47 protein-coding genes and 1 riboswitch are annotated in these 46,416 nt (G+C 74.7%); of the genes, 19 read left to right on the top strand and 28 right to left on the bottom strand.

Annotation, left to right across the window (positions count from 1 at the left end):
• Positions 1 to 341 precede the first annotated feature (341 nt).
• Entirely contained in the window at positions 342 to 1,346 is a 1,005-nt protein-coding gene (locus ACWDD9_RS39650) for a glycosyltransferase family 2 protein (RefSeq protein ID WP_449814274.1), read from the top strand.
• 99 nt (positions 1,347 to 1,445) lie between these two features.
• A complete protein-coding gene (locus ACWDD9_RS39645; RefSeq protein ID WP_449814273.1) occupies positions 1,446 to 4,337 on the top strand; it encodes an FAD-binding and (Fe-S)-binding domain-containing protein in 2,892 nt (963 codons plus the stop codon).
• Here the strand turns inward: ACWDD9_RS39645 and ACWDD9_RS39640 are convergent.
• The gene (locus ACWDD9_RS39640; protein WP_449814272.1) at positions 4,328 to 4,840 is read right to left on the bottom strand and encodes a hypothetical protein; all 513 of its coding nucleotides are present in this window, start codon (positions 4,838 to 4,840) and stop codon (positions 4,328 to 4,330) included. The two genes, ACWDD9_RS39645 and ACWDD9_RS39640, sit on opposite strands and share 10 nt — an antisense overlap.
• A 42-nt stretch (positions 4,841 to 4,882) precedes the next feature.
• Positions 4,883 to 5,386 (bottom strand): DUF1453 domain-containing protein, encoded by a 504-nt coding sequence (locus ACWDD9_RS39635; RefSeq protein WP_074005182.1) that lies wholly within the window; start codon positions 5,384 to 5,386, stop codon positions 4,883 to 4,885.
• Between the two features lie 74 nt (positions 5,387 to 5,460).
• On the opposite strand from ACWDD9_RS39635, the gene ACWDD9_RS39630 reads away from it, so the two are divergent.
• A complete protein-coding gene (locus ACWDD9_RS39630) occupies positions 5,461 to 6,084 on the top strand; it encodes a TetR/AcrR family transcriptional regulator (protein ID WP_380741255.1) in 624 nt (207 codons plus the stop codon).
• A gap of 127 nt (positions 6,085 to 6,211) precedes the next feature.
• Here ACWDD9_RS39630 and ACWDD9_RS39625 read toward each other — a convergent pair whose 3' ends face one another.
• On the bottom strand, positions 6,212 to 6,661 hold the full coding sequence (locus tag ACWDD9_RS39625; RefSeq protein ID WP_049657806.1) for a CBS domain-containing protein: 450 nt from the start codon (positions 6,659 to 6,661) through the stop codon (positions 6,212 to 6,214).
• A gap of 82 nt (positions 6,662 to 6,743) precedes the next feature.
• Positions 6,744 to 7,736 carry a slipin family protein gene (locus ACWDD9_RS39620; protein ID WP_079272701.1) on the bottom strand — a complete coding sequence of 331 codons (993 nt, stop codon included), beginning with the start codon at positions 7,734 to 7,736 and terminating at the stop codon, positions 6,744 to 6,746.
• Positions 7,737 to 7,891: 155 nt separating this feature from the next.
• Between ACWDD9_RS39620 and ACWDD9_RS39615 the strand changes: the two genes are divergently transcribed.
• Positions 7,892 to 8,740: a uracil-DNA glycosylase gene (locus tag ACWDD9_RS39615; protein WP_449814271.1), complete on the top strand. Its 849-nt coding sequence runs from the start codon at positions 7,892 to 7,894 to the stop codon at positions 8,738 to 8,740.
• 115 nt (positions 8,741 to 8,855) lie between these two features.
• On the opposite strand, the gene ACWDD9_RS39610 is transcribed toward ACWDD9_RS39615, so the two are convergent.
• The gene (locus tag ACWDD9_RS39610) at positions 8,856 to 9,734 is read right to left on the bottom strand and encodes a CHAD domain-containing protein (RefSeq protein ID WP_449814270.1); all 879 of its coding nucleotides are present in this window, start codon (positions 9,732 to 9,734) and stop codon (positions 8,856 to 8,858) included.
• A 167-nt stretch (positions 9,735 to 9,901) separates the two neighbouring features.
• Here ACWDD9_RS39610 and ACWDD9_RS39605 point away from each other — a divergent pair, with 167 nt between their 5' ends.
• From ACWDD9_RS39605 to ACWDD9_RS39595, 3 genes are all read left to right on the top strand, one after another.
• On the top strand, positions 9,902 to 10,576 hold the full coding sequence (locus ACWDD9_RS39605; RefSeq protein WP_074005178.1) for a hypothetical protein: 675 nt from the start codon (positions 9,902 to 9,904) through the stop codon (positions 10,574 to 10,576).
• Between the two features lie 154 nt (positions 10,577 to 10,730).
• A complete protein-coding gene (locus ACWDD9_RS39600; RefSeq protein ID WP_049659252.1) occupies positions 10,731 to 11,534 on the top strand; it encodes a DsbA family protein in 804 nt (267 codons plus the stop codon).
• Between the two features lie 106 nt (positions 11,535 to 11,640).
• Positions 11,641 to 12,297, top strand: a complete 657-nt coding sequence (locus ACWDD9_RS39595; RefSeq protein ID WP_449814269.1) for a vitamin K epoxide reductase family protein — start codon at positions 11,641 to 11,643, stop codon at positions 12,295 to 12,297.
• 7 nt (positions 12,298 to 12,304) lie between these two features.
• Here the strand turns inward: ACWDD9_RS39595 and ACWDD9_RS39590 are convergent, their stop codons facing one another.
• From ACWDD9_RS39590 to ACWDD9_RS39575, 4 genes are all read right to left on the bottom strand, one after another.
• Positions 12,305 to 12,805, bottom strand: coding sequence for an NUDIX domain-containing protein (locus ACWDD9_RS39590; protein WP_117486965.1), 501 nt, complete (start codon positions 12,803 to 12,805; stop codon positions 12,305 to 12,307).
• Between the two features lie 106 nt (positions 12,806 to 12,911).
• Positions 12,912 to 14,000, bottom strand: a complete 1,089-nt coding sequence (locus tag ACWDD9_RS39585) for a serine hydrolase domain-containing protein (RefSeq protein ID WP_449814268.1) — start codon at positions 13,998 to 14,000, stop codon at positions 12,912 to 12,914.
• A 48-nt stretch (positions 14,001 to 14,048) separates the two neighbouring features.
• Positions 14,049 to 14,564: a GNAT family N-acetyltransferase gene (locus ACWDD9_RS39580; protein WP_049660050.1), complete on the bottom strand. Its 516-nt coding sequence runs from the start codon at positions 14,562 to 14,564 to the stop codon at positions 14,049 to 14,051.
• Positions 14,565 to 14,588: 24 nt separating this feature from the next.
• On the bottom strand, positions 14,589 to 15,005 hold the full coding sequence (locus ACWDD9_RS39575; protein WP_049660049.1) for an ankyrin repeat domain-containing protein: 417 nt from the start codon (positions 15,003 to 15,005) through the stop codon (positions 14,589 to 14,591).
• Between the two features lie 398 nt (positions 15,006 to 15,403).
• On the opposite strand from ACWDD9_RS39575, the gene ACWDD9_RS39570 reads away from it, so the two are divergent.
• The 3 genes from ACWDD9_RS39570 (at position 15,404) to ACWDD9_RS39560 (ending at position 18,016) form a co-directional block, all read left to right on the top strand.
• Positions 15,404 to 15,598, top strand: a complete 195-nt coding sequence (locus tag ACWDD9_RS39570) for a hypothetical protein (protein ID WP_049660046.1) — start codon at positions 15,404 to 15,406, stop codon at positions 15,596 to 15,598.
• Between the two features lie 114 nt (positions 15,599 to 15,712).
• On the top strand, positions 15,713 to 17,329 hold the full coding sequence (locus tag ACWDD9_RS39565; protein ID WP_449814267.1) for a hypothetical protein: 1,617 nt from the start codon (positions 15,713 to 15,715) through the stop codon (positions 17,327 to 17,329).
• A gap of 312 nt (positions 17,330 to 17,641) precedes the next feature.
• Complete coding sequence (locus ACWDD9_RS39560; protein ID WP_049655293.1) at positions 17,642 to 18,016, top strand: RNA polymerase-binding protein RbpA; 375 nt, start codon at positions 17,642 to 17,644, stop codon at positions 18,014 to 18,016.
• Between the two features lie 159 nt (positions 18,017 to 18,175).
• Here ACWDD9_RS39560 and fxsA read toward each other — a convergent pair whose 3' ends face one another.
• The 5 genes from fxsA to ACWDD9_RS39535 form a co-directional block, all read right to left on the bottom strand.
• A complete protein-coding gene (gene fxsA / locus ACWDD9_RS39555; protein WP_074005174.1) occupies positions 18,176 to 18,754 on the bottom strand; it encodes an FxsA family membrane protein in 579 nt (192 codons plus the stop codon).
• A 55-nt stretch (positions 18,755 to 18,809) separates the two neighbouring features.
• Entirely contained in the window at positions 18,810 to 20,456 is a 1,647-nt protein-coding gene (gene lnt / locus ACWDD9_RS39550) for an apolipoprotein N-acyltransferase (protein WP_449814266.1), read from the bottom strand.
• A gap of 95 nt (positions 20,457 to 20,551) precedes the next feature.
• Positions 20,552 to 21,004, bottom strand: coding sequence for an N-acetyltransferase (locus ACWDD9_RS39545; protein WP_449814265.1), 453 nt, complete (start codon positions 21,002 to 21,004; stop codon positions 20,552 to 20,554).
• A 42-nt stretch (positions 21,005 to 21,046) separates the two neighbouring features.
• The gene (locus ACWDD9_RS39540; protein WP_449814264.1) at positions 21,047 to 22,654 is read right to left on the bottom strand and encodes an amidohydrolase; all 1,608 of its coding nucleotides are present in this window, start codon (positions 22,652 to 22,654) and stop codon (positions 21,047 to 21,049) included.
• 31 nt (positions 22,655 to 22,685) lie between these two features.
• Positions 22,686 to 23,126 (bottom strand): Lrp/AsnC family transcriptional regulator, encoded by a 441-nt coding sequence (locus ACWDD9_RS39535; protein WP_045694655.1) that lies wholly within the window; start codon positions 23,124 to 23,126, stop codon positions 22,686 to 22,688.
• A 229-nt stretch (positions 23,127 to 23,355) separates the two neighbouring features.
• Here ACWDD9_RS39535 and ACWDD9_RS39530 point away from each other — a divergent pair, with 229 nt between their 5' ends.
• The gene (locus ACWDD9_RS39530; RefSeq protein ID WP_181970507.1) at positions 23,356 to 23,877 is read left to right on the top strand and encodes a hypothetical protein; all 522 of its coding nucleotides are present in this window, start codon (positions 23,356 to 23,358) and stop codon (positions 23,875 to 23,877) included.
• 76 nt (positions 23,878 to 23,953) lie between these two features.
• Here ACWDD9_RS39530 and ACWDD9_RS39525 read toward each other — a convergent pair whose 3' ends face one another.
• Positions 23,954 to 25,117 (bottom strand): acyl-CoA dehydrogenase family protein, encoded by a 1,164-nt coding sequence (locus ACWDD9_RS39525; protein ID WP_074005169.1) that lies wholly within the window; start codon positions 25,115 to 25,117, stop codon positions 23,954 to 23,956.
• A gap of 212 nt (positions 25,118 to 25,329) precedes the next feature.
• Here ACWDD9_RS39525 and ACWDD9_RS39520 point away from each other — a divergent pair, with 212 nt between their 5' ends.
• Together ACWDD9_RS39520 and ACWDD9_RS39515 are read left to right on the top strand one after the other, a co-directional pair.
• Entirely contained in the window at positions 25,330 to 25,986 is a 657-nt protein-coding gene (locus ACWDD9_RS39520) for a uridine kinase family protein (protein WP_449814263.1), read from the top strand.
• A gap of 389 nt (positions 25,987 to 26,375) precedes the next feature.
• Positions 26,376 to 28,487, top strand: a complete 2,112-nt coding sequence (locus ACWDD9_RS39515) for an AAA family ATPase (RefSeq protein WP_449814276.1) — start codon at positions 26,376 to 26,378, stop codon at positions 28,485 to 28,487.
• 20 nt (positions 28,488 to 28,507) lie between these two features.
• Here the strand turns inward: ACWDD9_RS39515 and ACWDD9_RS39510 are convergent, their stop codons facing one another.
• The 11 genes from ACWDD9_RS39510 to ACWDD9_RS39460 form a co-directional block, all read right to left on the bottom strand.
• Positions 28,508 to 29,494 carry an NAD-dependent epimerase/dehydratase family protein gene (locus ACWDD9_RS39510; RefSeq protein WP_049651346.1) on the bottom strand — a complete coding sequence of 329 codons (987 nt, stop codon included), beginning with the start codon at positions 29,492 to 29,494 and terminating at the stop codon, positions 28,508 to 28,510.
• Between the two features lie 125 nt (positions 29,495 to 29,619).
• A complete protein-coding gene (locus ACWDD9_RS39505) occupies positions 29,620 to 30,666 on the bottom strand; it encodes a hemolysin family protein (protein WP_049651345.1) in 1,047 nt (348 codons plus the stop codon).
• Positions 30,663 to 32,006 (bottom strand): hemolysin family protein, encoded by a 1,344-nt coding sequence (locus tag ACWDD9_RS39500; RefSeq protein WP_449814262.1) that lies wholly within the window; start codon positions 32,004 to 32,006, stop codon positions 30,663 to 30,665. Before ACWDD9_RS39500 ends, ACWDD9_RS39505 begins: the two co-directional genes overlap by 4 nt.
• A 321-nt stretch (positions 32,007 to 32,327) precedes the next feature.
• Complete coding sequence (locus tag ACWDD9_RS39495) at positions 32,328 to 32,768, bottom strand: PH domain-containing protein (RefSeq protein WP_259316486.1); 441 nt, start codon at positions 32,766 to 32,768, stop codon at positions 32,328 to 32,330.
• 108 nt (positions 32,769 to 32,876) lie between these two features.
• Positions 32,877 to 33,725, bottom strand: a complete 849-nt coding sequence (hisG, locus tag ACWDD9_RS39490) for an ATP phosphoribosyltransferase (protein WP_049651342.1) — start codon at positions 33,723 to 33,725, stop codon at positions 32,877 to 32,879.
• A 57-nt stretch (positions 33,726 to 33,782) separates the two neighbouring features.
• Positions 33,783 to 34,055, bottom strand: coding sequence for a phosphoribosyl-ATP diphosphatase (locus ACWDD9_RS39485; RefSeq protein WP_049651341.1), 273 nt, complete (start codon positions 34,053 to 34,055; stop codon positions 33,783 to 33,785).
• A gap of 112 nt (positions 34,056 to 34,167) precedes the next feature.
• Positions 34,168 to 34,641 carry a 6,7-dimethyl-8-ribityllumazine synthase gene (gene ribH / locus ACWDD9_RS39480; protein WP_049651340.1) on the bottom strand — a complete coding sequence of 158 codons (474 nt, stop codon included), beginning with the start codon at positions 34,639 to 34,641 and terminating at the stop codon, positions 34,168 to 34,170.
• Between the two features lie 48 nt (positions 34,642 to 34,689).
• Positions 34,690 to 35,973, bottom strand: coding sequence for a bifunctional 3,4-dihydroxy-2-butanone-4-phosphate synthase/GTP cyclohydrolase II (locus ACWDD9_RS39475; RefSeq protein ID WP_449814275.1), 1,284 nt, complete (start codon positions 35,971 to 35,973; stop codon positions 34,690 to 34,692).
• 5 nt (positions 35,974 to 35,978) lie between these two features.
• On the bottom strand, positions 35,979 to 36,626 hold the full coding sequence (locus ACWDD9_RS39470) for a nicotinamide mononucleotide transporter family protein (RefSeq protein ID WP_049651339.1): 648 nt from the start codon (positions 36,624 to 36,626) through the stop codon (positions 35,979 to 35,981).
• On the bottom strand, positions 36,623 to 37,378 hold the full coding sequence (locus ACWDD9_RS39465) for a riboflavin synthase (RefSeq protein ID WP_449814261.1): 756 nt from the start codon (positions 37,376 to 37,378) through the stop codon (positions 36,623 to 36,625). Before ACWDD9_RS39465 ends, ACWDD9_RS39470 begins: the two co-directional genes overlap by 4 nt.
• Positions 37,379 to 37,601: 223 nt before the next feature.
• A riboswitch (FMN riboswitch) is annotated at positions 37,602 to 37,729 on the bottom strand.
• A gap of 200 nt (positions 37,730 to 37,929) precedes the next feature.
• Positions 37,930 to 38,277: an antibiotic biosynthesis monooxygenase family protein gene (locus tag ACWDD9_RS39460; protein WP_049651338.1), complete on the bottom strand. Its 348-nt coding sequence runs from the start codon at positions 38,275 to 38,277 to the stop codon at positions 37,930 to 37,932.
• A gap of 195 nt (positions 38,278 to 38,472) precedes the next feature.
• On the opposite strand from ACWDD9_RS39460, the gene ACWDD9_RS39455 reads away from it, so the two are divergent.
• Entirely contained in the window at positions 38,473 to 39,177 is a 705-nt protein-coding gene (locus ACWDD9_RS39455; RefSeq protein ID WP_079272680.1) for an MSMEG_1061 family FMN-dependent PPOX-type flavoprotein, read from the top strand.
• A 198-nt stretch (positions 39,178 to 39,375) separates the two neighbouring features.
• Here the strand turns inward: ACWDD9_RS39455 and ACWDD9_RS39450 are convergent, their stop codons facing one another.
• Complete coding sequence (locus ACWDD9_RS39450; protein WP_049651337.1) at positions 39,376 to 39,564, bottom strand: YegP family protein; 189 nt, start codon at positions 39,562 to 39,564, stop codon at positions 39,376 to 39,378.
• A gap of 183 nt (positions 39,565 to 39,747) precedes the next feature.
• On the opposite strand from ACWDD9_RS39450, the gene ACWDD9_RS39445 reads away from it, so the two are divergent.
• The 4 genes from ACWDD9_RS39445 to ACWDD9_RS39430 all read left to right on the top strand — a co-directional run bounded on the left by ACWDD9_RS39445 (position 39,748) and on the right by ACWDD9_RS39430 (position 43,974).
• Positions 39,748 to 40,161, top strand: a complete 414-nt coding sequence (locus ACWDD9_RS39445) for an HIT family protein (RefSeq protein ID WP_375874879.1) — start codon at positions 39,748 to 39,750, stop codon at positions 40,159 to 40,161.
• 144 nt (positions 40,162 to 40,305) lie between these two features.
• Entirely contained in the window at positions 40,306 to 41,370 is a 1,065-nt protein-coding gene (locus tag ACWDD9_RS39440; RefSeq protein ID WP_449814260.1) for a serine hydrolase domain-containing protein, read from the top strand.
• 561 nt (positions 41,371 to 41,931) lie between these two features.
• Complete coding sequence (locus tag ACWDD9_RS39435) at positions 41,932 to 42,624, top strand: hypothetical protein (protein ID WP_449814259.1); 693 nt, start codon at positions 41,932 to 41,934, stop codon at positions 42,622 to 42,624.
• 159 nt (positions 42,625 to 42,783) lie between these two features.
• Positions 42,784 to 43,974, top strand: a complete 1,191-nt coding sequence (locus ACWDD9_RS39430) for an alpha/beta hydrolase family protein (protein ID WP_449814258.1) — start codon at positions 42,784 to 42,786, stop codon at positions 43,972 to 43,974.
• A 106-nt stretch (positions 43,975 to 44,080) separates the two neighbouring features.
• Here the strand turns inward: ACWDD9_RS39430 and ACWDD9_RS39425 are convergent, their stop codons facing one another.
• Complete coding sequence (locus tag ACWDD9_RS39425) at positions 44,081 to 44,626, bottom strand: winged helix-turn-helix transcriptional regulator (protein ID WP_380777929.1); 546 nt, start codon at positions 44,624 to 44,626, stop codon at positions 44,081 to 44,083.
• A gap of 122 nt (positions 44,627 to 44,748) precedes the next feature.
• Here ACWDD9_RS39425 and ACWDD9_RS39420 point away from each other — a divergent pair, with 122 nt between their 5' ends.
• Positions 44,749 to 46,182: an MFS transporter gene (locus tag ACWDD9_RS39420; protein ID WP_449814257.1), complete on the top strand. Its 1,434-nt coding sequence runs from the start codon at positions 44,749 to 44,751 to the stop codon at positions 46,180 to 46,182.
• The last annotated feature ends 234 nt before the right edge of the window (positions 46,183 to 46,416 follow it).

Raw genomic sequence — 46,416 nt, 5'->3', positions numbered from 1 at the left:
GGTCCGACAACCGCTCACCCGCAGGCGACTTGACCTGCCCCACCCTCGCCACACCACACCCAACGAGCCAAAGCCATCAAAGTCACTGGCATTGGTACTAGGCCGACCCCCGATCGGCCACCCGGGGCCCGCGACGCACCGCGCGTCGCGGGCCCCGGCGCGCATCACCCCAGGTCGGAAGCCGGGCCGGGCCCCGGGTCGGAGCTCGGGCCGGGCGTGGACACGTCCGGAAGGCGGCGTGAAGATCTGGCGCACACTCGTACGGTTTGCCACTGATTGATCGGAATTACGGACCGTCAGGGCTTTGCCACGGTTCGCGAGCCCTCTTACGCTCCGGCGTCATGCCCTCACCCCTGATCAGCGTCGTGCTCCCCGCCTACGACCGGCACGAACAGCTCGCCGACTGCCTGGACTCGCTGCTCGCCCAGTCCCTGGCCGACGTCGAGGTGATCGTGGTCGCCGACCGCTCCCCCGAGACCGCGGGCGGGCTCGCCGACGCGTACGCCGCCCGGCACCCGCAGGTGTCGGTGCTGCACCTGAACGCCGCGGTCGGGGTCGGGGCGAGCCGGAACGCGGGGGCGGCGCGGGCCACCGGCGAGTACCTGCTGTTCCTGGACGCCGACCACCTGCTGCCCCGGGACGCGCTGCGCACGCTCGCCGACCGGCTCCGGCAGACCGGCCCGGTGGACGTGCTGCTGTTCGGCCACTCCCGCCGGCACCAGGACCGGGACTGGCCCGGCGGGGCCGAGGCGCTGCTCGCCGAGGCCGGGCCCGAGCCGTTCGCCCCCTTCGACCGGCCCGCGCTGTTCGGCGCGCCGCCGCTGGCCTGGGACCGGCTGGTCCGCCGCGGCCACTGGGCCGAGCTGGGCCTGGCCTTCCCGCCCGGCCGCTACGAGGAGGTCCCGGTGGCGCACGCGGCGCTGCTCGGCGCCCGGACGGCCGCCGTGCTGGCCCGCGAGTGCGTCCAGCTCCGCCGCCGGGAGACCGTCCACCCGGCGGGCGGCCCGGGCAGCGGCGTCTTCGACCTGTTCGAGCAGTACGAGCGCAGCTTCGCCCTGCTGGAGGACCAGCCGCACCTGTACGCGGTGCGCGAGGCGCTGTTCGTCCGGATGATCCGGCACTACCTGTTCGTCTTCGACCTGGCCGGCTGCGTCACCCGCGCCGAGCGGCCGCAGTTCTTCCACCGCGCCGCCGAGCACCACCGCCGCTTCCAGCCGCCCGGCCACCGCCGGCCGAGCGGCCGCGAGGGGATCAAGTTCTCGCTGCTGGCGGGCGGCGCGTACCCGGCCTTCGAGGTGGCCAAGCTCTCCCACATCGCGCGCGGCACGCTCACCGGGCGGAAGTAGCCGGGGCACCCCCACCCGGGTGAGCCGGGCGCCGCGCCCGGTACCGGTGCGGCGGCGCGGCTGCGATCATCGGCGGAGCCGTACTCCTGGGAGGTCCTGGTGAGCCGTCCGTCCGCCGTCCCCGGGGCCGAGTTGGCCCGTGAGCTGGCCGCGGTGCTGCGCGGGGAGGTCCGCTTCGGCGCCGCCGAGCGCACCGTCTACAGCCAGGACGCCTCCAACTACCGGCAGTTGCCGCTCGGCGTGGTCAAACCGGCCGACCTCGACGACGTGCGCACCGCGCTGGCGCTCTGCCGCGCCCACCGGGTGCCGGTGGTGGCGCGCGGGGCCGGGACGAGCATCGGCGGGCAGGCGATCGGCCCGGGCGCGGTGGTGCTGGACTTCCGCCGCCACCTCGGCGCGGTGCTGGAGGTCGATCCGGGGGCCCGCACCGCGCGCGTCCAGCCCGGCACCGTGCTGGACGACCTCCAGCGCGCCGCCGGGCCGTACGGGCTGCGCTTCGGCCCCGACCCGTCCACGCACAGCCGATGCACCCTCGGCGGCATGATCGGCAACGACTCCTGCGGCTCCCACTCGCTCGCCTGGGGGCGCACCGCCGACAACGTCGAGCGGCTGGAGCTGCTGCTCGCGGACGGCACCGAGCTGACCGTCGGCGGGCGGCTCACCCCCGCGGAGCGCGCCGCGCTCGCCGCGCTGCCCGGCCGGGTCGGCCAACTCCACACCGGACTGCAGGAGTTCACCGACCGCAACCTCGCCGCCATCCGGCAGGGCATGCCGCGGCTGCCCCGCCGCACCTCCGGCTACCCGCTGGACGCGCTGCTGCCCGAGCAGGGCCACGACCTGGCCCGGGCGCTGACCGGCACCGAGGGCACCTGCGCGCTGCTGCTCGGCGCCACCGTCCGCCTGGTCGAGGACCCGCCGGCCCGGGCCCTGGTGGTGGCCGGCTACCCCGACGAGGGCGCCGCCGCCGACGCCGTCCCGGCGCTGCTGCCGTACGGTCCGCTGACCGCCGAGGGCATGGCGGCCGACCTGATCGCCGCGCTGCTCGCCGCCGGGCCCCGCCCGCCCGCGCTGGACCGGCTGCCCGCCGGCGAGTGCTGGCTGTTCCTGGAGACCGGCGGCGACACCCCGCTGGCCGCCTACCAGGCCGCCCGCCGGCTCGCCGACGCGGTGAAGCGCGAGCGCTCGGCCACTGTCGCCCTGGTCACCGACCCGGTCGAGCAGCGCCAGCTGTGGGCCGTCCGGGAGGCCGGCGCGGGGATCGTCACCCGGCTGCCCGGCGGCGGCGAGGCCTGGCCCGGCTGGGAGGACTCCGCCGTCCCGCCCGAGCGGCTCGGCGACTACCTGCGGGCCCTGCGCGCCCTGCTGCGCCGGCACAGCCTGCACGGCGTCCCGTACGGGCACTTCGGCGACGGCTGCGTGCACCTGCGGATCGACTTCCCGCTGGACGAGCCCCAAGGGGTGCTGGTCTTCCGGGAGTTCCTGGAGCAGGCGGCCGATCTGGCGGTCTCGTACGGCGGTTCGCTCTCCGGCGAGCACGGCGACGGGCAGGCCCGCTCGGAGCTGCTGCCGCGCATGTATCCGCCCGAAATCATCGGCCTGTTCGGGGAGTTCAAGCGGATCTGGGACCCGGAGAACCTGCTCAACCCGGGCGCGCTGGTCGACCCGCGCCCGCTCGACGCCGACCTGCGCTTCGTCACGGCCCCGCGCCGCACGCTGCCGCTGGCCCTGCCGTACGAGCAGGACGGCGGCAGCCTGGTGAAGGCGGTGCACCGCTGCGTGGGCGTCGCCAAGTGCGTGGCCCCGGGCAGCGGGGTGATGTGCCCGAGCTACCTGGCCACCGGCGAGGAGCGGCACTCCACCCGGGGGCGGGCCCGGCTGCTCGCCGAGATGCTGCGGGGGGACGCGATCCCGGACGGCTGGCGCTCGGAGGAGGTGCGGGAGGCGCTGGACCTCTGCCTGAGCTGCAAGGGCTGCGCGAGCGACTGCCCCGTCCACGTCGACATGGCGACCTACAAGTCCGAGTTCCTGTACCAGCACTACCGGCGCCGGCCGCGCCCGCTCGCGCACTACTCGATGGGCTGGCTGCCGCTCTGGCTGCGGGCCGCCTCGCTCGCGCCCGGGGCCGCCAACACCCTCGCCCGTTCCCGGGCCGGGGGGCTGCTCAAGCGGCTCGGCGGGATCGACCGGCGCCGGGTGCTGCCGGTCCTCCCGCCGGAGACCTTCACCGCGTGGTACCGGCGGCACCGCGCCACCCACCCGGCCCCGGCGGGCGCCCGGCCGGTGCTGTTGTGGCCGGACACCTTCTCCGACCGCCTCCAGCCGAACGTGCCGCGCTCGGCCGTCGAGGTGCTGGAGCACCTGGGCTTCGACGTCCGGCTGCCCCCGGGCCCGGTCTGCTGCGGCCTCACCTGGTACTCCACCGGCCAACTCGGCACCGCACGAAGGGTGCTGCGGCGCAGCCTGCGGGCGCTGGACGGAGCTGGGGTCCAGGCCGACACCCCCGTGATCGGCCTGGACCCCAGCTGCACCGCGACCCTGCGCGAGGAACTGCCCCGGCTGCTCGGCGCGGAGGGCCGACCGCTCGCCGACCGCACCCGCACCTTCGCCGAGTTCCTCGACGAGTTCGCCCCGGACGCCCCGCTCCCCCGGATCCCGCTGGACGCCGTCACCCAGACCCACTGCCACCAGCACGCGGTGCTCGGCAGCGCCGCCGACCGCCGACTGGAGGCCCGACTCGGCCTGAACAACCGGGTGCTGGACGCCGGTTGCTGCGGCCTGGCGGGCAACTTCGGCTTCGAACGGGGCCACTTCGAGGTGTCCGAGGCCATCGCGGAGCGGGTGCTGCTGCCCGGGCTCCGGGCCGCCGGGCCGCAGGCGGTGGTCCTGGCGGACGGCTTCAGCTGCCGCACCCAGATCGCCCAACTCGCGGACGGGCGGCGGGCCCTGCACCTCGCGGAGCTGATCGCCCGGGAGCTGCGGGATCAGTCCTGACGGTGCGCCGCGAGGAAGGCCCCGGCGTGGGCCGCGGCCTCCTCCCTGGTCCGGTGGCCGGCCGCCGCCCCACCGGTGGCGCCGTCCGCGCCGGTGGCCGTCCAGCGCCAGCCTCCGGAGGTCTCGTCCTCCGCCAACTCGGCTGTTCCACCGAACAGTTCGAGCAGCCCGGGCCGCGCCGCCGGACGGCTGACGGCCTCCGGCCACTTCTTCCGGGCGCCCTGCCGGGTGATGCCCCAGGCGGCGCCGAGCCGCTCGTAACTGGCGCCGTAGGAACCCGCGGTGGCGGCCGCGCCCGCGGTGAGCAGCTTGACCTCGGCGTCCACCAGCTTCCAGGCGGACAGGACGGAGAGCGCGACCTCGACCGGCTCGGCGTTCCACATCCGTTCCGCGGGCAGGCCCGTCGCGCGGGCGCGCACGGCGGCGGCGAGGGGGTCGAGCGCGTCGAGGAGGGCCTTGGCCAGCGCGGCCCGCTCCTCCGGAGTGATCTCCACGGTCGTCATGGTGACAACTGTAGTTAACGAATCCGCTCCCGACAACCAAAGTTACCGGCCGAACCGGTCCAGCGGGCTCGCGCCCCGCTTCTCCGGCGCGAACGGCGTACCCGAGGAGAGCGCCCGGAAGCCCACCACCAGCGCCTCCCCCAGGAAGCCCACCCCGATCGACAGCTGGATCGGACGGGCGTCCGCGGCCAGTCCGAAGTGCGCGGCGAGCGCGGCGAAGCCGGCCATCAGGGCCAGCGACACCGCCGCGACCAGGAAGGTCCGCCCGGTGTAGCGCTGCCACAGCACGCCCTCCCGCTCGTAGACCCGGATGGTGGCGCCGCGCACCGCCCCCAGTGCGACGCCGAGCCCGGCGCCCGCCGCGATCCAGCCGTAGTCGGCCGCGCCGAGCCCGTGCTTCTGGGCGAGCGCCCACACGCCGAGGGCGGTGAGCACCACCGGCGGCGCGAAGAGGTCCCGGGCGTTGAGCGGTTCGCCGCGCAGCCGCCGGATCACCACCACGACGACCACGACGGCGATCAGCCCCGCGTGCACCCAGCCGTTCATTCCTGCCTCCCCGAATTTTTGTAGCTCGACCGTGCTAAATCAGCAATTTAGCTCGCTCGTGCTATAACGGCAACATGCCGAAGATCGTGGACCCCGCCGAACGCCGCCAGGCCGTCGCCGACGCCGTCCTGCGCGTCGCGGCCCGGGAGGGACTGGAGCACGCCTCCCTGCGCAACGTCGCCGAGGAGGCCGGACTGGCCGTCGGCTCGGTGCGGCACTACTTCGCCGGCAGCTCCGAGCTGATGATCTTCGCGATGCGCGAGCTGGCCCGGCGGATCGAGGCCCGCATCCGCGCCCACGCCGCCGCCCTGCTCGACCCGGCCGCCGCCGGCACCGACCGGCGCGAACGGACCGTCCGACTGCTCGCCGAGACCCTCCCGCTGGACGCCGGGCGCCGGGAGGAGTCCGCACTCTGGCTCTCCTTCGTCACCGCCGCCCGCACCCGGCCCGACCTGCGGCCCCGCGCCGTCGAGATGCAGACCGGCCTCGACGACCTGGTCCGACGCGTCCTCGCCGAGTCCCGACGCGCCGGCGGCCTGGCCCCCGGCCTCGACCTCGACCTCGAGACCCGCCGGCTCTCCGCCCTGCTGGACGGCCTCACCCTCCAGGCCGTCCAGCACCCCGACCTGGTCGGCCCCGACGAGCTGCGCGCGGTGCTGCGCCGCCACCTCGACACCCTGGCCGCCCCCGCCTCCTGAGACCGCGCCAACACCCCCGAGAATGCCGAGGGCACCGCGGTCGCCGACGGCACGGAGAGCACCGACGGCACCGGGGCCCCCGCCCGTCCGTCGGCGGGGGCCGCGGCCCGCGTACGCGCGGCAGGCGTCAGCCCTGGGCCGCCCCCGCGGGCGCCTCCTCCGCGCAGACCGCCGAGACGAACTCGGCGACCCGCGCCTGCGGCAGCCCGCGCGCGATGTCCGCCTCGCTGATCATGCCGACCAGCTTGTGCTCCGGGTGGTTGATCACCGGCAGCCGGCGCACCTGGTACTGCTCCATCACCCGCAGCACCTGCTCGCAGTCCTCGTCCGCCTCCACCGTCATCGGCCGCCCCTGCGCCAGCTCGCCCGCCGTCACCGACGCCGGGTCGCGGTCCTCGGCGACGCAGCGCAGCACGATGTCGCGGTCGGTCACGATCCCCAGCAGCTTGTCGCCCGGCCCGCAGATCGGCAGGGCGCCCACATGGCGTTCCCGCATGATCCGGGCGGCGGCCGCGAGCGTCTCGTGCTCACGGATGCACTCCGCGCCCGGGTGCATGATGTCGCTGGCTCTGGTCATGGTCCGCCTCCTGACCTGGCTTCCCGTTCCCCTCGTCCATCGTGGTCCGGGCGGATGGCCGACGCCACCGGGGCCGACCCGCTCACTCCGCTCCGTCCGACCCGGCGGGGCCGCCGCGCCCGACCCGGCCGTCCGGCGACTCCGGACGGTCCAGCGGCGACTGCTCCAACACCTCTTCCAGGGGCGGGAGTTCATGCCTGGGCGGCTCCGGCTCCAGCCCCTCCTCCGGGATCTCGCCGCTCTCCACCGCCTCCTCCACGGCCTTCGCCCCGGCCGCGACCGCCGCCGCCGTCAGCAGGTTCCGCTGCTGGACCTCCGTGGCACTGTCCAGGAAGCGCAGCAGCTCCACCGGGAAGGGCAGCACCAGCGTCGAGTTCTTCTCCGCCGCCACCTCCACCACGGTCTGCAACAGCCGCAGTTGCAGCGCGGCCGGAGTCGCGCTCATCACTGCCGCGGCGTCCGACAGCCGCTGCGAGGCCTGGTACTCGCCGTCCGCCGTGATGATCCGGGCCCGCCGCTCCCGCTCGGCCTCCGCCTGCCGCGCGATCGAGCGCTTCATCGACTCCGGCAGCGCGACGTCCTTGATCTCCACCCGGTCGATCTCGATGCCCCAGCCCAGCGCCGGGCTGTCGATCATCAACTCCAGCCCCTGGTTGATCGGTTCCCGGTTGGCCAGCAGGTCGTCCAGCTCGCTCTTGCCGATGATCGAGCGCAGCGAGGTCTGCGCGACCTGGGAGATCGCGAAGTTGTAGTCCTGCACGTTGACGGTGGCCTTCACCGGGTCCACCACCCGGTAGTAGACCACCGCGTCCACCCGCACGGTCACGTTGTCGCGGGTGATGCCCTCCTGCGCCGGGATCGGCATCGTCACGATCTGCACGTTGACCCTGCGCAGCCGGTCCGCGACCGGCATCAGCGCCACCAGCCCCGGCTCGCGCACCTCGTCGCGCACCTTCCCGAAACGGAACACCACACCCTTCTGGAACTGCTGGACGACCCTGATGCTCAGGCCCGCACAGATCACCCCGAGCCCGGCCAGCCCCCCGAGCGCACCCAGCACCGCATCGACGATCATCGCGGCCTCCTCGCGACCGGCGCACTGCGCGCACACCGGCGTCTCCGGCCGCCGCCGACCCGGACCGGCCGGGGACCGCCGGAGCAACTGATTCCACGCTACGCCTGCCCGGACGACGCCGGTACGAACGTCCGATTGCCCCTAGGATCTCGACCATGCCGACCGAGGCCGCGCCCTCCTCCCCCGCCGACGAGCCCTCCCACCTGGCGTCCGATCCGGCCTCCGATCCGGCCTCCGACCAGGCCGCCGACGACCCCGAGCACCCCCGGCACCCCGCCGAGGCGGCCGCCCGGGCCGCCGGACTCGCCGCGCTGGACCGCGTCGTCACCGGCTGCCGGGCCTGCCCGCGCCTGGTCGCGTGGCGCGAGGAGACCGCCCGCACCAAGCGCCGCGCCTACCAGGACCAGGACTACTGGGCCCGTCCCATCCCCGGCTTCGGCCCGCCGGACGCCCCGCTCGTCCTGGTCGGCCTCGCCCCCGCCGCCCACGGCGCCAACCGCACCGGCCGGATCTTCACCGGCGACCCCTCCGGCGACCTGCTCTACGCCGCCCTGTACGAGCTCGGGCTCGCCAACCGCCCCGAGTCCGTCCGCTACGGCGACGGCCTGGAACTGTCCGGCGTCCGGATCACCGACCCGGTCCGCTGCGCCCCGCCGGACAACAAGCCCAGCACCGCGGAACGCGACACCTGCCGGCCCTGGATCACCCGGGAGCTGGAGCTGATGCGCCCCACCGTGCGCACCGTCGTCGCCCTCGGCGGCTTCGCCTGGCAGGCGATGCTGCCGGTGATCGCGGACGCCGGCTGGCGGCTCCCCCGCCCCCGCCCCGCCTTCGGCCACGCCGCCGTGGCCGCCTTCCCGGCCCGCGACGGCGGCCCGGACCTGCGGATGTACGGCTGCTACCACGTGAGCCCGCGCAACACGAACACCGGCCGGCTGACCACCGCGATGCTCCGGGACCTGCTGCGCGAAGCCGCCCGCTCGGCGGGGCTCGACCCCCGGTAGGGCGCGGCGGAGCGGGCAGGTCGGTCGAACCGGTGAGTGGCCGTGATCCCGCCGTCCACCGGCAGCGTGACGCCCGCGACGGACGAGGCCCGGTCGCGCAGCGGCCAGGCCGCCGCTACCCGAAGCGGGCCAGCTTCCGCCTGCCCGCCGGCCGCCAGACCTCCGGCAGCCGGTGCCGGGCGGCCTCCTCCGCGGCCAGCTGGCGGCCGTAGAGGACGCCGTAGCCGAAGGGCTCGCCGCCGCTCGCCGCGTGGGCGGCGAGGGTGCTCGCGGCGACCACCGCGTCCTGGTGCTCACCCAGCACCTCCTGGACGGCCTTCATCCGCTGGGCGTAGCGCTCGGCCCGGGCGCCGACGGCCGGGGCGGCGGTCTCGCCGGCGTAGCGGGCGCGCTTGGCCGCCTTGCGGGCCGCGTGGAGGGCGAGGTCCCGTTCCCCGGGGGCGGCGGCGAGGGCGGCGCGGACGCGTTCGGCGGTGCGGTCCTGTTCGCGGGCGGCGATCCGGGAGAGCTCCGGGACGGCACCGCGGGCGGCGCGCGGGAGCAGCGGCGGGTCGGCGAGGAGGGTCGCGAGGGCCTCGCCGAGGGCCCGGCGGCGGGGGCTGTCGAGGGCGGCGACGACCTCCGGCCAGATCTGCCGGTACTCGGCCTCGCCCCACCGCTCCAGCGCGGCGGCGACCCGCTGCGGCCCGCATTCGGCGGGCAGCTCGCGGGCCTCGGCGGCGAGCCGTTCGGCCAGCACCTCGCGGTCCCGCGCCCCGCCGAGCGCGGCGGCGAGCCAGCGCAGCTCGGCGACCAGCTCGTCGGTGGTGCCGGGGGCGAACAGCCGCCGGAAGGTCCGCAGGGCGCTGCGCAGCCGCCGGCAGGCGACCCGCATCCGGTGCACGGCGTCCGGTTCGTCGGCCCGGACGGCCTCGTCCAGGCCGGCCAGCACCACGGCCTGCGCCTCGATGCGGGCCAGCAGCACCTGCCCCACCGTGGTCTCGGGTTTCGCCATGCGCGCTCGCCCCCTCGTCGGGTCAGCGGGAACGCCTTCCAGGCTAATGCGGCCGCGGCTGCTGTCGACCCGACGGGCGACCTCGCAGGCTACTGAGCGCGCGTCAGCCGGACCAGGGACCTACGGGCCCTCGTGCCGGACGCGGAGGCCATGGCATACTCCGGAGCGTGACGACCTCCTCCCATGCGACCAGGGCCCTGCGGGCCGCGGTGTTCACCGCGCTCGCCGTGCCGATGGCCGCGTTGGGCCAGGTGGTCATCACGGGCCGTCCGCTGCCGCTGTCGCTGGTGGCCACGGCCGGTGCCGTCGTCTTCCTGGTCGCGACCGTGCTGGCCGGCGGGGAACGGCGGTTGCTGCACATCTCCGGCGTGATGGTGCCGGTCGAGCTGCTGCTCAACACCACGTTCAACCTGGGCCAGGCCGGCTGTTCGCCGGTGCTGGCCGGTCAGGTGCCCGCACGCGGGGTGAACCTGCTGGTCTGTGGTGGCGGTTCGGTGGACGGCTCGCTGCTGAGCGGCCCGCTGGGGCACACCGCCCAGTTGGCGCCCGCCGCGACCCAGCTGCTGCTCCTGCTGGTGCACCTGGTGATCGCGCTGGCGGCCTCCGCCTGGCTGCGGATGGGCGACGCCGCCCTGTCCGGTCTGGCCCGGGCGCTGCGCGCGCTGAGCGAGTCGCTGGCCGGCCCGCTGCGCGCCCTGGTCGTCCTGCTGCTCCCGGCCCCGGTCCGTCCGGTGCTGCGGGTGCCGCTGCCGGTGTCGGACCGCCCGCGGCCGCGCCGCGAGGACGTGGTGCTGAGCCCGGCGCCCCGGCGCGGCCCGCCCGCCTTCGCGCCTGCCTGCTGATCTCCGGCCTCATCTGATCATCCCCGTACCCGCCCGAAACGGGCCCGGTACGCCCGCAGGCAGTGCGCACGACTCCCGCGTTCACCGACCCCGCCGCAGCAGCTGCGGCTTCCCGCGCGCACCCGCGCGCCGCGTACAGGAGTTGACTCCCCCCGTGTCCCAGGACAAGAACAAGAAGCGCATCAGTGCCCGCGAGCGGATCCAGGAGGCGCAGCGCCGCGAGCAGCAGGCCGCCAAGCGCCGTCAGCGGATCGTCGTGACGGTCTCCGCCGTCGTGGTGCTGGCCCTCGCGGGCGGTGTCGCCGTCGCGGTCAACTCGGCCTCGGACAAGAACGACAAGTCCTCCGCCGCCGCGTCGGCGCCGCTGGTCACCCCGGCCAACGCCTCCGGCCCGAACGGCACGGTGATCACCTACGGCAAGGCCGACGCCCCGCACACCATGGCGGTCTACGAGGACTTCCGCTGCCCGGTCTGCAAGCACTTCGAGGCGGCGAACGGCGAGACCGTCAAGAAGCTCACCGAGGACGGCCAGATCAAGGTGGAGTTCCACCTGGCGGCCTTCCTGGACAAGAGCCTCGGCGGCAAGGGCTCGCGCACCGCGCTGGCCGCCGTCGGCGCCGCGCTGAACGAGGGCGTGGACCAGTTCAAGGCGTTCCACGACGTGCTGTACGCCAACCAGCCGGACGAGCGCGAGGACGGCTTCGGCGACGTCAACCACATCCTGGACCTGGCCGGCCAGGTGCCCGGGCTGAAGACGGACGCCTTCGTGAAGGCGGTGACCGACAAGACCTACGCCCCGTGGGCGGCCAAGGTCGCCGACGCGTTCAACGACAGCGGCGTGACCGGCACTCCGACCGTCAAGGTGGACGGCAAGCAGATCACCCTGTTCGCCGGGAACGCCGTGGTCCCGCCGGAGCAGTTCACCGCGCAGGTGAAGCAGGCCGCCGGCCTCCAGTAGGCCGCGCCCCCGCCCCCGCGCACCACCGCACCGTACGGCACCACCCGGCCCGGCCGAACTCCCGGCCGGGCCGGCTCCTCCCAGCCAGCCACCGGAGTGTGCTGCCATGTCCGCTGCTACCACCGTGCCCCCGTCCCGCTCCGCTCCCGACGACGCCGCCCGGGCCCGGGCCCCGATCGGCGCGAGCCGGGCCTACGCCTTCCTGCTGTTCCTCGGCGCTCTGGTCGGGCTGGCCGCCTCGGCGGTCCTGACCTTCGACAAGCTCCGCATCCTGGAGAACCCCTCCTACGTCCCCAACTGCAACATCAACCCGGTGATCAGCTGCGGTTCGGTGATGCGCACCGAGCAAGCGGAGGTCTTCGGCTTCCCGAACCCGCTGCTCGGGCTGGCGGCCTTCGGCGCGCTGGCGGCGATCGGTGCGGGGCTGCTCGCCGGTGCGGCGTACCGGCGCTGGTTCTGGCTGGGGCTGAACGCGGGCACCGCGGTGGGCGTGGGGTTCGCGCACTGGCTGATCTACCAGGCGCTGTACGACATCGGCGCGCTCTGCCCGTACTGCATGGTGGTGTGGGCGACGGTGGTGGTGCTGTTCTGGTACACCACGCTGCACAACCTGCACTCGGGCGTGATCCCGGTGGGCCCGCGGCTGGGCGTGGTCGTCCGGGAGGCGGCGCGCTACCACTGGGCGCTGCCGGTGCTGTGGGCGGCGGTGATCGCGCTGCTGGTCCTCAACCGGTTCTGGTACTACTGGAGCACGCTCCTCTGACCGTCCGTCACCCCACGTACCCGTCCGAGTGCAGCAGCGTGGCGGCGCCCGTCCGCCGGGCCTCCAGGGCCCCGGTGAGCCGGCGCGCCGCACCGGGCTGCAGCAGGACCACCGCCTGGGCCGGGGTGAAGTACCCGTGGTCGGCGATCTCCTCGACCTGCGCCCGGACCACCGACCCGGCCGCGACCGTCCCGCCGTCGAACATGAACTGCACGGCGGGGTGGGCGTGTTCGCCCTGGTCGGGGATGGCGTCGCGCCACTCCACGACGAGCAGCCGCAGCGGCCCGGCCAACAGCCCCGTCTCCTCGTACAGTTCGCGGGCAGCGCACTCGGCGGGCCCCTCCCCCGGGTCCATCCCGCCGCCGGGGAACTGCCACTGGTCGCGGTAACTGGCCTTCAGCAGCAGGACCTTGCCCGCCTCGTCGGTGAGCAGCACGCTGCACCCGACGTAGGCGCGCACCATCCCGGCGAGCCACTCCTCCTCCGAGAGTGCCCAGGTGTCCGTCATCGCGCCTCCTCCGCCGACCGCCGCCGTCGGGGACAATCTGCCGCGATCCCCGCCCGCCAAACGGCTGTTCGCGCCGAATCCACCCGAATGAGTGCCGGGGGCGGCCTCAGCCGAAGACGGCCCGCCGGAAGGCGTTGCGCAGCTCGGTGAGCCGCTGGATGTCCCGGTCGTAGTGCACCTTGTTGGTGAGCAGCAGGGCCCAGCGGCCGAGCCGCCGGGAGACCCAGAAGCCGGTGCCGGTGAAGCCGTAGTGGACGAAGGTGCCCTCGGCCGGTCCGGTGCCGGGGGCGTACAGCCAGGACAGGCCGCGGGCGGGGGCGAGGCCGCTGGTCTGCTCGCGCAGCGACTCCTCGATCCACGCCCCGCCCCAGGGCAGCCCGGGCGGCGGGGCGAGCAGCGCGGTGAGGAAGCGGGCGAGGTCGCGGGCGGTGGAGAAGGCCCCGGCGTTGCCGGAGACCCCGCCGAGCAGCCGGGCCGAGGGGTCGTGGACGACGCCGCGCAGGTGGGCGCCGGCGCCCTCCTCGTACTCGGTGGGCGCGGTGCGGGCGGCGAGCGCGGCGCCGAGCGGACCGTAGCGGGTGTCGGCCATGCCGAGCGGCCGCCAGGCCCACTGCTCGGCGAGCCGGTCCAGCGGCGCCCCGCCGAGGTCCTCGACCAGGTAGGTGAGCAGCACGGCGGCCCGGTCGGTGTACTCGACGGCCGCACCCGGCGGCCGGTGCGACGGGGCGGCGAGGACCCCGGCCCGGATCGCCGACGGGTCGCGCCCGTAGAGCTGCTCGAAGCGGGTGTACGGGAGCATCCCGGCGGTGTGGGCCAGGAGTTGACGGACCGTCACCGCTCCGGCGGGGTGCCCGGCGGCGGGCGGCCACCAGGCGCCGAGCGGCTCGTCCAGCGGCAGCCGTCCGGACTGCCGCAGCACCCCGGCGCAGGGCCAGAGCGCGACCACCTTGGTGAGGCTGGCGAGGTCGTACAGGGTGTCCGGCCCGGGCCTCAGCCGCGCGTACGGCCCCTGCCCGAGCACACCGTGCCCGCCGCCGCCGAGCGCGCCGCCGGCGTCGCCGACGGCCCAGACGGCGCCCGCCCCGACGGTGCGCGCGCCGCCCTCGACCAGCCGGTCCAGCTCCCCGCCGGGCGCGGCCAGGCCGGGGAGCCGGTCGGCTCCGGGTGCGTCGGGTCCAGTCGCTCGGTGGCTCATCCGTCCCCCTCCTCGGGCCGACGGGAGCCTTCCCCGCGCGGCCGCGGCTCAGACCGCCGGAGCGAGTTCCTTGCCGAGGCAGACGCTCTGCGGGTGGTCCTTGTAGATGCCGAACTTCCGGATCGCGGCGTAGCCCTCGGACTGGTACAGCGCGATCGCCTCGGGCTGCTCGGTGCCGGTCTCCAGGATGAAGCGGGTGCGCCCGGCCTCGACCGCGGTCCGCTCCAGGCGGCGCAGCACCGCGCGGGCCAGGCCGCGGCCGCGGGCGTCGGGGACCACGAACATCCGCTTCAGCTCGGCGTCACCGTCGCGCAGGCCGTCCGGGCCGGCCTGCTTGGCCCGCCAGCCGCCGCAGCCGACCGGCCGGCCGTCCAGGTAGGCGATCATGAACAGGCCGGCCGGCGCCTCGAAGTCCTCGGGGTGCAGGACGGTCTCGTCCGGGTCGCCGTAGCGGCGCACGTACTCCTGCTGCACCTCCGCCGACAGGGCCTGGGCGTCGGGGTGGGCGTAGCCGGTGACACGGAACTCGACGGTGCCGGTGTCCTGGGCGGTGCTGGTGCTCATGGTGAAAAAGCCTACGATCCCCGCTCAGCGGACCTCGAACCGGGCGACCAGCTCGTCCTTGCCGAACATCCGGGCGGTGTCCACGGCGCTCGGGACGCCGGCCCGGGGGTCGGCGCCGCCGGCCAGCAGCACGTCGAGCACGTCCGTGGCGCCCTTGAAGACGGCGCCGGCCAGCGGGGTCTGGCCGCGGTCGTTGGCGCGGTTCGGGTCGGCGCCGTACCGGAGCAGCTCCGCGACGGTGGCGGCGTGGCCGTGGTAGGCGGCGAGCATCACCAGGGTGTCGCCGCGGTCGTTGGTGAGGTCGGCCGGGGCACCGGCCCCCAGGTAGGCGGACAGGGTGTCCGTCTCCCCGGCCCGGGCGGCGTCGAAGAGCTTCCCGGCGAGCGCGATCACCTCGGCGTCGGGGGCGTCGGCGGGCTGCTGGCTGGCGGCGTCGGTCATGGCGGGCGGCCTTTCCGGTCGGGTCGTCGGGCGGTCTCGGGGCTGCGCCCAGGGCACGGTAGCGGCCGGTGCCGCGACGGGCCAGCGGACGTCCGGGATCCGGATGACGGCCCGCACCCGCCACGACACGCGACCGCGCGCGTTGCGCAGCCATTCGAGCGAACTTCCGGGACCCCCCGGAAACTTCCCACCCGCCGCCCGGGAATGCCTGGGCGCACCGAATCCCCGCGCGGCCCGGCCCCCACCCCGGCCGGTGCGCATACCGCCACCCGGCCGCCGGAACGGTATTGAACGGCAGAACCACCCATTTGCACCGTTCCATCATCTATTACTTTTTGTCACGATTAGTGCACTTTCCGTAACACCCCTGCTTGTCCCCACTTCCTGAGGAGCGGAACGTGATCCTCTCGATTTCCGGCATCGTCCTGTTCGGCACCATCGCCTTTCTCTTCTTCCGCCGGGACGGACTAAAGGTCTCCCACGCCATCGTCTGCGCCCTCTTCGGCTTCTACATCGCCGGCTCCTCGATCGCGCCGAGCATCACCGCGGGCGGCGCGAGCCTCGCCAGCCTGCTCAGCGGCATCAGGTTCTAGCCGCCACCTCCTCCCCCGCCGTACCGGCCCGGGCGCGGATCCCACACCGCCCCCGGGCCCCGTCGTTCCCCACCGCGCCCACCCCACCCGTCCCACCGCCCGGGGAGTCAAGGAATGCCGCTCCACCGCCACCTCAGCAAGGGCCGCACGATCGCCCGGACCGCCGGGGACCACGCCTCCGACATGTTCGCCCCGCTCTCCGTCATCGGCCGCGGCCTGCGCCACCACGTCGACTGGGCCAGGTCCCGCTGGCAGGAGACCCCCAAGGAGCGCCGCGGCCCGACGCTGTTCCTGACCGCCGCCCTGCTGATCGGCGTCTACCTGCTGCCGCACGGCCTGCTGTTCGCCCTGATCGCCCTGATGGCCAGCGCCGCCTGGGCCGGCCGGGCCCCCAAGGCGGCGCCCGCACCGCCCGCGCCGGACGCCGCCGACGTCAAGCTCGCCGCCCTCTACGCGGCGCTCACCCCGTACCTGTGCGGCCCCGAGGACGCCAACCCGCTGTACCACTTCGAGGGCGCCTACAAGAGCGCCTTCAGCGCGTGGGAGTTCGACCGCGAGGGCCGGCTCTCCCGGCTGGAGATGAGCTACCCGGCCTACTTCACCGACACCGAGCCGTCCTCCCGGGCCCGGATCGAGCAGGTGGTCCAGGGCAAGGCCGGCCGGGCCCGCGAGTACCGCTTCGACTGGGACGAGGAGTCCAACCGGCTGCGGATCACCGCGCTCGCCCCGCTGCCCACCGACATCGCCGCCCAGCGCTTCGTGGCCGCCCCCGGCGAGATCGTGCTGGGCTTCACCGACGAGGACGGCACCGCCCGCACCATCCCGGTCACCCGGAGCGGCACCACCGTCCAGCAGCCGCCGGTGGTCTGGCGCACCGGCCCGCGCTCCTCCGAGCCGCACCTGCTGGTGCTCGGCGTCACCGGCTACGGCACCTCCAGCCTGCTGCGCTCGGTCGCCCTCCAGGCACTCCCGTACGCGGACCTGGTGGTGGTCGACGGCGCGGGCACCGGCGAGCACGCCTGCCTGGTGAACCGGCCCGGCGTGCACACCGTGGAGACCAGCCTGCACGGCGCGCTGGCCGCCCTGGACTGGGCCGTCGGCGAGACCGAGCGCCGGCTCGCCGCGCTCAACGCCGCCCGGCACGCCGGCACCGCCCCGCCCGAGGACGTCACCCGGCCGCTGTGGCTGCTGCTGGACCACCCGACCGAGCTGAGCGAGCTCGCCCAGGCCGAGGGCCGCCCCGACCCGCAGGACCTGCTGGAGCTCCCGCTGCGGCACGGCCGGGCCGCCCGGGTCACCGTGGTGGTCGCCGACGACCTCGCCGCCCGGGACCGGCTCACCGCCACCGTCCGCACCACCACCCGGGCCCGGGTGGTGCTCGGCCCGGCCGGCCCCGACGAGGGGCGCGACGCGCTCGGCGCGCCGCTGGACATCGTGCCCGCCTCCCACGCCCCGGTCGGCCGCGGCTACGCCCGGATCGGCAACGGCGCCCCGCTCCGCCTCCAGGTGCCCGCCACCGTCGACCCGCTGGACGACGAGGCCCCGGCCCCGCTGCGGGACGCGGTGATCGCGCTGCTGCCGCACCGGGACAGCCGCACCGAGGCGGCCGCCGCCGTACCGCCCCGCCCGGACCGCCCGCCGGTGGTCCCCGCCGCCGAACCGGCCGCGCCGTCCCTCCCGGTCGACCTGGCCAAGGGCGAGCCGATGATCCGTTCACGGCCGATCTCCTGACGGCCGGGCCCGGGCCCGTCCCCCGGGCCGGTTCCCCGGCCCTCGACCGGGGGCGGCGACCACCGCCGAATCCCGTCCCGGTACGCTCGTCACGGAAAGTCCGCACGATCACCAGATGTGAAATACGTGACACCTGGGGTGATATCACCGGCCAGATGTGACAAATCGGGCGCAGGTGGGTACAAACAGGGGCGGCACTACAGACGACGCATGTCCCGGGACGGGAATCTTCGTCGGAAGCCGAGCGTTGACCGAACGACGAAGAACAGCGACCACTAGTCCTGTGGGCCATAAGCCCGGGAGGCACGATTCATGAGCGAGCGAGCTCTCCGCGGCACGCGACTCGGGGCCACTAGCTACGAGACCGACCGTGGTATCGATCTGGCTCCCCGCCAGACCGTCGAGTACGCATGTCAGAACGGACACCGTTTCGAGGTTCCTTTCTCGGTCGAGGCCGAGATCCCCGCGACCTGGGAATGCCGCTTCTGTGGACAGGAGGCGGCGCTTCTCGACGGCGACGAGCCGGAAGAGAAGAAGATCAAGCCGACGCGCACCCATTGGGACATGCTGATGGAGCGCCGGACGCGCGAGGAGCTGGAGGAGGTGCTGGCCGAACGGCTGGCCGTGCTCCGCTCCGGCGGGATGAACCTCGCGGTACACCCGCGAGACACCCGTAAGAGCGCCTGACACCTCGCTCCCGCCCCGTGCGGGAGGACGCGAAAAGGGACCCTGGCCACCAGGGTCCCTTTCGCGTTGCCCACGACGGGCGCAGGTGCCGTCCGCGCGACGAGCCCCCGAGGGGCGGGGTGTCCGCCCCTCGGGGGCTCGTACGTCGTGCCGGTCCGGTCAGCCGGCGATCGGCGGGCGGTAGGTGGTGTCCGGGCCCTGCGGGCCGCGCGGGCCGTCCTCCGGGTCCACGACCTCGCCCTGGACCACCTTGCCGTCCGGGCGGTGGATGCGCAGCTGCTCCTGGAGCCGCATCGCGTCCGCGAACGGGTCGGCCCCGGCGGCGGAGGTGCTGCGCAGCGCCTTGTCCGCGGCCCGGCGCCCGACCGCCCGCCACAGCGCCCGGGTGGGCGGGAAGAGCAGGGTCAGGGCCACCAGGTCCGTCAGGAAGCCCGGGACGATCAGCAGCAGGCCGGCCAGCACGGTCATGCTGGTGCCGGTCTGCGGCTGCTGGGACTGCGGGTTCTTGCTCTGCTCGATCGCCGCCGACAGCGCCTTCAGCCCGGCCCGCTTGATCAGCGAGCCGCCGATCAGGACGCCCGCGACGAGCAGCAGCACGACGGTGAGGCCGCCCAGCCACGAGCCGACCTGGACCAGCAGCCAGATCTCCAGCACCAGCCAGGCGGTGATCAGCAGCGGCAGCACCCGGCGGAGCCTGCTACGCGGGGCCGGACGGGTGGGGGTAGCTTGCTGGGTCACGGTACGAATCCACTCCAAGCGGTGCTCTGCGCGCCGCACGGGAGGTCCGGGCCGGCTACGGCACCACCTGGTCCAACGATTCCTGCCCGGCCGGTGTTCCGGACGGGGCCTTCCGGCGGCGGCCGACCAGCACCGCCGCGCCGCAGGCCAGCAGGCCGCCGACGGCCAGCGTCCACTCGGGGGCGGCGCCGACCCGGTCGGCCACCGTGGTGCCGTCGCGCAGCGGGACGGTGGCCGACAGCTCGGCCGCGGTCAGCTCCTCGGTGCGCTGCCGGACGCTGCCGTCCGGGCCGATCACCGCGCTGATGCCGCTGGTGGCGGCGATCAGCACCGCCCGGCCGTGCTCGACGGCCCGCAGCCGGCTCATCGCCAGCTGCTGCTCGGGCTGGCCGGTCTTGGCGTAGGTCGCGTTGTTGGTCTGGACGACCAGGACCCGGGCGCCGCTGTCCACGGTGTCGCGGACGATCTCGTCGTACGCGACCTCGAAGCAGATCACGTCGCCGATCCGGGCCGGGCCGAGCTGCATCACGCCGTTGTGGTCGCCGGGGTAGAAGTCCCGGGCGACCCGCTGGAGGCGGGTGATCACCTTCATCAGCTGGGCGCGGAAGGGCACGTACTCGCCGAACGGGACGGGGTGCTGCTTGGTGTAGGAGGCGCCGGGGCCGGTGACCGGGTCCCAGACGATGCCCTCGTTCTGGACGTGCTGCGCGTCCGGGCCGTCCACCAGGGTGCCGACCAGGGTGGGCACGCCGACCGCCTTCACGGCCTCGTCGATCCGCTGGCGGGCCAGCGGGTCGCTGAACGGGTCGAGGTCGGAGGAGTTCTCCGGCCAGATCACGATGTCGGGGCGCTCGACCTTGCCGGCCCTGATGTCGGCGGCGAGCCGCTCGGTGGCCGCGGCGTGGTTGTTGAGGACCATCATCGGGCGGCCCAGGAAGTCCATCCCCGGGTTGGGCACGTTGCCCTGGACGATGGCGACCTTGACGGTGTCGTCGGCGGCCGTGGGCACCGGGACGAGGTAGCCGGCCAGCAGCGCGGCCACCGCCCCGAGCGCCGCCAGCGCGGCCGCCTTCGGGGCCCTGCCGGGCCCGCGCAGCCGCAGGGCGGCCCAGGCCAGCAGGGCGCCGGACAGGGCGACCGCGAAGGTCACCAGCGGCGCGCCGCCGAGCGCGGCCAGCGGGGTGTACGGGGTGGCGGTGTTGGCGAAGGCGAGCCGGCCCCAGGGGAAGCCGCCGAGCGGCAGCCGGTCGCGTGCCCACTCCTGGGTGATCCACAGGCAGGCCGTCCAGAGCGGCCAGCCGGGCAGCCGGGAGGTGACGGCCAGGGCGCCGCCGAGCAGGGCCAGGAACAGCGCCTCCACGACCGACAGGCCGATCGTGGCGTCCCAGCCGACCACCCGCAGCCAGCTGAGCAGCATCAGGAAGAACGGCAGGCCGAGCGCGAAGCCCGTCCACAGGCCCTGGCGGAAGGTGCGGCCCCGGGTGAGCAGCGACAGCGCGGCGACGCCGAGCAGCGACAGCGGCCACAGGTCGTACGGCGGGAAGGCGAGGGCCAGCAGCAGGCCGGCCAGGGCGGCGAGGCCGGTGCGCGGGAGGCCGGCGCGGACCTTGGCGAGCGCACGGGCTCCGCGGCTCGCCCGGGGCGCCGGCTCCTGCGGCTCGGGGACGGCCTCGGGCCGTTCCTGGGTGACGGGAGTGGCCACCGGCGCACCATCTTCCTGGGGCTTGCTGTTCGGACGCTGTGCGAAGAAGGTACCCCGGAAGGTCGGAGACCCGTGAGGTCAGGGTGGTAGCGGGGTCAGCGCGGGGTGTAGCGGACCTCCCGCAGCGGCCAGTGCCCGGCGAGCCAGTCGGAGACGGCGCGGTACAGCGGGGCGTCCAGGTGGGCGCGGTCGGCCCGGACCCAGGAGCTGACCGAGACCGCGGACGGGTCCTCGCGGTCCGGGTAGATGTAGACGCAGCCGATCACCTCGTCGCGGTCCGGCTCCAGGACGGTGTAGGTGAAGCCGGTGCGGGCCTCGAAGTCGGCGGCGTGCCGGCGCACGTCGTCGAGGTTCCGCTCCGGCGGCATCCCGTCGGCGGGCGGCCAGCCGCGGCCGGCCCAGCCGGGGGTGGCGCGGATGTGGGCGATGGAGCCCGTCCAGGCGGCGTGGTCGGAGGCGTTGTGCCGCTCGCCCAGGGGCTCCAGGCGGAACTCCGGGGCGAGCAGCTCGCGCGGGACGGTGAAGTCGGCGGGTACCAGGTCGGTCATGGTGGTCAACCTAGGAGGCGGCGGCCCGCCGATCCACGGGGTTTACCGCTGGTACACCGTGCGGCCGCGGACGACAGTGCGCAGGCAGGTCGGCAGCGGGTGGCCCGGGGTGAGGTCGGGCAGGCCGGGGGTGCCGGAGCGCGGGTCGGTGGACCAGCCGGCCACCCGGGAGTCGGGGGCCTGGACGACCAGCTCGCCGGCCGCCCAGATCGCGTAGCTGGCGACCGCGCCGGGGACCAGCACGCCGTCCTGGTCCCGGCCGACGGCGCGCCAGCCGCCCCGGGTGTGGGCGGTGAAGGCGGCCCGCACCGAGATCCGGTGGTCCAGGGTCCGGTGGAAGGCCGCCGCGCGGACGGTGCCCCAGGGGTCGAGCGGGGTGACCGGGGCGTCCGAGCCGAAGGCCAGCGGGACGCCGGCCCGCAGCAGCGCGGCGAAGGGGTTGAGGGCGGCCGCGCGCTCGGCGCCCAGACGCTGGACGTACATGCCCTCGGGCCCGCCCCAGGCGGCGTCGAAGGCGGGCTGGACGGAGGCGGTCAGGCCGAGTTCGGCGAAGGCGGCGACGGCCTCGTCGTCCAGGGCCTCGGCGTGCTCGACGCGGTGGCGCAGGGCCTTGACCCGGTCGGCGCCGACCCGGGCGCCGGCCTCCCGGACGCCCTCGATCACGGCGGCCACGGCCGCGTCGCCGATCGCGTGGAACCCGGCCTGGAGCCCGGCCCCGGTGCAGGCGGCGACGTGGTCGGCGACCTGCCCGGCGGTCAGGTAGGCGGTGCCGGTGTGCCCGGCGTCCGCGTACGGGGCGTGCAGGCAGGCGGTGTGCGAGCCGAGCGCGCCGTCCACGAAGAGGTCGCCTCCGGCGCCCACCGCACCGAGCCGGCGGGCGGTCTCGACACCGCCCAACTCGCCCCAGTAGCCGAAGACTTCGGGCCCCTCACCGTCGGCGGCGAGAGCCAGCAGGGCGGCCAGGTCGGCCTCCGAGGAGATCTCCGGGCCGGCGCACTCGTGCAGGGCGCCGATGCCGAGCTCGGCGGCGCGGGCCAGGGTGGCCCGCTGGGCGCGGCGGCGCTGCTCGGGGGTCAGCCGGGCCAGCGCGGTCCGCCGCACGATGTGGTGGGCGTCCCTGGTGAGCGGGCCCTCGGGGTCGAAGCCGGGCGCCTCGGCCAGGCCCTCGGTGAGGTCGCGCAGCGCCGTGGTGGCGAGGGCGGAGTGCACGTCGGTGCGGGAGAGGTAGAGGGCGGCGCCGCGGGCGGCGGCGTCGAGCTCGGCGAGCGTGGGCGGGCGGCCCTCGGGCCAGCCGCTCTCGTCCCAGCCGTGGCCGATCAGCACCCCGCCGGGCTCGGGCCGGGCGTCGACGAAGGCGGTGACGGCGGCCAGGGCGGCGGCCAGCGAGGGGCTGCCGGTGAGGTCGAGGCCGGTGAGCGCCAGGCCGGTGGCGGTGGCGTGCACGTGGGCGTCCACGAAGGCGGGGGTGACCAGGGCGCCGTCCAGCTCGACGATCTCGTCGGCGGTCGCGGCGTACGCCTCGGCGGCGCCGTCGCTGCCGACCCAGGCGACGTGCCCGCCCTCCACGAGCATCGCGGTGGCGAAGGGGTCGGCGGGGCTGTAGACGGCGCCGCCGCGCAGCAGGACGGTCCGGGGAGTGCGTTCGGTCATGCGGCCTAGTCTGCACCCCGCCCGTTCGCGGTCAGAGCTTCGGGGGTCGTGCCTCGTACGGGGTGGACAGGACGACGGTGGTGCGGGTGGAGACGCCGGCGGCGCTGCGGATGCGGGCCAGCAGGTCCTCCAGGTCGCCGGGGGCGCCGACGCGGACCTTGAGTATGTAGTTCTCGTCCCCGGCGACGCTGTGGCAGGCCTCGATCTCGGGCAGGCCGGCCAGCCGTTCGGGGGTGTCGTCCGGGGCGCTCGGGTCGAAGGGTTTGACCGAGATGAACGCGGTCAGCGCCAGGTCGACGGCGTCGGGGTCGATGATCGCGGTGTAGCCGCGGATCACCCCGCGCTGTTCGAGGCGGCGCACCCGCTGGTGCACCGCCGAGGTGGACAGGCCGGTGGCCTTGCCCAGGTCCGTGTAGCTCATCCGGCCGTCTTCGAGGAGCAGCTGGACAATGCGTTGGTCGAGATCCTCCACAGTGCGCAAACCTACCCGGTCGGGAGCACGGGGGGCGCACGCGGTGGCACGGGGAGGGATCGCAGGTACCGGGCGGGCACATGCCGGGCGAATGTGGCGTCCGGTGTGGCCAAGGACACACCCGGTGCATCACGGTGCACGGGACCGCAGGGTTATGAGTCCTGATCACAGGGAAGTGCTGGTTGTGGCCCTGGACGACCACGCCGGGCCCGATCCTAGGGGGATCCTCATGCCTGCTACTGACCAGCGTGTGCTGGGCGCCGACGAGACCGACGATATGACCGACCGCGAGGACCTCGCGGTCGATTACATGCCGGGCACCGACCCCGGCGAGGCGGAGAACTGGGACATCTTCCGGGTCGACTGCCCCGAGTGCCGCCGCCCGATCGCCCTGGTGGCGGACGAGGACCGGCTGCCGCAGCACGCGCTGCTGCCGACCGCCTGGAACCCCTTCGCCCCCGCGATCTGCCCGGGCTCGGGCACCCCGACGGACGACCTGGCCGAGGTCGAGGCCCCGGAGGACGCCGAACCGGCCCGGATCGACGCGCTGTTCAAGCTCCCGACCGGGCTGGACTGGCGCACCCAGCCGTTCTCGCACGCCGTCGCGCACCGCCCGGTGCGGCTCGCCGCGGTCGGCCAGGCCGCTCCGACCGCGCCCGCCGCCCCGACGGTCGCGACGATGCGGGCCGCCATCCCCGAGCAGCGCCGCCGTCGTCCGGCGCTGACCGCCCGTACCGCCAAGGCGAGCTGACGCTCCGCCGGGAACGCCTCCGGCCGTCACTCCGCACCCTGGAGTGACGGCCGGAGGCCGTGGAGAGGGAAGGCCGTCAGGCCTTCGTGAGGTGGCGGCCGATCACCAGGCGCTGGATCTGGTTGGTGCCCTCGACGATCTGCAGCACCTTGGCCTCGCGCATGTAGCGCTCGGCCGGGAAGTCCTGGGTGTAGCCGTAGCCGCCGAGCACCTGGACGGCGTCGGTGGTCACCCGCATCACCGCGTCGGTGCAGAACAGCTTGGCCATCGCCGCCTCCTTGGAGAACGGGCGGCCGGCGTCCCGCAGCCGGGCGGCGGAGAGGTAGAGCGAGCGGCCGGCCTCGATCTGGGTGGCCATGTCGGCGAGCATGAAGGACAGGCCCTGGAACTCGGCGATCGGGCGGCCGAACTGGCGGCGGGTGCGGGCGTAGTCGACCGCGAGGTCGAGCGCGGCCTGGGCCACCCCTATCGCGCAGGCGGCGATGCCGAGGCGGCCGGAGTCCAGCGCGGCGAGCGCGATCTGGAAGCCCTGCCCCTCCTCGCCGACCAGCCGCTCGCGGGGCACCCGGGCGCCGTCGAAGTGCAGCTGCGCGGTCGGCGAGGACCACATGCCCATCTTGCGCTCCGGCGGGGCCGCGGACAGGCCCTGCTGGGTGCCGGGGACCAGCAGGCAGCTGATGCCCTTGGGGCCGTCGACGCCGGTGCGCACCAGGGCGCTGTAGAAGTCGGCCTGGCCGCCGTGGGTGATCCAGGCCTTGGTGCCGTTCACCACGTACGTGTCGCCGTCGAGGTCGGCGCGGGTGCGCAGCGCGGCCGCGTCGGAGCCGGACTGCGGCTCGGAGAGGCAGTAGGCGCCGAGCTGCTCGCCGGAGAGCATGGCGGGCAGCCACGTCTCGCGCTGCTCGTCGGTGCCGAAGGTGGCCAGCGCGTGGCAGGACAGGGTGTGCACGCTGACGCCGAGGCCGACGGCCAGCCAGCCGGCCGCGAGCTCCTCCAGCACCTGCAGGTACACCTCGTAGGGCTGGTCGCCGCCGCCGTACTTCTCGTCGTACGGGAGGGAGAGCAGGCCGGCTTCGCCGAGGGTGCGGAAGACCTCCCGCGGGAAGCGGCCGGCGGCCTCGTCCTCCGCCGCGCGCGGCTGGAGCTCGCGCTGGACCAGGTCCCGGGTGAGGCCCAGCAGCTCGCGGGCCTCCTCGGTGGGCAGCTGGCGCTCCACGGCTTTCACAGGGGAGGGGGTCATGGCGGTGGTCGCCTCCTCGATCGGGGCGCGGGACCGAGGTGTCGGCCGGTCCGGCGTGGGTGTGGCTGGTCGGACCGACCGGCACCGGGTTGCGGTGAACGGCCGTTCACAGTCGTGGCGAAGGCGAGTATGCCCGAAACCCGCGCTGCCGTCACGACCTGCACATATGAACTGGACGCAGTGGCGGGCTACGGCACCGTAGGGTTGACGTTGTGGCTGTATCCGAACCCCTCCCGACCCGATTCCGGCCCGCTCCGGACGACCGGCTGACCGCGCTCGCGGCCGAGTTGCGAGCGCTGCCGCCCTCCTGCGGGCCGGTGCGGCTGGTCGCGGTGGACGGCCACGCGGGCTCCGGCAAGACCACCTTCGCCGGACGGCTGGCGGCGGCGCTCGGCGGGGCCCCGGTGGTCCACCTCGACGACCTGGCCACCCACCACGAGCCCTTCGGGTGGACCGGACGGCTGCGCGAGCAGGTGCTGGAGCCGCTGGCGGCCGGGCGGGACGCCGAGTACCGGGTGTACGACTGGACGCTGCGCCGCTTCGCGGGCGCGGCCGCGGTGCCGGCCGCCCCGGTGGTGCTGGTGGAGGGGGTCGGCGCCGGGCGGCGGGCGGTGCGGCCGTGGCTGGCCCGGGTGATCTGGATGGAGCTGGACGCCGTCTCGGCCCGGCGGCGCGGGGAGGAGCGGGACGGGCCGGAACTGGCCGAGTTCTGGGCGGGCTGGGCCCGGGCCGAATCGGCGCATTTCGCCGCCGATCCGAGCCGTCCGCACGCCGTGACGCGGGTCGACGGGGTGACCGGCCGGATCGCCCCGGACACCGTCGGTGAATCTTCAACCAACGCCTTGACCTGCGACATCGCCAGGATCTAGGTTCTCCTCAGCCACCGGAACACCAGATTCCGGTTGCCTCGGACCCGGTGCCCCCGGCTTGTTCCCCCGTGAGCCGGGGGCCCCGTCCGGTCCCCTTCCGAAACCCGCTCCCCCGCCGCCCGTTTCGTCGCCCGGCCGCTCAACGGCCGCTCGTGCGATCGCATTTGCCCCTGTGCGGCACCCTTCCGGATCAGCGCCGCGCCGGTACGATTCCTGGCAGGCGCAGTTGCGCCACAGGGGGTCGACGACCACCGGCCAGGCTAGGCGCAGGCAACCCGCCGGCCGAGCCCCGGGCCGCACCGCGGGGGGCGTGAGTGACGACGGTGGACAGTTCCGACAGCACGGCGGGCGGGCCCGACCGGCTCGCCGACCGCGCCTGGCTGCGCGCCATGGACGCGTACACGGCCGGTGCGTACACCCGGGCCGAGGAGGAGTTCCGGGCCGCCGTCCGGCTGGACCCGGGCATGGCCGACGCCTGGCTCGGACTGCACGCGCTGCGCAGCGACACCTCGGCCGCGCTGCTGGCCATGTACCGCAACCAGAAGCGGTTCGGCGAGCAGCGGCGACTGCACCGACGGCCGCTCAGTTCCTGGTACTGGCTGGGCTGGTGGGTGCAGCCGGTGCTGGAGGACGCCCGCGACCTCGCGCTGGCGCACGCCTCGCACTGGCTGGACGGGCGCCACCTGGCCGAGCTGGACCGGGCGTTGGAGCAGTGTCCGGCGCCCAGCGAGGACCCGTCCGCCCGCTTCCTGTACGCCTGCCGGTCCTACCTGCTCAAGGACTGGGAGCAGCTGATCCGGGACACCGACCGCCTGCTGGACGACCCGCTGCTCGGCATCGAGGCCGGGCTGTTCGCCGGCATGGCGCGGGTGCGCCTCGACATGTGCGCCCAGGCGCAGGCCCCGCTGGCCGCCTCGCTGGCCCGCTGCCGCTCCGAACAGCCGCAGCGCAAGGAGCTGCGGTACTGGCTGGCCCGGGCGTACGAGGGGGCCGGGCGCAGCGCCGCGGCGCTGCCGCTCTACCGGGCGGTGCACCGGGCGGACCCGGCGTTCATGGACACCGCGACCCGGCTGACGGCCATCTCGGCCGAGGACGCGCTCGCCGACGGCCTCGTGGACGCCATCGCGGACGGGCTCGCCAACGGGCTCGCGGACGGGCTGACGGCGGGCGGCAGCCCGGGTGCGGCCGACGCCGCCGCACCGGGCGGGCCGGGCGCCGATCCCGGCTACCCGGACGACGCCGGATACCCCGAACTGCCCGGGTACGGGGAGGAGTTCGCGGACGCGGGCGGGCCGGGCGGCGCGACCGTCCCCGGCGACGGGCTGTCGAACGACGGAGTGCCCGGCGGGCTGTCGAACGACCTGCTGTCGAACGGCCTGGCGTCGAACGGCGGCGGACCCTCGGTGGACGCCGGACTGGTGGACGGCCCCCCGGCGGACGGGGCCCTGGCCGGCGGCGCCCTGCTGGACGGGACCGCGACCGGCGGCGCCCGGCTGGACGGCGCCCTGGCCGACGGCGCTCCGCAGGCCGCCGGGGAGCGCTCCGGCTCGGGCGCGCCGACCGGCCCCGCCGTACCGCCGCTGCCCGCCCTCGGCCGGGTGCAGCCCCGGACCGCCGCCGTGCCGGAGCTCCGGTCCGCCGGCGACGAACGGGAGTTGGACGCGGCCCTGGCCGAACTCTCCCTGATGGTCGGCCTGGAGCCGGTCAAGCGCCAGGTGCGGGCGCTGTCCGCCCAGTTGAGAATGTCGCGGCTGCGGGCCGAGCAGGGCCTGCCCGTCCAGCCGCCGAAGCGCCACTTCGTCTTCTCCGGCCCCTCGGGCACCGGCAAGACCACCGTGGCCCGGATCCTCGGCCGGGTCTTCCACGCCCTCGGCCTGCTCTCCGGCGACCACCTCGTGGAGGCCCAACGCGCCGACCTGGTAGGCGAGTTCCTCGGCCAGACGGCCGTGAAGGCGAACGAGCTGATCGACTCCGCGCTGGACGGCGTGCTGTTCATCGACGAGGCGTACAGCCTCTCCAACTCCGGCTACACCAAGGGCGACGCGTACGGCGACGAGGCGCTCCAGGTGCTGCTCAAGCGCGCCGAGGACAACCGGGACCGGCTGGTGGTGATCCTGGCCGGCTACCCCGAGGGCATGAACCGGCTGCTCGCCACCAACCCCGGCCTCAACTCCCGCTTCACCACCCGGGTCGACTTCCCCAGCTACCGCCCCGGCGAGCTGACCGCGATCGGCGCCGCGCTGGCCGGCCGGGACGGCGACGGCTGGGACGAGGACGCCGCCGAGGAGCTGGCCAGCATCTGCACCCACGTGGTCCGCGAGGGCTGGATCGACGAACTGGGCAACGGCCGGTTCATCCGCACCCTGTACGAGAAGTCCTGCGCCTACCGGGACCTGCGGCTGACGCTGCTGCGCGAGCCGCCGGGCCGGGAGGACCTGGCCACCCTGCGGCTGCCGGACCTCGTCCAGGCGTACGGGGAGCTGATCGACGGCCGGAGCTGATCCCCGCACCGGCCCCCTGCTCAGCCCCTGAGGAGCGCGGCCTCCCGCTCCCGGTCCAGCCCGACCCTGACCCGGTCGCTCCGCTGCGGCGCGCTGCCGCCGATGGACCGCAGCCAGGCCCAGGTGGACTCGACGGTCTCGGCGACCGGGCGGCAGCGCAGCCCGGCGCCGAGCGCGCGCTCGACCGAGCCGGTGTGCAGGAAGTCGTACAGCTCGCCGGGCGCCAGCCAGATCGGCAGCTCGGTCCACGGCTCGACGCCCGCCGCGAGGATCCGCTCCGGGTCCGTCCAGCGCAGTTCGGCGTCCGAGCCGGTGGCCCGTACGCAGGCCTCCAGCAGCTCGCCCATGGTGGCGTGGCCGGACGGGCCGACCAGGTTGTACGGGCCGCCGAGCCGGGCCGCCGAGGCGTCCAGGAGCCAGGCCGCGAGGTCGCGCACGTCGATGTACTGGAGGGCCAGGTCGCGCGGCCCGGGGGCGAGCACCGGGCCGCCCTCGGCGATCCGGTTGAGCCACCAGGGCAGCCGGCCGATGTCCTCGTGCGGGCCGATGATCAGCCCGGCCCGGGCGAGCAGCGCCCGCCCGCCGAACTCCGCCTCCAGCGCCAGCTCCGCGCCGCGCTTGGCCTCGGCGTAGGGCACCTCGCCGGTGAGGTCCGGGGAGGAGGCGACCACCGGCGCGGCCTCGCCGGCCCCGGCCACCAGCGGGTGGTCGTACACCGACCGGCTGGAGACGTAGGCGTAGTGGCCGACCCGGCCGTTCAGGAGGCGGGCGCTGTCGCGCACCGCCGCGGGGGCCCAGGACCAGGTGTCCACCACCGCGTCCCACTCCCCCGTGCCGAGCGCCGCGAGGCCGTCCGGCGCGGTGCGGTCGCCCGTCAGCACCCGGACGCCCCCGGGCGCGGGCTGCGTGCCGCGGTTGAGGGCCGTCACCTCCCAGCCCCTGGCCAGCGCCTCCTCGGCGACGACCCGTCCGACGAACCCGGTTCCACCCAGCAGGAGAAGTCTCATGCCGACCACCCTGCTACCAGGGTGGCCGGCATGGGAACGGGTGCATGCTCAGGGCAGAATCGCCAGGAGCGGACACGCCGTCGGCGAAAGCCGGAACTCTCCGGGGAGGCGCCGACCGACGGGCGTCAGGCCGTGGCGCGGTGGTCCGGGTCGTGCATCTCGCCGACCAGCTCCTCCAGCACGTCCTCCAGCATGACCACGCCGAGCGTGCGCCCGTCCTGGTCCAGCACGGCGGCCAGGTGGCAGGTGGCCCGGCGCATCGCGCCGAGGGCGTCGTCCAGCGGGAGGCTGCCGCGCAGCACCGTGATCGGCCGCCACAGGCGGGCCGGGACGGGTGCCGAGGGGTCGTCCACGTCGAGGATGTCCTTGAGGTGGACGTAGCCGAGGTAGCCGTGGCCGGCCGGGTCGCCGTCGGTGACCGGGAAGCGCGAGAAGCCGGTGCGCAGCGCCAGCTCCTCGACCTCGGCGGCGGTCGCCTTGGTGTCCACGGTGACCAGCTGCTCGGGCTTGAGCAGCACCTCGGTGACCGGGCGGCGGCCCAGCTCCAGGGCGTCCTCCAGGCGCTCCTGGCGGCTCTCGTCGAGCAGCCCGGCGTCCCGGGAGTCCGCCAGCAGGTACATCAGCTGCTCGGTGGTGAAGACCGACTCGACCTCGTCCTTGGCGTCCACCCGGAACAGCTTCAGGATGCCGTTGGCGGAGGCGTTCAGCGCCCGGATCACCGGGGCGAGCCAGCGGGCCAGCCGGTCCAGCGGCGGGCCGAGCCAGAGCGCGGCCTTCTCCGGGCCGGCCATGGCCATGTTCTTCGGCACCATCTCGCCGAACACCATGTGCAGGAAGACCACGAGGGCGAGCGAGATGCCGAACGAGAGCGGGTGCATCAGGCCGGACGGGACGCCGATCGCGTGGAACGGGCCCTCCAGCAGGGAGGCGATGGTCGGCTCGGCGAGGGCGCCGAGGCCCAGCGAGCAGACCGTGATGCCGAGCTGGGCGGCGGCCAGCATCGCCGAGACGTTGGACAGCGCGTGCAGCACGGTGCGGGCGCGCTTGTGCCCGGCCTCGGCGAGCGGCTCGATCTGGCTGCGGCGCACCGACACCACGGCGAACTCGGCGCCGACGAAGAAGGCGTTGCCGAGCAGGAGCAGCAGCGCGACGGCCAGTTGCAGGGCGGTCATCGGCCCTCCTCCCGGTCCTCGTCGAAGCGCGCGGGCGCGGTGGTGCGCTCCACCCGGACCTCGGTGGTGCGGTGGCGGTCGACACCGGTCACGGTGAACCGCCAGCCGGGCAGCTCGGCCTGCTCGCCCACCTCGGGGAGCTTGCCGAGCAGGTCGGCGACCAGGCCGGCCAGGGTCTCGTACGGACCGTCCGGGGCGTTCAGGCCGATCCGCTCCAGCTGGTCGATCCGGGCGCGGCCGTCGGCCTCCCAGACCGACAGGCCGTTGACCGGCGGCAGCGGGAACAGCTCGGGGTGGTCGTCGGGGTCGTGCTCGTCCTGCACCTCGCCGACGATCTCCTCGACGATGTCCTCGACGGTGACGACGCCGGCGGTGCCGCCGTACTCGTCGACCACGATGGCCATCGGCTGGAGGCGGCGCAGCTGGTCGAGCAGCCGCTCGGCGGGCAGCGTCTCGGGCACCAGCAGCGGCGGCGAGGCCAGCTCGGCGACCCGCACCAGGCCGCGCCGGGCGGCCGGGACGGCCAGGGCGTCCTTGAGCGTGACGATGCCGGTGACCTCGTCCAGGCTGTCGGTGTGCACCGGGAAGCGGGACAGGCCGGTGGCCCGGGTCAGGTTGATGACGTCGGAGGCGGTGGCGTCGCGCTGGAGCGCGGCCACGTCGACGCGCGGGGTCATCACGGACTCGGCGGTCAGCTCGCTCAGCGCGAGGGTGCGGACGAACAGGGTCGCCGACTCCTCGTCTATCGCGCCGGCCTTGGCCGAGTGACGGGCCAGCGAGACCAGCTCGTCGGGGGTGCGGGCGTGCCCCAGCTCCTCCTGCGGCTCGACGCCGAAGGCCCGTACGGTCCGGTCGGCGGTGCCGTTGAGGAAGCTGATCAGCGGGCGGCAGACCCGGGAGAAGGCCATGTGCGGGGCGGCGACCGCGCGGGCCACCTGGAGCGGGCGGGAGATCGCCCAGTTCTTCGGCACCAGCTCGCCGATCACCATCTGGACGACGGTGGCCAGCACCATGCCGACGATCACGGAGACGCCGCGGGCGGCCGAGTCGGGCACGCCGATGCCGGTCATGACGGGTGCGAGCAGGGTCGACAGGGCCGGCTCGGCGAGCATGCCGACCACCAGCGAGGTGACCGTGATGCCGAGCTGGGCGCCGGACAGCTCGAAGGAGAGGTGCCGCAGGGCCCCGGCGACGCGGCGGGACTTGGCGTCGCCCGTCTCCGCGGAGCGTTCCACCTCACCGCGCTCGACGGTCACGAAGGCGAACTCGGCAGCCACGAAGAGGCCGTTGGCGAGGATCAGGAGAACGGCTGCGAGCAACAGCAGCCAGGCGGTGATCACAGTGCCGCCTGCCTTCCGGGGAGCGGAAGCGAGGCGGCGCAGGTACTACCGGACGGATCGTCCATCGAGGGGGAGTGTCACTCCTCTGGTCGGGTTCGGGCACTCGATTTTCGGGCAGGGCGAACTTTGCCCTGCTTTTACCAGCGTAGACCATACCCGGATGGGCGTAGGAAGCCCGTTCGGCCCGCCGGGGACGGGGAACCCCAGGTGGGGGGACGTCCGCCCGGGTGCGGGCCGGGGCGCGGGCTCAGGCCCGGTGCAGGCCTTCAGGCCCGGGACCGGGCTCAGACCCGGCGCAGGCCTTCGGGCCCGGGAGCGGGCTCAGGCCTGGGCGTGGTGCTCGACCAGGTCGCGCAGCGCCCGGGCGTCCGCGATCGCCTGGTCCTTGCCGACGCCGGACTGGATGCCGACCGCGGCGAGCGAAGTGCCGTCGGCGAGGTCGAGGGTGGCCCACGGGTCGCCCTGGCGGAAGTTGACCCGGACGATCTCGGCCCAGGCCAGCCGGCGCCGGCGGACGAAGTTGACCACCGTCACGCCCTCCGCGTCGGCGCTCACCTTGGGGCGGGCCAGCATCAGGCCGACGCCGGCGAACAGCACGCCGCTGGCCGTCATCATGATCCGGTCGTTGAGCTGCCAGTTCTCCGGGAGCAGCACGGCCATCGCGGAGAACAGCACCACCATCAGCACGCAGACCGGCAGCAGTACGGCGCGGGTGCGGCGCGGAGCCCAGGTGACGGGGAACTGGACGGACGGCGTGGACACGTGGGTTCTCCGGGGGTGGTTCTGGTGGCGGCAGCACGGCGGGGCGGGGACGCCGACCGGCGTCCCCGCCCCATTGAACCGTTCTTTACCCGCGCTCGGGCGGGCGGGTCAGAGGCGGCAGGCGTGGATGTTGGTGACCAGGATGGCCCGGGCGCCGATGCCCCAGAGGTCGTCCATGATCTGCTGGGCCTCCTTGCGGAGCACCATCGACCGCACCGCGACCCAGCCCTCGGTGTGCAGCGGCGAGACGGTCGGCGACTCCAGGCCCGGGGTGAGCGCGACGGCCGCGCCGACCTTCTCGGCGCGGATGTCGTAGTCCATCAGCACGTAGCGGCGGGCCACCAGCACGCCCTGGAGGCGGCGCAGGAACTGCTCCACCCGGGTGTCCTCGCCCGCGCCCTTGGGCCGGATCACCACGGAGTCGGAGACCAGGATCGGCTCGCCGAACACCTCCAGGCCGGCGTTGCGCAGGCTGGTGCCGGTCTCCACCACGTCGGCGATCACGTCGGCGACGCCCAGCTGCACCGCGGTCTCGACCGCGCCGTCCAGCTTGGTGACCGTCGCCTTCACGCCGTGGTCGGCCAGGTGCTGCTCGACCAGGCCGGTGTACGAGGTGGCGATCCGCAGGCCCTCCAGGCCCTTGACGTCCTCGACGTCCACGCCCTCGGGGCGCGCGAAGCGGAAGGTCGACCCGGCGAAGCCGAGGGCGAGCACCTCCTCGGCGTTGGAGTGCGAGTCCAGCAGCAGGTCGCGGCCGGTGATGCCGACGTCGAGGCGGCCGGAGCCCACGTACACCGCGATGTCGCGCGGGCGGAGGAAGAAGAACTCCACCTCGTTGTTCGGGTCGACGAGGACGAGCTCCTTGGGGTCCTTCCGCTGGCGGTAGCCGGCCTCATGGAGCATCTCCGCCGCGGGACCCGAGAGCGAACCCTTGTTGGGGACGGCGATGCGCAGCATGGGAGGTTGCTTCCTTACCTGTTCGGAGGATGGGGGTGCTCGGGAGAGCGGGGGTGTCTAGAGGTACTTGTAGACGTCGTCGAGCGTCAGTCCGCGGGCGATCATCATCACCTGGAGGTGGTAGAGGAGCTGCGAGATCTCCTCCGCCGTCTGCTCGTCCGTCTGGAACTCGGCGGCCATCCAGACCTCGGCGGCCTCCTCGACGACCTTCTTGCCGATCGCATGGACGCCCTGCTGGACGAGCTGCGCGGTACGGGAGGACGAGGGGTCGCCGGTGGCGGCCTTCTGCTGGAGCTCGGCGTAGAGCTCCTCGAATGTCTTCGAAGCCATGATGGGGCCACCTTACGGCGTGCGGGCGGACGGACGGTAAACGGTCCCGGAGCGTGGACAGTCGGGTGGACGTCCGCGCTCCGGGACCGGACGGACCGGGTGCGGCCCCGTGTCAGAGCGCGGCGCGCAGCGCCACGACGGTGGCGACGGCGGCGGTGACGGCCTCGTGGCCCTTGTCCTCGGCGGAGCCGGGCAGGCCGGCGCGGTCGATCGCCTGCTCCTCGTTGTCGCAGGTCAGCACGCCGAAGCCGACCGGGACGCCGGTGTCCACGCTGACCTGGGTGAGGCCGCTGGTGGCCGCCTGGCAGACGTAGTCGAAGTGCGGGGTCCCGCCGCGGATCACCACGCCGAGGGCGACCACGGCGTCGTAGCCGCGCTCGGCGAGGCGCTTGGCGGCGACCGGCAGCTCGAAGGTGCCGGGCACCCGCAGCACGGTCGGCTCGGCGACGCCCAGCTCCTTGAGCGCCCGGTGCGCGCCGTCCAGCAGGCCGTTCATCACCGTGTCGTGCCACTGGGCGGCGACGACGGCGACCTTGAGGCCGGCGGCGCCGTCGATGGTCAGCTCGGGGGCTCCGTGACCGCTCATGTTCTCTTCCGTTCTCTGGTGTCGTCGCTGGTTCTGAGGTGTGCGGCTTCAGGAGCCGAGGCCGGGCAGGTCGTGGCCCATCCGGTCGCGCTTGGTGCGCAGGTAGCGCAGGTTGTGCTCGCCGGGCGCGATCTCGACCGCTTCGCGCCCCTTGACCTTGAGCCCGTGCTCGGTGAGCGCGGTCAGCTTCTGCGGGTTGTTGGTGAGCAGGGTGAGCGAGCGGACGCCGAGGTCCACCAGCATCTGGGCCGCGATGCTGTAGTCGCGGGCGTCGGCGGGCAGGCCGAGGTCCAGGTTGGCGTCGACGGTGTCCCGCCCCCGCTCCTGCAGCTCGTACGCGCGCAGCTTGTGGGCCAGGCCGATCCCCCGCCCCTCGTGGCCGCGCAGGTACAGCACCACGCCGCGCCCGGCCTCGGCGACCCGTTGCAGCGAGGCCTCCAGCTGCGGGCCGCAGTCGCAGCGCAGCGAGCCGAAGACGTCACCGGTCAGGCACTCGGAGTGGACCCGCACCAGGACGTCCTCGCCGTCCGGCAGCCGCCCCTCCGCGTCCAGGCCGCCGGCCACCAGCGCGAGGTGCTCGACGCCGTCGATGGTCCCCCGGTAGCCGACGGCGGTGAACTCCCCGTGCACGGTGGGCAGGCCGGTGGCGGCGGCCCGGTCGACGTGCAGCTCGGTACGGCGGCGGTAGGCGATCAGGTCCTCGATGGAGATGATCGCCAGGCCGTGCTCGCGGGCGAAGGCGACCAGCTCGGGCAGCCGGGCCATGGTGCCGTCGTCGTTGACCACCTCGGCGATCGCGCCGGCCGGCGGCAGCCCGGCGAGCCGGGCCAGGTCGACGGCGGCCTCGGTGTGGCCGGGGCGGACCAGCACGCCGCCCTCGACGGCGCGCAGCGGGAAGACGTGCCCGGGGCGGGTGAGGTCGCCGGGCTCGGTGCCGGGCGAGGACAGCAGCCGTACGGTGCGGGCGCGGTCGGCGGCGGAGATGCCGGTGTCGACCCCCTCCCGGGCGTCCACCGAGACGGTGTACGCGGTGCCCTTGCGGTCCTCGTTGACCTGGGTCATCGGCGGGAGCTTGAGGCGGTCCAGCTCCTCGCCGGTCATCGGGGCGCAGATCACGCCGGAGCTGTAGCGGACGGTGAAGGCCATCAGCTCGGCGGTCGCGGCGGACGCGGCGAAGACGATGTCGCCCTCGTTCTCGCGGTCCTCGTCGTCGACCACGACCACGGCGCGGCCGAGCGCGATGTCGGCGATCGCCCGCTCGACCGGGTCGAGGACGAGCTCGGGGTCGGAGTCGGGCCCGGTGGCCCCGTTGCTGGACTGGTTCTCGGTCATCTCGGTCATACCGTGGCTCCCTGCGGGACGGTGGCGGACTTGGCGCGCGGCTCACGGGTGCTCAGCCACCAGGACCGCAGGCCGAGCAGCACCAGGACGAAGTAGACGGAGTAGGTGAGGCCGGAGAAGGTGTAGCCGCTGTTGAAGGCGAACGGCACGCCGACCGCGTCGACCGCGATCCAGGCGAACCAGAACTCCACCCAGCCGCGGGCCTGGGCGACCATCGCGGCCAGCGTGCCGACGAAGACGTAGGCGTCCGACCAGGGGCTCCAGGACAGGCTGGGGTAGGACGTGAAGAGCAGGGCGAGCGCGACCGTGCCGGCCGCCGTACCCGCCGCCAGCGCGATCCGCTCGCGCCAACTCGCGAACCGTACGGCGATCGTGCCGCCCTCGCGGCGGCCCCGCTGCCACTGCGCCCAGCCCCAGGCGGCGGTGACGATCACGATCAGCTGCTTGCCGATCAGGCCGGGGACGTGGCCGCCGAGGTAGGCCGCGATCAGCACCGCGCCGGACAGCAGCTGGACCGGCCAGCTCCAGACCGAGCGGCGCCAGCCGAGCGCGAGCCCGCCGAGGCCGAGGATGTTGCCGAACATGTCGGCCCACTTGACGTGTTCGCCGAGGACGGTGAACGCCTCGCCGCTGAGCCAGCTCACTCGGACTCCCCCGGGGTTCCGTCGACCGGCAGGCCGGACGGGGTGGACGGGCTGGAAAGGTCGGACGGGTGGGGCGGGTTGGAAAGGTTCGGCAGGTTCGGCAGGTTCGGGAAGTCGGGCAGGGTGCGGGACTCCAGGAGGCGCTCGACGTACTTCGCGAGCACGTCCACCTCCAGGTTGACGCCCTCCCCTACGGCCTTGGCGCCGAGCGTGGTCAGCGCGAGGGTGGTCGGGATGAGGCTGACGGTGAAGCTGTCCGCAGCCGCCTCCACCACGGTGAGGCTGACGCCGTCGACCGTGATCGAGCCCTTCTCCACCAGGTAGCGGGAGATCGTGCCGGGCAGCGAGAACCGCAGCACCTCCCAGCGCAGCTCGCCCGCCGCGTCGCGCTCGCCCGGCTCGCGGCTCAACAGCCGCCCGGTGGCGTCGACATGGCCCTGGACGAGGTGGCCGCCCAGCCGGGCGCCGAGCGCCATGGCGCGCTCCAGATTGACCCGCGAGCCGGGCGCCAGCGCGCCGAGGCTGGAGCGGTGCAGCGTCTCGGCCATCACGTCGGCGCTGAACTCGCCGGTGCCGGCGGCCAGTTCCGCCGGGCTGTCGACAACGGTCAGGCACACGCCGTTGACCGCGATGGAGTCGCCGTGCCGGGCACCCGTACAGACCACCGGGCCGCGCAGGCGGATCCGCGAGGAGTCGCCGATCTCCTCGATCGACACGACCTCGCCGAGCTCTTCGATGATGCCGGTGAACACCCGGGTTCTCCTCGCGCTTGGGGCGCGGACTCCGGGGCGGCATGGGAGATGACACGGACGGGCACCGGCGCACGGACCCGGGACACACCCGTCGCCGGGGATGCCGAGGCCACCGGGAGATCGCTCGCCCGGCACGGGAGACACCGCTCCCGTCGTTCACCTGACCGGGGCCCGGGAGGCAGTCTCCTGCCAGTGGACCCACGGGTACTGCTCTTCGTCCGCCCGCGCACGCCTCCCATCCGGACTTTAACCGTCGGTCCAGGAATTTCACCTGGTCAACCGGCCGCTGGCTGCGGACGGGTCGCGGACTGTAACCGCCGGTTCGGATTTTCACCGACCCCGGAGTGCGCTGAACGTCACTGCTTGATGCCGTCATTGTGCCACGGTCGGCGCAAGGGCAGGGAGGGCCTCCGGCTGTGGTCTGTTTCACGGGCTTGCGGGGAATGCGCGGCGGGGTGCTACCGCGGCTCCGCCGGGGGCGGGCCTGCTTGGCGGGCCATGTGCGCGGGGGTGCGCGTGTTCGGCGGGCCATGCGCTCGGAGGGCCGCGGCTCAGAGGGCCGCGGGGGCGGTGATCGACGTGAAGTGGGTGACCTCCGGCGGGTGGGCGAGGTAGCTCAGCTCACCCTCCGACCAGACCGGCCGGATCCGCCACATCGGCCCCGCGTACCCGCGCAGCGCCTCCTCGTCGCGCCAGCGGCTCAGCACCAGCACCCGGTGCCCGTCCTCGGACACCGAGCGCAGCAGCTCGCCGCCGAGGCAGCCGTCGGTCCGCCCGAGCTGCGGGATCACCTGGGCGGCCAGGTGCGCGCAGAACTCCTCGATGCGACCGGCCGAGACCTGCCCGGCCCAGATCCTGACGATCACGACCACCACCTCCGGCTGCGGCTGGCGTCCCACGCCCGGGCATCCCTCGCCCGGGCGCGCTGACCACTGACCCGGCGGTCCCCGCCCGGCGAGCCCCGAGCCAGTGGTCCCTGGCCCCCATTATGAGCGGAAAACCGCTGGTGGGGAGGGGTGGGGCCGGAATTTCACGGAGGGTTGCGAGGGCCCGGGGAACGGGGTGTGCCGAGCGGCCTCGGCTACATTCCCGGTATGACGACCACACCGGAATCTGTCGTTTCGTCAACCACCGCAACCACCGCGCCGAACCGGCCGGGCAGCCTGTTCGACGCCCTCCACGCGGGCGCGCTCAGCGATCCCGCCCAGCTGCGCGAGATCTACGAGCAGCCCGGCGACCAGGCGCGCCGCAAGCAGGTCGACCACCTGCACGAGGTCGCCCAGCGCCTGATCGCCTGCTCCCCGCTGGTCTTCGTGGCCAGCGCGGACGCCGCCGGGCGCTGCGACGTCTCCCCGCGCGGCGGGCCGGCCGGGCTGGTCTCGGTGCTCGACGAGTACACCCTGGCCATTCCGGACGCCACCGGCAACAAGCGCTTGGACACCCTGCACAACATCCTGGAGACCGGCCGGGTCGGGCTGCTCTTCGTCGTCCCCGGCCGGGACGCCACCCTGCGGGTCAACGGGCGCGCCTGCGTCTCGACCGACCCGGAGCTGCTGCGGCAGCTGACCGCCGTCGGCAAGCCGCCGCGCAGCGCCATCGTGGTCGCCGTCGAGGAGGTGTACGGGCACTGCCCGAAGGCCTTCCTGCGCTCCTCGGCGTGGAAGCCGGAGAACTGGCTCGCCAAGGACGAGCAGCCGAGTTCGGCGGAGGTCACGCTCTCGCACCTGCGGGACGAGTCGCTGACCGTGGAGATGATCGAGCAAATCGAGCGGGAGGCGCTGCTGTACCGGTACGAGTGAGGTAGCGGGGACTTCTCCGCTCGGGGTCCCCGTCTCGCTGTGAGTGGCCGGCGGTCGGTTTGGCGGGTGCCCGGCGAGGTGCCCGGCGGCCGGCGGCCGGCCCGGGTGGGTCGGGCGCCGGGCCGCGCGCCCGGCCTGAGCCTCGGGGCTCCGGCTGCCCCGTGGCTCAGGCCGCCTCGGGTTCGGGCGGCGGTGGGCTCAGGCAGCCTTGGGAAGGTCCACCACGGGCGCGCCGTCGGCGGCCCGCTGGACCGCCTCGACGCCCTTGTGGGCCGCGTCCTTGCTGGCGTAGCCCTGGCCGGTGGCGACGATCTCGCCGTTGCCCGCCTTGAGCCGGAACCGGTACTTGCCACCGGCGTCCTGATAGACCTCGAACTTGCCCGACATCGGGGCCACCTCCTCGCGGGGCCTCCTCGTGGAGCGCTCGATGCGCCCGCTGTCCGGCCCCCGGCGCCACCGTGCGCCCGGCACCGCCCAGGCCGCACCCGGGCGGCGGCCGGACGGGTGATGCCGGGCCCACCGGGGTTTGCGGAGGTGCCGGGGCGGGCGGCCGGTGGTTTGAATGGACGGATGGACTGCGTCTTCTGTGCGGTGGTGGCGGGCGAGGAGCCGGCGCACCGGGTGCTGGACGACGAGGTGGCGGTGGCCTTCCTGGACCGCCGGCCGCTGTTCCCCGGGCACGTCCTGGTCGTGCCGCGCGCCCACCACCCGACGCTGGCCGACCTGCCCGCGGCCGAGGTCGGGCCGTTCTTCCTGCGGGTGCAGCGGGTGGCGGGGGCCGTCGAGCGCGGGCTGGGCGCGGCGGGCAGTTTCGTGGCGGCGAACAACCGGATCAGCCAGTCGGTGCCGCACCTGCACGTCCACGTGGTGCCGCGCAATCCGAAGGACGGGCTGCGCGGGTTCTTCTGGCCCCGGCGGCGGTATCCGGACGAGGCGGGGGCGGCGGAGGTCGCGGCCCGGCTGCGGGAGGCTCTGGAGGGGTGACGGGGCGGGGCTCCGGCTCCGCGCCCTGCCGTGGGGATCGCGCGGGGGGTCGGTTGGGGTCGTACCTCCGCAGGAGCATCGGCGGGGTCGATATCGTTTTCCGGGCGGACGATCCGGCCGAACCGGGCGCCTAGGCTCGCGAGCATGAACGAACTCGCCTGTCTCGTGCAGCAGACGGCCGACCGGCTCGCGGGCCGACACGTCGGCGCGGTGGTCGCCGGGCTGGCCGGCGACGACGTGGAGATCCGGGGTGCCGGGCGGACCGGTCCGGGCCGTGGGATACCCGGGCCGCACACGCTGTTCGACATAGGCTCCGTCACCAAGGTGTTCACCTCGCTCGTGCTCGCACGGCTGGCGCTCGACGGAGCCGTCCGGCTGGACGAACCGCTCGCCGAGGTGCTCACGGGGGCCTCGGGCGGTCGGGCCGTCGTCCCGGCCAGGGGCCCGCAGCCGATCACCCTGCGGCACCTCGCCACCCACACCTCTGGGCTCCCCCGGCTGCCCCGGGGCATGCTGGCGCAGTCACTGCTGTCCCCCAACAAGCCCGATCCGTACGCCGGTTGCACTACCGAGTGGGTGCTCGACGGGCTCGCGCGGACGCGGCTGCGGACCGCGCCCGGGCGCGGCTTCCGCTACTCCAACCTCGGCGCGGGGCTGCTCGGCCTGGCCCTCGCGCAGCGGTCCGGCGTCGGGTACGAGGAGTTGGTGGCGCGCGAGGTCTGCGCGCCGCTGGGCCTGGTGGACACCTGCGTGCGGTCGGACGAGGAGCAGTCCGCGCGGCTGGCGCACGGGCACACGCCGGGCGGCCGGCCGGTGCCGCACTGGAGCTTCGGGGCCGTGCCCGGCATGGGCGGGCTCCGGTCGACCGCCGCCGACCTGGTGGTGTTCCTGCGGGCCCAACTCGCCGCCGGGCGCGAGCCGGAGGCGCCGCTGTCGGCCGCGATCGCCCTCACCCGGGAGACCCGCCACCGGGTCAACCCCTTCGCCTGGACGCACCTGGGCTGGCTCGGGCACCGGCTGCACACCCAGCAGGGCGGGCACCTCCAGATCTGGCACAACGGGGGCACCGGCGGGTTCCGTTCGTTCGTGGCCTTCGACCCGGAGAAGCGGGTCGGCGCCGTGGTGCTGGCCAACACCCGCCGGTCGGTCGATCCGGCGGGCACGGCGCTGCTGCGCGGGCTGCAGAACGGGTTCGCGGCGACGGGGTGAGGGCGGTGGCGGCGGCGGTGGCGGCGGCGACGGGTGACGGCGGGGCTGCCGCTCGCCGGCGGCGGGGGATTTCGATCGGAATGTGCCGATCGGCACTGTCGGCGGGCGCGGTGAGGAGTCGATCCTGGGCATCCGATGGTTGCGGCCCTCCTGAGGGGTTGCCGCGGAGCGGAGGGAGCTCGGTATGACGGTGGTGCGGGCCGCCCTGGCGGGCGTTGCGGCCCCGCCCAGGGGCACCCGGGCCGTTCGTCCCCACCCCCGTGGCGGGCGGCTGCGGCCGGGGCGCGATGATGGCGGGATCGAACCAGGCCAAAAGGTGCTGATTGGCACTGTCGCCGGGGGCGGCGCGCGGTCGATGCTGGGGTTCTGGAAGTCGCGGTTCCGTTGGGGGAGCCCTCCGACTGGGCCGAGTGAAAGGGGGCCGACGTGGCGGTGACGTGGTCGCCGACGCGGGTGCGGTCGGCGGGTGCGACCGGTTCTGCCGACCTGGCCGCTTCTGCCGGTGCGGCCGACGTGGCTGGTTCGGCCGGCGCTGCCGGTCGACTGGGCCCGGTGCTGCGGGTGCACAGACGGTTCCGGCCGCTGTCCTGGCCGGCGCGGGTGTGGCTGCACTCCTGCGGGGTGGCCGTCTCCGTGGTGGTCTGTCTGGCGCTCGGCGAGTGGTGGCCCGCGCCCGTACTGGCCGCCGCCGCGGTGGTGGCGGTGAGCGGGTACGAGCGGCTGCGGCCCACACCCGGGCTGCGCTCCGTACGGGTCCACGAGGGCGGGCTGGTGCTGGTCTCGGCCGGCGGCCACGAGGAGCCGCTGCCCTGGCGCGCGATGGAGGCCACCGAGTACTCCCCGGGAGGGCCGCACGGGGAGTACGAGCACGGGCGAATATGGCCGGCGGGCGCGGACGAGCCGCTGGTGCTGGCGCACCTGGGCGGGCTGGGCAGGCTGTTCCGGGAACTGGAGGAGCGTCTCTCCCCCGGGCTCCGGGCCGCCCTGCACGAGACGCTGCGCGCGGAGGGGAGCGTCCGCTTCGTCCGGGGGCGACTGACGGTGACGGCCGGCGGGCTGGTGCACCGGCCGCCGCACCCGCTCGCCGCGACGGAGGCCTACCGGTGGCCGGAGGTGCACTCGGCCCGGGCCTCCGCCCTCGGCGAGCTGGAGGTCCGGACGCACTCGGCCGGTCTCCCGCTCACCTTCCCGGTGCCCAACGCCCGTGCGGCCGCAGGCTTCCTGGAGGACCTCCGGACGGCCTCCACCGGCTGACGGCCCGCCCGGGCCGAGCAGCCCCGGTGCAGCTTCCCGCATGTTCGCGCAGGTCCGCCCGGGCCCGCCCCCTAGGGGGCGCCACAGTGCCTTCCGGAAGGGATCAGTACGCCGCTGAGTGGACGTCAGTTCCATGGCGGGCGGCCTACGGTCGCTGACATGAGCCGACTCCGTACGACCGCCGCCGCTGCGGCCCTGCTGCTCGCGCTGCCGCTGTCCGTCGCCGCCGCCGCGCCGGCCCTGGCGGCCGCGCCCGCCAACTCCGCCACCGCTCCCGCGAACCCGACCACCCGGGCCGCCGCCCAGGTCGAACTCCCCCGCCCGACCGGGCCGTACGCGGTCGGGCAGGAGGTCCTGCACCTCGTGGACCAGAACCGTACGGACCCGTGGGTGCCCGCCGCGGGTCCGCGCCAGCTGATGGTCTCGATGTACTACCCCGCGCACGCCGGGACGGGCACCCCCGCCCCGTACATGACGCCCGCCGCGGCCCGCGCGCTGCTGGACGGGAAGCTGCCGGGCAACACCATCCCGACCGAGGCGGTGTCCGGCACCCGGACGTGGGCGGAGTCCGGGGCCCGCCCCCAGGGCGGCCACTACCCGCTGGTGGTCCTCTCGCCCGGCTTCACCATGCCGCGTGCCACGCTCAGCAGCCTCGCCGAGGACCTGACCAGCCGCGGCTACGTCGTCGCGCTGGTCGACCACACCTACGAGAACACCGGGACCACCTTCCCCGACGGCCGGACGCTCCCCTGCGAGGTGTGCGGGACGCTGAGGACCCAGGAGGCCTGGGAGGCCCTGGACGCGAGCCGGGCGAAGGACGTCTCCTTCGTCATCGACCAGTTGACCGACCGCCCGCACCCGGCCTGGCGCTACGCCCGGCTGATCGACCGCGACCGGATCGCCATGGCCGGGCACTCCGCCGGTGGCGCCGCCACCGTCCCGGCCCTGCTCACCGACGACCGGATCCGGGCCGGGGTCGACCTGGACGGCACCATGGACTACCTGGTGCCCGAGTCCGGCATCAAGGGCAAGCCGTACCTGATGATCGGCCACCCGCTGCCCGGCGGCGGCGAGGACGAGAGCTGGCTCAGGAGCTGGCCCCGGCTGGACGGCTGGAAGCGCTGGCTGACCGTCGACGGCACCGACCACGGCAGCTTCACCGACTTCCCGCTCTTCTTCGACGGGCTCGGCCTCCCCAAGGGCCCGGACACCACCATCGGCAGCCAGCGGGCCGTCGCCCTCACCCGGCAGTACGTCGGGGCGTTCTTCGACCTCCAGCTGAAGGGCGTCCCCCAGCCGCTGCTCGACGGGCCGAGCGCCGCCAACCCGGAGGTGCGGTTCACCCCCTGACGGCCGTCCCCGAATGACAGCGATTTCCGAGTGACAGCGGTTCCCGGGGCGGGGCCGTCGGCAGCGCGCCGGCGGCCCCGTCGGTGTACGGGCGCTCTGCCGACGGTCAGCCGGGCAGCACTGCCGCCGAGGCGATCGGTTCGAGCAGCGGGTGGGGGCGGACCAGGGCGCGGGAGACCGGGTCCTCGCGGTGGCCGCCGGCCCGGGCGGGGTTGGGGCGCATGACGACCGCGGTCGGCGGGACGGGCCCGCCGCCGCAGGCCGGGCAGACGCCGACGAGGTCGAGGTCGGTGCCGCAGACGGCGTGCGCGAAGAGGTGGTACGGACCCCCCTCGGTGGCGTGCCGGCCGCCCCAGCGACTCAACTGGTAGAGCGGGCCCCAGAGTTCGAGCCCGGTACTGGTCAGCAGGTAGCCGTGGCGCAGCGGCGCCCGCTGGTACGGCTCCTTGCGCAGCACCCCGGCCGCGACCAGGGCGTTGAGGCGCGAGGTGAGGACGGCGCGCGGGATGCCGAGGTGGGTGAGGAAGTCGTTGAAGCGCTGCACACCGTAGAACGCGTCGCGCACGATCAGCAGGCTCCAGCGCTCGCCGACCACCTCCAGGGCGCGGGCCAGCGCGCACTCCTGCAGTTCGTAGTCGGTTCCCAGGGCCATGGGCGTCAGCCTAGTCCACCCCCCTTGTGGGTTCAATGAAGAGACCAGCAGTGGTAGCGTGCCGTCCGAGACGAAGGTTCATTCACCAGACCATGAAGGTCCGGCCCTCGGAGGGAACACCCATGCCCCCCGCACCACCTGGCTCCTCACCCGCCTCCTCCCCCGCCCCGGGCCCGCGCGTCCGGCCCGGGGCCACGCTGGCGACCACCGCGGCGGCGACCGCCCTGACCACCGTCGCGTACACCGCCCCCGCCGCCTCGCTCGCCGCCACCGCCCAGGCCGCCCACCTGGGCGCCTCCGGCCGCACCTGGATCCTCACCGGCACCCTGGTCGGCATCTCGGCGCTGCTGCTCACCGCCGGGAGCGCCGCCGACGACCACGGCCGCAAGCGGGTCTTCACCTTCGGCGTGCTGCTGTTCGCCGCCACCGAGGCGCTGGCCGCCCTCGCCCCCGGCGGCGCCGTCTACCTGGCCTCCCGGGTACTCCTCGGCGCCGCCTCGGCCGCCGTCCTGGCCCCCGCGCTCGGCCTGATCAGCCACGCCCACCCGCCCGGGCCCGGCCGGATCCGGGCGCTCGGCGTCTGGGGCGCGGCGGTCGGGCTGGGCATCGCGATCGGGCCGGTGTACGGCGCCCTGGTCCAGCAGTGGGCCGGATGGCGCGCGGTCAGCGGCGGGATCGCGGTGGCCGCGGCCGTGGTGGCCGGCTGCGCCGCCGGGGTCCTCACCGAGTCACGGGCCGAACGCCCACGTGCCCTCGACCCGTACGGGGTGCTCACCCTGGCCGCCGGCACCTCCTGCCTGATCGCCGGACTGGCCGAAGGCCGCGACGGCTGGGGACAGCCCGCCGTGGTGGCACTGCTGGCGGGCGGGGTGCTGCTGCTGGCGGCGTTCGCCGTGGTCGAGGCGAAGGTCCGGGAGCCGATGCTGGACCTCGCCCTGTTCCGCAGCCCCGGCTTCATCGCGGCCACCGGCGGGGCGCTGTTCACCGGGCTGGCCCTGGTCGGCTTCATGAGCTACCTGCCCACCCTGCTCCAGGGCGTGCTCGGCCTGTCCGGCCCGGCCGCGGCCGGCGTGCTGGCCCTGTGGTCGGGCCTCTCGGTGGTCTCCGCGCTCCAGGCCCGCCACCTGGCCACCCGCCTGTCCGCCACCGCCCAGGTCGCCCTCGGCCTGCTCGTCTGCGGCACCGGCGAGGCCGCGCTGTACGGGCTCACCCCCGGCTCGTCCTGGCTGCGACTGGCCCCGGGGCTCGCCGTCGCGGGCATCGGCAGCGGCATCCTCAACGCGGCGCTCGCCCGGCTCGCGGTCAGCAGCGTCCCCGCGCACCGGGCCGCCATGGGCTCCGGCGCCAACAACACCTCCCGCTACCTGGGTTCGGCCCTCGGCGTGGCCCTCACCGTCACCGTCGCCGGCTCCCCCCACCCCACCGCCCACACCCTCGCCGCAGGCACCGACCGGGCCACCCTCACCGCCGCCGCCCTCTGCCTCCTCGGCGCCCTCCTCGCCCTCGCCGCCCACACCACCGAATCCCGCACCACCCACCCCACCCCCGTCCCGTGAGCCACCGGGACCCCCTCCCACCCCCGCGAGACACCAGAAGTCGACCCATCCGACTTCCGCCGCGGCAGCTGAAACGCCTCCCCACCTGCGGCAACACAGGCACCGGTTTTGTCGGCAACGGTTGAGGTTCTGGACGACTTTCCGGATGCTGTTGGTGATCTTCATGAGTGACGGGTTCGAGTCCCGCCATCCGGTTGTTGGCAGAGTTGCTGGAATCGGGTGGTTGGGCCTGTT

It is taken from the genome of Kitasatospora sp. NPDC001119 (assembly GCF_053598475.1).
Note: the sequence above shows the minus strand (reverse complement) of the source record. Positions and strands in the feature narration are given on the sequence as shown.

Bases quoted from the DNA above. Each gene is read 5' to 3' on its own strand.
- ACWDD9_RS39615 (WP_449814271.1), top strand. From the start codon at position 7,892: ATGCCGACCGAGGCCGCGCCCTCCTCCCCCGCCGACGAGCCCTCCCAC.
- ACWDD9_RS39540 (WP_449814264.1), bottom strand. From the start codon at position 22,654: ATGACCGAACGCACTCCCCGGACCGTCCTGCTGCGCGGCGGCGCCGTC.
- ACWDD9_RS39585 (WP_449814268.1), bottom strand. From the start codon at position 14,000: ATGAGCCACCGAGCGACTGGACCCGACGCACCCGGAGCCGACCGGCTC.
- ACWDD9_RS39650 (WP_449814274.1), top strand. From the start codon at position 342: ATGCCCTCACCCCTGATCAGCGTCGTGCTCCCCGCCTACGACCGGCAC.
- ACWDD9_RS39565 (WP_449814267.1), top strand. From the start codon at position 15,713: ATGCCGCTCCACCGCCACCTCAGCAAGGGCCGCACGATCGCCCGGACC.
- hisG (WP_049651342.1), bottom strand. From the start codon at position 33,725: ATGCTGCGCATCGCCGTCCCCAACAAGGGTTCGCTCTCGGGTCCCGCG.
- ACWDD9_RS39425 (WP_380777929.1), bottom strand. From the start codon at position 44,626: ATGGCCCTGGGAACCGACTACGAACTGCAGGAGTGCGCGCTGGCCCGC.
- ACWDD9_RS39430 (WP_449814258.1), top strand. From the start codon at position 42,784: ATGAGCCGACTCCGTACGACCGCCGCCGCTGCGGCCCTGCTGCTCGCG.
- ACWDD9_RS39590 (WP_117486965.1), bottom strand. From the start codon at position 12,805: ATGACGGACACCTGGGCACTCTCGGAGGAGGAGTGGCTCGCCGGGATG.
- ACWDD9_RS39595 (WP_449814269.1), top strand. From the start codon at position 11,641: ATGTCCGCTGCTACCACCGTGCCCCCGTCCCGCTCCGCTCCCGACGAC.
- ACWDD9_RS39525 (WP_074005169.1), bottom strand. From the start codon at position 25,117: ATGACCCCCTCCCCTGTGAAAGCCGTGGAGCGCCAGCTGCCCACCGAG.
- ACWDD9_RS39630 (WP_380741255.1), top strand. From the start codon at position 5,461: ATGCCGAAGATCGTGGACCCCGCCGAACGCCGCCAGGCCGTCGCCGAC.
- ACWDD9_RS39560 (WP_049655293.1), top strand. From the start codon at position 17,642: ATGAGCGAGCGAGCTCTCCGCGGCACGCGACTCGGGGCCACTAGCTAC.
- ACWDD9_RS39625 (WP_049657806.1), bottom strand. From the start codon at position 6,661: ATGACCAGAGCCAGCGACATCATGCACCCGGGCGCGGAGTGCATCCGT.
- ribH (WP_049651340.1), bottom strand. From the start codon at position 34,641: ATGAGCGGTCACGGAGCCCCCGAGCTGACCATCGACGGCGCCGCCGGC.
- ACWDD9_RS39475 (WP_449814275.1), bottom strand. From the start codon at position 35,973: ATGACCGAGAACCAGTCCAGCAACGGGGCCACCGGGCCCGACTCCGAC.
- ACWDD9_RS39530 (WP_181970507.1), top strand. From the start codon at position 23,356: ATGCCTGCTACTGACCAGCGTGTGCTGGGCGCCGACGAGACCGACGAT.
- ACWDD9_RS39485 (WP_049651341.1), bottom strand. From the start codon at position 34,055: ATGGCTTCGAAGACATTCGAGGAGCTCTACGCCGAGCTCCAGCAGAAG.
- ACWDD9_RS39420 (WP_449814257.1), top strand. From the start codon at position 44,749: ATGCCCCCCGCACCACCTGGCTCCTCACCCGCCTCCTCCCCCGCCCCG.
- ACWDD9_RS39450 (WP_049651337.1), bottom strand. From the start codon at position 39,564: ATGTCGGGCAAGTTCGAGGTCTATCAGGACGCCGGTGGCAAGTACCGG.
- ACWDD9_RS39515 (WP_449814276.1), top strand. From the start codon at position 26,376: ATGGACGCGTACACGGCCGGTGCGTACACCCGGGCCGAGGAGGAGTTC.
- ACWDD9_RS39445 (WP_375874879.1), top strand. From the start codon at position 39,748: ATGGACTGCGTCTTCTGTGCGGTGGTGGCGGGCGAGGAGCCGGCGCAC.
- ACWDD9_RS39545 (WP_449814265.1), bottom strand. From the start codon at position 21,004: ATGACCGACCTGGTACCCGCCGACTTCACCGTCCCGCGCGAGCTGCTC.
- ACWDD9_RS39575 (WP_049660049.1), bottom strand. From the start codon at position 15,005: ATGACCGACGCCGCCAGCCAGCAGCCCGCCGACGCCCCCGACGCCGAG.
- ACWDD9_RS39635 (WP_074005182.1), bottom strand. From the start codon at position 5,386: ATGAACGGCTGGGTGCACGCGGGGCTGATCGCCGTCGTGGTCGTCGTG.
- ACWDD9_RS39640 (WP_449814272.1), bottom strand. From the start codon at position 4,840: ATGACGACCGTGGAGATCACTCCGGAGGAGCGGGCCGCGCTGGCCAAG.
- ACWDD9_RS39455 (WP_079272680.1), top strand. From the start codon at position 38,473: ATGACGACCACACCGGAATCTGTCGTTTCGTCAACCACCGCAACCACC.
- ACWDD9_RS39620 (WP_079272701.1), bottom strand. From the start codon at position 7,736: ATGATCGTCGATGCGGTGCTGGGTGCGCTCGGGGGGCTGGCCGGGCTC.
- ACWDD9_RS39505 (WP_049651345.1), bottom strand. From the start codon at position 30,666: ATGACCGCCCTGCAACTGGCCGTCGCGCTGCTGCTCCTGCTCGGCAAC.
- ACWDD9_RS39440 (WP_449814260.1), top strand. From the start codon at position 40,306: ATGAACGAACTCGCCTGTCTCGTGCAGCAGACGGCCGACCGGCTCGCG.
- ACWDD9_RS39510 (WP_049651346.1), bottom strand. From the start codon at position 29,494: ATGAGACTTCTCCTGCTGGGTGGAACCGGGTTCGTCGGACGGGTCGTC.
- ACWDD9_RS39610 (WP_449814270.1), bottom strand. From the start codon at position 9,734: ATGGCGAAACCCGAGACCACGGTGGGGCAGGTGCTGCTGGCCCGCATC.
- ACWDD9_RS39580 (WP_049660050.1), bottom strand. From the start codon at position 14,564: ATGAGCACCAGCACCGCCCAGGACACCGGCACCGTCGAGTTCCGTGTC.